48 protein-coding genes (1 of these 48 running past the window's edge) are annotated in these 57,671 nt (G+C 47.1%); 21 read left to right on the forward strand and 27 right to left on the reverse strand.

The window, feature by feature from the left end:
• Positions 1-157: 157 nt before the first annotated feature.
• From folA to rplU, 4 genes are all read right to left on the reverse strand, one after another.
• Positions 158-646, reverse strand: a complete 489-nt coding sequence (gene folA / locus LMJ53_RS13710; protein ID WP_229587528.1) for a type 3 dihydrofolate reductase — start codon at positions 644-646, stop codon at positions 158-160.
• A gap of 9 nt (positions 647-655) precedes the next feature.
• Positions 656-1,813 (reverse strand): Obg family GTPase CgtA, encoded by a 1,158-nt coding sequence (gene cgtA, locus LMJ53_RS13715; protein WP_226751991.1) that lies wholly within the window; start codon positions 1,811-1,813, stop codon positions 656-658.
• Positions 1,814-1,946: 133 nt separating this feature from the next.
• On the reverse strand, positions 1,947-2,204 hold the full coding sequence (gene rpmA / locus LMJ53_RS13720; RefSeq protein ID WP_226751990.1) for a 50S ribosomal protein L27: 258 nt from the start codon (positions 2,202-2,204) through the stop codon (positions 1,947-1,949).
• Positions 2,205-2,219: 15 nt separating this feature from the next.
• Positions 2,220-2,528 carry a 50S ribosomal protein L21 gene (gene rplU, locus LMJ53_RS13725; protein WP_226751989.1) on the reverse strand — a complete coding sequence of 103 codons (309 nt, stop codon included), beginning with the start codon at positions 2,526-2,528 and terminating at the stop codon, positions 2,220-2,222.
• A gap of 467 nt (positions 2,529-2,995) precedes the next feature.
• Between rplU and ispB the strand changes: the two genes are divergently transcribed.
• On the forward strand, positions 2,996-3,967 hold the full coding sequence (ispB, locus tag LMJ53_RS13730; RefSeq protein WP_229587530.1) for an octaprenyl diphosphate synthase: 972 nt from the start codon (positions 2,996-2,998) through the stop codon (positions 3,965-3,967).
• Between the two features lie 68 nt (positions 3,968-4,035).
• Here the strand turns inward: ispB and mdh are convergent, their stop codons facing one another.
• Positions 4,036-4,974 (reverse strand): malate dehydrogenase, encoded by a 939-nt coding sequence (gene mdh / locus LMJ53_RS13735; RefSeq protein WP_226751987.1) that lies wholly within the window; start codon positions 4,972-4,974, stop codon positions 4,036-4,038.
• Between the two features lie 219 nt (positions 4,975-5,193).
• On the opposite strand from mdh, the gene argR reads away from it, so the two are divergent.
• Positions 5,194-5,661, forward strand: coding sequence for a transcriptional regulator ArgR (gene argR / locus LMJ53_RS13740; RefSeq protein WP_226751986.1), 468 nt, complete (start codon positions 5,194-5,196; stop codon positions 5,659-5,661).
• Here argR and LMJ53_RS13745 read toward each other — a convergent pair.
• The 8 genes from LMJ53_RS13745 to LMJ53_RS13780 all read right to left on the reverse strand — a co-directional run bounded on the left by LMJ53_RS13745 (position 5,644) and on the right by LMJ53_RS13780 (position 17,982).
• Entirely contained in the window at positions 5,644-6,600 is a 957-nt protein-coding gene (locus LMJ53_RS13745) for a Dyp-type peroxidase (protein ID WP_229587531.1), read from the reverse strand. The genes argR and LMJ53_RS13745 overlap by 18 nt on opposite strands.
• A gap of 1,156 nt (positions 6,601-7,756) precedes the next feature.
• A complete protein-coding gene (locus tag LMJ53_RS13750; protein WP_229587533.1) occupies positions 7,757-9,025 on the reverse strand; it encodes an ammonium transporter in 1,269 nt (422 codons plus the stop codon).
• Between the two features lie 11 nt (positions 9,026-9,036).
• A complete protein-coding gene (gene glnK, locus LMJ53_RS13755) occupies positions 9,037-9,375 on the reverse strand; it encodes a P-II family nitrogen regulator (RefSeq protein ID WP_226751983.1) in 339 nt (112 codons plus the stop codon).
• Positions 9,376-9,549: 174 nt separating this feature from the next.
• The gene (locus LMJ53_RS13760) at positions 9,550-9,939 is read right to left on the reverse strand and encodes a YacL family protein (RefSeq protein WP_229587535.1); all 390 of its coding nucleotides are present in this window, start codon (positions 9,937-9,939) and stop codon (positions 9,550-9,552) included.
• A 303-nt stretch (positions 9,940-10,242) separates the two neighbouring features.
• Positions 10,243-12,840: a bifunctional aconitate hydratase 2/2-methylisocitrate dehydratase gene (gene acnB / locus LMJ53_RS13765; protein ID WP_229587537.1), complete on the reverse strand. Its 2,598-nt coding sequence runs from the start codon at positions 12,838-12,840 to the stop codon at positions 10,243-10,245.
• A gap of 297 nt (positions 12,841-13,137) precedes the next feature.
• Positions 13,138-15,207: a M13 family metallopeptidase gene (locus LMJ53_RS13770; RefSeq protein WP_229587546.1), complete on the reverse strand. Its 2,070-nt coding sequence runs from the start codon at positions 15,205-15,207 to the stop codon at positions 13,138-13,140.
• Between the two features lie 96 nt (positions 15,208-15,303).
• Positions 15,304-16,437, reverse strand: coding sequence for a polyphosphate kinase 2 (ppk2, locus tag LMJ53_RS13775; protein WP_229587555.1), 1,134 nt, complete (start codon positions 16,435-16,437; stop codon positions 15,304-15,306).
• 33 nt (positions 16,438-16,470) lie between these two features.
• Positions 16,471-17,982, reverse strand: coding sequence for a DUF3612 domain-containing protein (locus tag LMJ53_RS13780; RefSeq protein ID WP_226751978.1), 1,512 nt, complete (start codon positions 17,980-17,982; stop codon positions 16,471-16,473).
• Between the two features lie 142 nt (positions 17,983-18,124).
• On the opposite strand from LMJ53_RS13780, the gene LMJ53_RS13785 reads away from it, so the two are divergent.
• Together LMJ53_RS13785 and LMJ53_RS13790 are read left to right on the forward strand one after the other, a co-directional pair.
• Complete coding sequence (locus LMJ53_RS13785) at positions 18,125-18,619, forward strand: malate synthase (RefSeq protein ID WP_229587557.1); 495 nt, start codon at positions 18,125-18,127, stop codon at positions 18,617-18,619.
• Positions 18,620-18,763: 144 nt separating this feature from the next.
• Positions 18,764-19,426: a hypothetical protein gene (locus LMJ53_RS13790; RefSeq protein WP_229587559.1), complete on the forward strand. Its 663-nt coding sequence runs from the start codon at positions 18,764-18,766 to the stop codon at positions 19,424-19,426.
• Positions 19,427-19,460: 34 nt separating this feature from the next.
• Here LMJ53_RS13790 and LMJ53_RS13795 read toward each other — a convergent pair whose 3' ends face one another.
• Both LMJ53_RS13795 and LMJ53_RS13800 read right to left on the reverse strand, forming a co-directional pair.
• Complete coding sequence (locus LMJ53_RS13795) at positions 19,461-19,979, reverse strand: hypothetical protein (protein WP_229587561.1); 519 nt, start codon at positions 19,977-19,979, stop codon at positions 19,461-19,463.
• Between the two features lie 305 nt (positions 19,980-20,284).
• Positions 20,285-21,121, reverse strand: coding sequence for a patatin-like phospholipase family protein (locus tag LMJ53_RS13800; RefSeq protein WP_229587563.1), 837 nt, complete (start codon positions 21,119-21,121; stop codon positions 20,285-20,287).
• Positions 21,122-21,562: 441 nt separating this feature from the next.
• Between LMJ53_RS13800 and LMJ53_RS13805 the strand changes: the two genes are divergently transcribed.
• Positions 21,563-23,317, forward strand: coding sequence for a S8 family peptidase (locus tag LMJ53_RS13805; protein WP_324295612.1), 1,755 nt, complete (start codon positions 21,563-21,565; stop codon positions 23,315-23,317).
• A 36-nt stretch (positions 23,318-23,353) separates the two neighbouring features.
• Here the strand turns inward: LMJ53_RS13805 and LMJ53_RS13810 are convergent, their stop codons facing one another.
• From LMJ53_RS13810 to LMJ53_RS13820, 3 genes are all read right to left on the reverse strand, one after another.
• On the reverse strand, positions 23,354-24,553 hold the full coding sequence (locus LMJ53_RS13810; RefSeq protein ID WP_229587565.1) for an anhydro-N-acetylmuramic acid kinase: 1,200 nt from the start codon (positions 24,551-24,553) through the stop codon (positions 23,354-23,356).
• Positions 24,554-24,649: 96 nt separating this feature from the next.
• Positions 24,650-25,636: an alpha/beta hydrolase gene (locus LMJ53_RS13815; RefSeq protein WP_229587567.1), complete on the reverse strand. Its 987-nt coding sequence runs from the start codon at positions 25,634-25,636 to the stop codon at positions 24,650-24,652.
• 120 nt (positions 25,637-25,756) lie between these two features.
• Complete coding sequence (locus tag LMJ53_RS13820; RefSeq protein ID WP_229587569.1) at positions 25,757-26,647, reverse strand: hypothetical protein; 891 nt, start codon at positions 26,645-26,647, stop codon at positions 25,757-25,759.
• 228 nt (positions 26,648-26,875) lie between these two features.
• On the opposite strand from LMJ53_RS13820, the gene LMJ53_RS13825 reads away from it, so the two are divergent.
• The 7 genes from LMJ53_RS13825 (at position 26,876) to LMJ53_RS13855 (ending at position 34,138) form a co-directional block, all read left to right on the forward strand.
• Positions 26,876-27,247, forward strand: a complete 372-nt coding sequence (locus LMJ53_RS13825) for a VOC family protein (protein WP_229587571.1) — start codon at positions 26,876-26,878, stop codon at positions 27,245-27,247.
• Positions 27,248-27,253: 6 nt separating this feature from the next.
• The gene (locus LMJ53_RS13830) at positions 27,254-27,940 is read left to right on the forward strand and encodes a cupin domain-containing protein (protein WP_229587573.1); all 687 of its coding nucleotides are present in this window, start codon (positions 27,254-27,256) and stop codon (positions 27,938-27,940) included.
• Positions 27,941-28,218: 278 nt separating this feature from the next.
• On the forward strand, positions 28,219-28,932 hold the full coding sequence (locus LMJ53_RS13835) for a PepSY domain-containing protein (protein WP_229587575.1): 714 nt from the start codon (positions 28,219-28,221) through the stop codon (positions 28,930-28,932).
• Between the two features lie 85 nt (positions 28,933-29,017).
• Entirely contained in the window at positions 29,018-29,608 is a 591-nt protein-coding gene (locus LMJ53_RS13840) for a carboxymuconolactone decarboxylase family protein (protein ID WP_229587576.1), read from the forward strand.
• 219 nt (positions 29,609-29,827) lie between these two features.
• The gene (locus LMJ53_RS13845) at positions 29,828-31,000 is read left to right on the forward strand and encodes a GGDEF domain-containing protein (protein WP_229587578.1); all 1,173 of its coding nucleotides are present in this window, start codon (positions 29,828-29,830) and stop codon (positions 30,998-31,000) included.
• A 128-nt stretch (positions 31,001-31,128) separates the two neighbouring features.
• Complete coding sequence (locus LMJ53_RS13850) at positions 31,129-32,679, forward strand: cation:proton antiporter family protein (protein ID WP_229587580.1); 1,551 nt, start codon at positions 31,129-31,131, stop codon at positions 32,677-32,679.
• 130 nt (positions 32,680-32,809) lie between these two features.
• Positions 32,810-34,138, forward strand: coding sequence for an IS4 family transposase (locus tag LMJ53_RS13855; protein WP_229587681.1), 1,329 nt, complete (start codon positions 32,810-32,812; stop codon positions 34,136-34,138).
• A gap of 41 nt (positions 34,139-34,179) precedes the next feature.
• On the opposite strand, the gene lpdA is transcribed toward LMJ53_RS13855, so the two are convergent.
• The 6 genes from lpdA to ampD all read right to left on the reverse strand — a co-directional run bounded on the left by lpdA (position 34,180) and on the right by ampD (position 42,992).
• The gene (gene lpdA / locus LMJ53_RS13860; protein WP_229587582.1) at positions 34,180-35,592 is read right to left on the reverse strand and encodes a dihydrolipoyl dehydrogenase; all 1,413 of its coding nucleotides are present in this window, start codon (positions 35,590-35,592) and stop codon (positions 34,180-34,182) included.
• A gap of 185 nt (positions 35,593-35,777) precedes the next feature.
• Positions 35,778-37,691, reverse strand: coding sequence for a pyruvate dehydrogenase complex dihydrolipoyllysine-residue acetyltransferase (gene aceF, locus LMJ53_RS13865; protein ID WP_229587584.1), 1,914 nt, complete (start codon positions 37,689-37,691; stop codon positions 35,778-35,780).
• An 11-nt stretch (positions 37,692-37,702) separates the two neighbouring features.
• Positions 37,703-40,369 carry a pyruvate dehydrogenase (acetyl-transferring), homodimeric type gene (gene aceE, locus LMJ53_RS13870; RefSeq protein WP_226751959.1) on the reverse strand — a complete coding sequence of 889 codons (2,667 nt, stop codon included), beginning with the start codon at positions 40,367-40,369 and terminating at the stop codon, positions 37,703-37,705.
• Between the two features lie 46 nt (positions 40,370-40,415).
• Positions 40,416-41,174 carry a pyruvate dehydrogenase complex transcriptional repressor PdhR gene (gene pdhR, locus LMJ53_RS13875; protein ID WP_229587586.1) on the reverse strand — a complete coding sequence of 253 codons (759 nt, stop codon included), beginning with the start codon at positions 41,172-41,174 and terminating at the stop codon, positions 40,416-40,418.
• A 328-nt stretch (positions 41,175-41,502) separates the two neighbouring features.
• Entirely contained in the window at positions 41,503-42,429 is a 927-nt protein-coding gene (ampE, locus tag LMJ53_RS13880; protein ID WP_229587587.1) for a regulatory signaling modulator protein AmpE, read from the reverse strand.
• Positions 42,426-42,992, reverse strand: coding sequence for a 1,6-anhydro-N-acetylmuramyl-L-alanine amidase AmpD (ampD, locus tag LMJ53_RS13885; protein ID WP_229587589.1), 567 nt, complete (start codon positions 42,990-42,992; stop codon positions 42,426-42,428). Before ampD ends, ampE begins: the two co-directional genes overlap by 4 nt.
• A 69-nt stretch (positions 42,993-43,061) precedes the next feature.
• Between ampD and LMJ53_RS13890 the strand changes: the two genes are divergently transcribed.
• The 3 genes from LMJ53_RS13890 to LMJ53_RS13900 all read left to right on the forward strand — a co-directional run bounded on the left by LMJ53_RS13890 (position 43,062) and on the right by LMJ53_RS13900 (position 45,190).
• Positions 43,062-43,580 carry a retropepsin-like aspartic protease family protein gene (locus tag LMJ53_RS13890; RefSeq protein ID WP_226751955.1) on the forward strand — a complete coding sequence of 173 codons (519 nt, stop codon included), beginning with the start codon at positions 43,062-43,064 and terminating at the stop codon, positions 43,578-43,580.
• Positions 43,581-43,583: 3 nt separating this feature from the next.
• On the forward strand, positions 43,584-44,465 hold the full coding sequence (gene nadC / locus LMJ53_RS13895; protein WP_229587591.1) for a carboxylating nicotinate-nucleotide diphosphorylase: 882 nt from the start codon (positions 43,584-43,586) through the stop codon (positions 44,463-44,465).
• A 68-nt stretch (positions 44,466-44,533) separates the two neighbouring features.
• Positions 44,534-45,190, forward strand: coding sequence for a DUF1294 domain-containing protein (locus tag LMJ53_RS13900; RefSeq protein ID WP_229587593.1), 657 nt, complete (start codon positions 44,534-44,536; stop codon positions 45,188-45,190).
• Here the strand turns inward: LMJ53_RS13900 and LMJ53_RS13905 are convergent.
• Complete coding sequence (locus LMJ53_RS13905) at positions 45,180-46,370, reverse strand: acyltransferase family protein (protein ID WP_229587595.1); 1,191 nt, start codon at positions 46,368-46,370, stop codon at positions 45,180-45,182. The genes LMJ53_RS13900 and LMJ53_RS13905 overlap by 11 nt on opposite strands.
• Before the next feature lie 2 nt (positions 46,371-46,372).
• Positions 46,373-48,184 (reverse strand): glycoside hydrolase family 3 protein, encoded by a 1,812-nt coding sequence (locus LMJ53_RS13910; protein ID WP_229587597.1) that lies wholly within the window; start codon positions 48,182-48,184, stop codon positions 46,373-46,375.
• Between the two features lie 265 nt (positions 48,185-48,449).
• On the opposite strand from LMJ53_RS13910, the gene LMJ53_RS13915 reads away from it, so the two are divergent.
• The 4 genes from LMJ53_RS13915 to LMJ53_RS13930 are packed head-to-tail and all read left to right on the forward strand — an operon-like array spanning position 48,450 to position 52,978.
• Positions 48,450-50,021 (forward strand): sodium:solute symporter, encoded by a 1,572-nt coding sequence (locus tag LMJ53_RS13915; RefSeq protein WP_229587599.1) that lies wholly within the window; start codon positions 48,450-48,452, stop codon positions 50,019-50,021.
• Positions 50,021-50,878 (forward strand): BadF/BadG/BcrA/BcrD ATPase family protein, encoded by an 858-nt coding sequence (locus LMJ53_RS13920; RefSeq protein WP_229587600.1) that lies wholly within the window; start codon positions 50,021-50,023, stop codon positions 50,876-50,878. The genes LMJ53_RS13915 and LMJ53_RS13920 overlap by 1 nt, the downstream gene beginning before the upstream one ends.
• 13 nt (positions 50,879-50,891) lie before the next feature.
• Complete coding sequence (murQ, locus tag LMJ53_RS13925) at positions 50,892-51,812, forward strand: N-acetylmuramic acid 6-phosphate etherase (RefSeq protein ID WP_229587602.1); 921 nt, start codon at positions 50,892-50,894, stop codon at positions 51,810-51,812.
• On the forward strand, positions 51,809-52,978 hold the full coding sequence (locus LMJ53_RS13930) for an exo-beta-N-acetylmuramidase NamZ domain-containing protein (RefSeq protein WP_229587604.1): 1,170 nt from the start codon (positions 51,809-51,811) through the stop codon (positions 52,976-52,978). Before murQ ends, LMJ53_RS13930 begins: the two co-directional genes overlap by 4 nt.
• A gap of 6 nt (positions 52,979-52,984) precedes the next feature.
• Here LMJ53_RS13930 and LMJ53_RS13935 read toward each other — a convergent pair whose 3' ends face one another.
• Complete coding sequence (locus tag LMJ53_RS13935) at positions 52,985-54,346, reverse strand: M14 family zinc carboxypeptidase (RefSeq protein ID WP_229587606.1); 1,362 nt, start codon at positions 54,344-54,346, stop codon at positions 52,985-52,987.
• 224 nt (positions 54,347-54,570) lie between these two features.
• Here LMJ53_RS13935 and LMJ53_RS13940 point away from each other — a divergent pair, with 224 nt between their 5' ends.
• Positions 54,571-56,007: a Na+/H+ antiporter NhaC family protein gene (locus LMJ53_RS13940; RefSeq protein ID WP_229587615.1), complete on the forward strand. Its 1,437-nt coding sequence runs from the start codon at positions 54,571-54,573 to the stop codon at positions 56,005-56,007.
• Between the two features lie 198 nt (positions 56,008-56,205).
• Positions 56,206-57,671, forward strand: the 5' portion of a protein-coding gene (locus LMJ53_RS13945) for an EAL domain-containing protein (protein WP_229587617.1). It continues 1,078 nt past the right edge of the window; the window shows 1,466 of its 2,544 coding nt (coding positions 1-1,466); its start codon is at positions 56,206-56,208; its stop codon lies beyond the right edge, outside the window.

The following is a 57,671-nucleotide window of genomic DNA, read 5'->3' on the forward strand; positions in this document are numbered from 1 at the left end:
GCGTCCTACTTCTTACTACCTGGACGCCGAGAGCGATGTTATCCTCGCTGCCTAAAGTCGAGTAAGCAGAAATACCCTGTCCGAAAGAAAAATGCCGGCCAGCTTAACTGACCGGCATTAAGCTTGTTAGCTGGCCTTTTTTATTGACGTGCCTTTATTAGCAGCGCTCTAAGGTGATAAAACGATGAGCTAAAGGGTTGCTATCACTTTGTGGCACAACATCCTCACTCGTGATCTGCCAAGGCCCTACCGCTTGATAATCTGGGAAGAAAGCATCGCCTGGTGTGTCTAAGGCAATTTCAGTCAAATATAAGCGCTGCGCTAAAGGTAAGCACTGGCGGTAAATGTCAGCACCACCAATAATCATCACTTCTGGCACATCGGCTACTAACGCTAAAGCTTGTTCAACGCTATTCACCCATTCTACGTTACAGTTAGCCGGTACCGGCTGACGACTGATCACGATATTACGACGCCCCGGTAAAGGACGACCAATGGATTCAAAGGTTTTGCGCCCCATCAATACCGGCTTACCCGAAGTCATGGCTTTAAAATGCTTTAAATCGGCCGGCAAATGCCAAGGCATCTGATTATTCAAACCGATTACGCGATTGGCCGCCATCGCTGCGATCATAGCTATTTGCATAAGGCTAACTCAGCGCTGATAAATCACTTCGACATCATAGTCATCATCGTCGAAATCATCGTCGTCATCCAAGTCATCTTCCAATGCTGCCGCTTCTTCGTGGTAATCATCCCACTTAAAGGTAACAGGATCAGCAATAGGATCAGCGACTTCTTCGGCAGGTAATTCTTCAATGTAACTTAAGATATCTTTAGATAAACGCGCGGTGTTTTCACGTGACGCGGCTGAAATCTTAAAGACCGGGCCTTGCCAATCAATGGCTTTAGTGACCTCAGCAATGATTTCATCTAACTCTTCTTCTAATACTAAATCCAGTTTATTAAATACTAACCAGCGAGGCTTCGCCGCTAATTTTGTACTGTATTTATGTAATTCTTCAATGATGGTTTTGGCATTCTCGGCCGGATCGGAACCGTCAGCAGGCAACACATCGACCACATGTAATAACAAGCGACAACGTTCTAAATGCTTTAAGAATTGGATCCCCAAACCCGCACCTTCTGCAGCACCGGCAATTAAACCAGGAATATCGGCAATCACAAAAGAGCGATGAGATTCAACCCGTACTACGCCTAAATTAGGCACTAAGGTGGTAAAAGGATAATCGGCCACTTTCGGTTTAGCTGCTGACACGGCGCGGATTAACGTTGATTTGCCCGCATTGGGTAAGCCTAACAATCCTACATCAGCTAACAATAATAATTCTAAGCGTAAATTACGGATTTCACCTGGCGTACCATTGGTTTTTTTACGTGGCGTGCGGTTTGTGCTACTAGCAAAACGGGCGTTACCTAAACCATGCCAACCGCCTTTAGCGACCATCAGCTTTTTACCGTTTGCTGTTAAATCGCCAATCACTTCTTCCGTATCGGCATCCACAGCACGCGTTCCAACAGGCACTCTTAATACTAAGTCGGCACCCCGTTTACCGGTACAGTTAACGCTACCGCCGTTTTCACCGCGTTCAGCTTCGTGAAACTTTTCAAATTGGTAGTCTACCAAGGTGTTAAGGTTTTCATCTGCTAGTAGGTAAACATCACCACCATCACCACCGTCACCGCCATTTGGGCCGCCTTTGGAAATAAACTTTTCCCGTAAAAAACTGATAATACCGTTACCGCCGTCGCCGGCTTCAACACGGATTATCGCTTCATCAACAAACTTCATGAGGTGCGTCCTGATTAACTGTGATCTGGTTTGACTTAGTTTTACTGTTGCTCAGTATAACGCATGTCAGACAGTGGAGAAAATTTATAATAAAAAACCCCGCTCTAGGCGGGGTTTTTTGTAACCATCCAGCTTACTCGCTGACGATGCTTACATATCTACGATTGTGCTCGCCTTTCACTTCAAACTTCACTTTACCTTCAGTTAAAGCGAATAAAGTGTGGTCTTTACCGATACCAACGTTGCTGCCTGGGTGGAATTTAGTGCCACGCTGACGAACAATAATGCTACCAGATAAAACTGATTCACCACCAAAGCGCTTAACACCTAAGCGTTTAGCTTCTGAATCGCGACCGTTACGAGTGCTACCTACACCTTTCTTACTTGCCATGTGTCGATACTCCTGTTACGCGCTGATGCTGGTGATTTTCACTTCAGTGAACCATTGACGATGGCCCATCTGTTTACGTGAATGCTTACGACGACGGAACTTGACGATCTTGATCTTATCGCCACGGCCATGGTTGACCACTTCCGCTACTACTTTACCACCTTCAACTAAAGGGGCGCCGATACTGATTTCTTCGCCATTAGCGATCATCAGTGGGATAAATTCGATTTTTGCGCCGGTTTCTAAGTCTAGTTTCTCTAGACGAAGAGTTTGACCTTCCGTCACACGGTGCTGTTTGCCACCACTTTGGAAAACCGCGTACATAGTTAACTCCGTACAAAGCACGCCAACGCTTTTTAAATTTAAGGGGCGTGTTAATTCAATTCACAGGGCGCGAATTGTACGCAATTTCCCCCAGTGCCGCAAGCACAATTATTAAAAAGATCTGGCTGTGGCCATTCTAACGCAGCAAGGCCTGTTCAGCCAACTTCAAGGCGGTTAGGGCTAGGCGCGGCATTGCGGGTAGAAAGGGACTATTTTCAGCTGCTGCATCAGCGCATTGGCCGCCTAAGCACCGCCCCAAAAGATCAATTCTGGATGTCGTTACAGGCTTTTGCGCACCGCTAAAACGACATTTAAAGGCTTCACATTAGTGCTGTTTACTCGCAAGCCGAACATTTATCAGAAAAAGGGATCCGTACTATCGCCGAAAAGGATCCAGATTTCATTTTAGCCCGCAGTTTGAATAGTGTAGAATCATCAGCATTCATTACTTTAGCAGTTAGAAGCAGATGACGCTCGACGAAATACAGCAACTCTCCGCAGACGATATGGCCGCGGTCAATCAGCATATTTTTTCTCAACTTAGCTCTGATGTGGCGCTGATTAATCAACTGGGTATCTACATTGTAAATAGTGGTGGCAAACGTTTGCGGCCGTTATTGGCGGTACTGGCCGCCAGAGCCTTGGGCTACCAAGGAACACAACATCTGAGCATTGCCGCTATTGTGGAGTTTATTCATACCTCCACTTTGCTACATGATGACGTCGTCGATGAGTCGACTATGCGCCGTGGCAAAGAAACCGCTAATGCACTGTTTGGCAATCAAGCCAGCGTGTTAGTCGGCGACTTTTTATACAGCCGCTCTTTTCAAATGATGGTTGAGCTGAACAATATGCGCGTAATGCAAGTATTAGCGAATGCCACCAATATCATTGCAGAGGGTGAAGTATTACAGTTGATGAACATCAACGACCCTACCACTACTGAAGAAAACTACCTGCAAGTTATCTACTGCAAAACAGCAAAATTATTTGAGGCCGCTACCCAACTTGCCGCCATCATCACTGCACAGCCCGACTCGGTTGAACAAGCCATGAAAGCCTATGGCATGCACCTAGGCACGGCCTTTCAGTTAATTGATGATGTATTAGATTACCAAGCCGATGCCGCTGAACTGGGCAAAAATATTGGTGATGATCTTGCCGAAGGTAAACCCACGCTGCCATTAATTCATGCGATGCGTCATGGCTCAGCCATACAGCAACAATTGATTAGCGATGCGATTACCGAGCGCAATGGTATGCAGCATTTGCCAGAGATTATGGCCGCGCTGCACGAAACGGGCGCTTTTGATTACACCCGGCAGCTGGCACAGCAAGAAGCATTAAAAGCGCAACAGGCTTTAGCCGAGTTAGCACCTTCGCCTTTTAAGCAGGCTTTAGTTGCCTTGGCAGACATTGCGGTGTCACGCAGCCATTAAGGCTTTATCAGGGCCACTCATTGCAATAAAAAAGGCGCGTTATGCGCCTTTTTTAAACTGAGTTAAACTTAGTTTTTGTTGACAAACTCTTCGCCTAAAGCGATGTCTGCTTTTAACGTTCCCAGCATATCGTTCATGGCTTTTTCTTCAAAAGCACTTAATTGACCGATTGGCAGTAATTGCTCAACGCCGTTTTTACCCAGCACTAATGGCTGAGCGAAGAAACGTGCATGTTCACCCGCACCTTCAACGTAAGCATATTCATTTACTGTTTCGCCCTGTAAACCTTTCACTAAAGAAATACAGAAACGCGCAGCGGCCTGACCCATTGATAAGGTTGCTGATCCGCCACCGGCTTTTGCTTCAACAACTTCGGTACCCGCATTTTGGATACGCGTTGTTAAGGCTGCCACTTCATCATCGCTGAAGCTCACGCCAGAAACTTGAGACAGTAAAGGCAGGATCGTTGTACCGCTGTGGCCACCGATTACTGGCACAGTGATTTCAGTTGGGTTTTTACCTTTTAAGGCTGCAACAAAGGTTTCAGCGCGGATCACGTCCAGTGTAGTTACACCGAATAAGCGACGTGCATCATAAGTACCGGCTTTCTTGAACACTTCTGCCGCAATGGCCACAGTGGTGTTCACTGGGTTAGTGATAATACCGACTAACGCTTTAGGGCACTGCTCAACGATAGCTTCAGCTAATGTTTTCACTACGCCAGCATTGATGTTGAACAGATCAGAACGATCCATACCCGGCTTACGTGGCATGCCCGCAGGGATCATCACGATGTCGGCACCGGCTAATGCCGTGTTCAGATCTTCTTTACCATAACCCGTTACGTTTACTGCTGTAGGAATGTGGCTCAGATCAACCGCAACACCAGGAGTAACAGGAGCCAGATCATATAAGGCTAAGTCTGTGCCGGCAGGTAAATCTAACTTCAGTAACAACGACAGTGCCTGGCCAATACCACCGGCAGCACCTAATACGGCAACTTTCATGCTTCTCTCCAATTATACAGTTCAGAATAACCGCGCCAACAATACTGAAATGACGCTCAAAATACAAATGTCTTACGCCTAAAGTCTAAGCCTTTTTTCAGATAAAGTAGACAGATGTCACCTACCGCAGCTTAACCAAGCTATTTTAGCGCAGTCACTGCTATTGTGGCGTTAAATTTGATAGTATCAAACACAGTAAATATTGCTGAACCGAGAGCCATGACCAAACAAAACCGCCAAGAAGCCCTGATCCATGCCTTTAAAGCCTTGTTAAAAACAGAAAGCTTCGGCTCTCAAGGTGAAATTGTTGATGCCCTCAAGCATGATGGCTTTGACAATGTAAGCCAATCAAAAGTCTCGCGCATGCTGAGTAAATACGGCGCGGTTCGTACCCGTAATGCCAAACAAGAAATGGTTTACACCTTACCGCCTGAACTGGGCGTACCGACGACCAAAAGCCCATTGCGTCAGCTGGTACTGGATATTGAACATAACGATGTGATGATTATCATCCGTACCAGTCCCGGTGCCGCACAACTTATTGCGCGCTTGCTGGATTCTGTTGGCAAAGCCGAAGGCGTATTGGGTACTATCGCTGGCGACGATACCATTTTTATCGCGCCGATCAGCGTGAAAAATATCGATTTTACCTTACAAAAAGTCACCGAATTATTCGAGAAGGTGTGATGATTGCGCCGTAAATTCACCGCGGGCGGCGGCTTCCATAAAAGTGATTGAAGGGACAAAAAACGCCGCTGCAAGATCAATACGGCAAAAATCGAGTAAGCCATCGTAAATACCCGATTGCTGTAAACCCAATTTACTGCGCCAGAGCCGACTAAAAACATCACTTTCGGCACTAAAACATACTTGTAATGCACCTTGCGTATGCAAACTGGCATAAGGCATGTTTTGCTCGAGCAACATCGCATTATTTGGCGCTAATACCACATGTTGTGCCGTTAAATGACTACTACGGATTTCAGCATCCGCTGCGCACTTTTTACCATCGAGCTTTTGATAACCCATGATGGCTTCTTGTTGCTCCGTGCTTAATTGTAACCAATGTTTTTGATCTAATTGTAATCGATAGAAATAAAGATAACTGCCACCAGCAAAAACAGCATCGTTAAGCGCATCCACAAGCGCCGCTTTGCGCCGCTTGATGCCGCGTGGATTCGTTGGGGCATCGATAAAGCCCGTTAATTGCCGACCGTCCAGATAGCGGAACCCTGATAAATTTTCGACAATTTCGACATTAGGACTAATCAACTGATAGATTTGTTGCAGCGCGATGTAATTAACATCAGTCCGATCTGAGCGCACTTGGATGAATAAATCCGCCATACTGTGGCTCACTTGAAAATGCTCTGAGCGAAACTCGGGAAACGCACTAAGACCGGCCGGCCGCTGCCAAGGATACAGGCTATCCCAAAAATGACTGCTAATGGCGACCACACCGCTGAGCATAGCTTCGGAGAAGTGATCGGCTAAACGATTTATTATCTGCGGCAGCCGCGTTAGTTTTTGCCGCAGCATGGCTTCTTGGCCATCTAACACATTGATGAGCAGATAACTGCCATGTAAATTCGCTTCTGCACAAATTCCTAATTGTTCGCGTGCCATGTCGTTCCTTCAGTGTTTTCTGTCACCATTATCGCTTGCTAAAGTAGAAGGTCAATCCCCAGTGTGACTAATCGCCTGCCTTTGTGTGCGAGATCTCTCACAAAGCAGGTAGCCAAAGCGCTTTATATCTGCACTAATTAGAAAGCCTTTAATTTAAACTATTGATATTAAATATCTATTTTTGATTTACACTTTATTGCAAAGATAAGACAATTTTTCCAATTACAGAAAACCCCTCCTGTTTTATGCTGATAAAGGCATAATGAACACATCGAAGGAACGATAGCTGAAAGGATTTCAGTAGCAGCAAGGTCGCGGTACAGGATGTTCCCGGTAATGGATATTACCAGATGCAGGATAGCATAGGGACAGCATTAGGACATCTTCAGGATGAAGAAAACTCGGCAGGATGAAAGAGTAAGAACGGACAGCCTTGGATGGCAATATTTCGCTTGTAGCTGCAGGATGCGGCCAGGCAGACAGTAATAGGGATAACGCTATTGTCGCGGGACCAGTCATCGGAGATGACGGCAGGATGCACCTTCACACCGCGGATTATGGTGTGACAAGGACACTGACATGATGTCAGCGAGTAATGGATACGCTTGCAGGATGCAGCACGGAAGCACTTTTCAGTCGATTAAGGAATGATCACTGCAATGGATGCAAAATTGAAACTGGGCCGCACTTGTGCGGCCTTTTTCTTTTATGCTATTGGCCATCTTAGCCTATTACTCAGCTGAAATTGTCTGGCTTAGCCTGCCACCTTTTATGCGCTTTTCCGCGGCCTCATCGCACAACAGGTTCAATCTGCTACTACCGCCCCCCCTTACTTTAAGCACGATGACAGACTGACTATTCACGCTCAGGTTGTTGTTATCAAACGTTGTCAGCCCATGCTGTTAAATACGAAACCGGGTAACCCTGCTGAGTAAACATGCAGCATGGCTCTACTGAATTAAAACACGTTTACGTTGTTAATCGCGTTTCTTGCACATAAAAAAACCCCGCTGCCAGTAGCAACGGGGTGTCAAATAGGACAAAGGACAAGGATAGACAGAGGTGGGTCACGTTTAGTGTTGCTGGCTAGAAACTAAGTTTACTGATGCTAACAACACAGGCTCTTGGAGGGTGCCACCGACACCCGCCAAGCTGCTTACTTTACCGAGGCAACAAACTCAGGGTAGGCTTCAATACCACACTCAGAGCTGTCAACGCCTTCATATTCTGCTTCTTCGCTAACTCGAATACCCATAACCAGTTTCAGGACATACCAAGCGATGAAGCTTGTTACGAATACCCAAACGAAGATGGTTAAAGCACCAATGATCTGGCCACTGAACGTGCTGTCAGAGTTCGTGATAGGCACTAACAACAAACCAAACAGACCGATAACACCGTGTACAGAGATAGCACCGACTGGATCATCAATTTTCGCTTTATCTAACGCCAGGATTGAAGCAACCACTAACACACCAGCAACAGCACCGAATAAAGTGGCTTGTAATGGCGAAGGAGTAGAAGGTTCAGCCGTAATCGCTACCAGACCCGCTAAGGCACCGTTTAAGGCCATGGTTAAATCAGCTTTACGGAATAACAGCACTGAGGTAATCAGCGCGGCAACAGCACCGGCAGCAGCAGCGGCATTGGTATTTAAGAACACCATAGCAACACTGTGAGCATTGGCAATATCACCCAGTTTTAATACTGAGCCACCGTTGAAACCAAACCAACCCATCCACAATACTAAAGTACCTAAGGCTGCCAGAGGCATGTTGGCGCCAGGGATAGCGTTGACTTTACCGTCTTTACTGTATTTGCCTTTACGAGCACCTAACAAAATAACACCCGCTAAAGCTGCAGCAGCACCCGCCATATGTACAATGCCCGAACCCGCAAAGTCAGAGAAACCTAAGTCGCCCAAGTTGTATAAACCAAATACGTCTTTACCGCCCCAAGTCCAGCCACCTTCAATAGGGTAGATCACGCCGGTCATCACAACCGCGAACACTAAGAAAGCCCATAACTTCATCCGCTCAGCAACGGCGCCTGACACGATTGACATGGCAGTAGCAACAAACACGACTTGGAAGAAGAAGTCAGATGCACCAGAGTAAACTGAGTCACCCGTAAAATCATTTTGTTCTGCAAAAGAGGCTAAGGTGGCATCGACGTCGATTTCTGCAATACCTTGTAAGAAGATACCGCCATCGTACATAAAGTAGTAACCACACACTAAATACATAATGCAGGCAATAGAATAAAGCGCGACGTTTTTAGTTAAAATTTCAGTGGTATTTTTAGCACGGACTAAACCCGCTTCTAGCATGGTAAAACCGGCGGCCATCCACATGACCAACACCCCACAAATTAAAAAGTAGAAGGTGTCCATGGCAAACTGTAAGTGATAAATTTGTTCTTGCATGTTAAGGCTCCTTAAATCGCTTCGGCGTCGGTTTCACCCGTCCGAATACGGACGGCTTGTTCGAGGTTGTAAACGAAAATTTTTCCGTCACCTATCCGACCGGTATGAGCCGCTTTTTGAATGGCTTCAAGTAAACGTTCTACCTGATCATCTTGGGTCGCAATTTCCAGTTTTACCTTTGGCAGGAAATCAACCTGATACTCAGCTCCACGATATAATTCGGTGTGGCCTTTCTGCCGACCAAAACCTTTTACTTCTGTCACCGTTAAACCTTCTACACCAATGTCCGCGATGGCTTCACGAACATCATCCAGTTTGAACGGCTTGATGATGGCACAAACAAGCTTCATGATGGTTTTCCTTATCGACTAATTTTTGTGATTGCACCGTTATATAAGAAAACCTTGTGCCAACTTTTATTTACTGATAAAAAACAAAAGCTTAAGCAATTCCCACCAAATTCAAAGCAAAAAAAAGCACCATAATGGTGCATTTATTCCCGTAGACTGTGCAGCTCTCTTCGCTTAACCGCCGCTTAAAAACTGCTGCCAGGCCTGTAGCAGTTTCACTAAATCTTCCAAACCACATTGGGTTTGCATGCCATGATCATCCAGCGATAACGCTTCTTCATCAAGCTCGGCTGAGGTATGTTGCCTCGTGTCCCCCGCTTCATAAAATAGGGTGTTATGCCTTAAGGTCACCTCGGCATGTTCCACTTCGAGTAGATATTCTTTTCCTTGGTAGCGCAAAGTGTCATAGGCTTTTAAGGCCTGCAATTGGCTTAACAGCGGTTGATAGGCCGAAGCTTGCTGGCCAAATTCGTCCAATAAAAAGCGCGCTAACACATCGTGTTCAGCACTGAGTTTTAAGCTAAATTGCCGGGTGGCCCGATCATAAGTAAAGTCGTATTCCATGCACTATTCCGTTAACACGCACTGCCAGAGCGCCCGCGGCACAAGCCACAACAGGTTGGCGTATCGTATTTGTCTGAGGCGAAGAATTTTACCTGATTTCATGCGGCTTGGTTGGCTAAATAGCAGGTTTTATGCGCTAAGCCAGTCAATAGCGGCAGTTAGCACAGTATTGATTAAGTCGACAGGATAACCGACACGGCTCAGCAGCCTTGTCACCCAGTGCGATGTCAGCCGTGGCTTTGTAGGAAGATTGCGTATAAAAAAGGCCTGCATTCAGCAGGCCTTGTGCAAACAGTTTGCTGACTACACAGCTTGCTGAATAATCACGTTGTCTGCTTTTTTAGTGTATTGCGACATCTTATGGAAGTTCAGGTAACGATAAGTATCGGCTGCCGTAGCATCGATCTGTTTCGCGTACTCTAAGTATTCCGCTACTGTCGGTAACTTACCGATAATAGAAGCGACCGCAGCTAACTCGGCTGATGCTAAATAAACATTCGCCCCCTGACCTAAACGGTTCGGGAAGTTACGAGTAGACGTTGAGACGACTGTCGACTTCTCAGCTACGCGAGCTTGGTTACCCATACACAGTGAGCAACCTGGCATTTCAGTGCGCGCACCGACTTTACCGAAGATGCTGTAGTAACCTTCTTCCGTTAACTGTGCTTGGTCCATCTTAGTCGGCGGAGCGATCCATAACCGCGTGGGCAACTGGCCTTTATATTTGTCCAGTAATTTACCCGCAGCACGGAAGTGACCAATGTTGGTCATACAAGAACCGATAAACACTTCATCAATCTTGTCGCCTGCTACTTCAGACAATAAACGCGCATCATCTGGGTCATTTGGTGCACAAAGTACCGGCTCTTTAATGTCAGCGAGGTCAATTTCAATCACTTCAGTATATTCTGCATCAGCATCAGCAGACATTAACTGTGGATCTTTCAACCAAGCTTGCATCGCTTGAATACGGCGCTCGATAGTACGAACATCACCATAGCCTTCAGAAATCATCCACTTCAACATCACGATGTTTGATTCAAGATATTCGGCAATGGATTCTTCTGACAACTTAATAGTACAACCGGCAGCAGAACGCTCCGCAGACGCATCTGATAATTCAAAAGCTTGCTCTACCGTTAAGGTTGGTAAGCCTTCAATTTCTAAAATGCGGCCAGAGAAGATGTTCTTCTTACCTTTCTTATCAACCGTTAACAGACCTTTTTGGATCGCTACGTACGGAATGGCATGCACTAAGTCACGTAAGGTAATGCCTGGCTGCATTTCGCCTTTAAAGCGGACTAATACCGATTCAGGCATATCAAGCGGCATAACACCCGTTGCCGCAGCGAAAGCGACTAAGCCTGAACCCGCTGGGAACGAAATACCAATTGGGAAGCGTGTATGCGAATCACCACCCGTACCCACTGTATCCGGCAGTAACATGCGGTTTAACCAGCTGTGGATAATACCGTCACCTGGGCGCAGTGCCACACCGCCACGATTCATAATGAAATCTGGTAGTGTGTGGTGGGTGTCAACATCAACAGGCTTCGGATACGCGGCCGTGTGACAGAAAGACTGCATGGTTAAATCGGCGGTGAAGCCTAAACAGGCTAAGTCTTTTAATTCATCACGGGTCATGGGGCCAGTCGTGTCTTGCGAACCTACGGTGGTCATTTTCGGTTCACAGTAAGTACCAGGACGCACGCCTTTCACGCCGCAAGCTTTACCTACCATTTTCTGCGCTAAGGTGAAGCCTTTGCCAGAATCTGTTTTGGGTAAGGGACGACGGAATTTGTCTGAATGACCTAATTTTAAAAACTCACGAGCACGGTCAGTTAAACCACGACCGATAATTAATGGAATACGGCCACCAGCACGAACTTCATCAATTAATACGTCAGTTGCTAAGCTGAACTCGGCTAATACTTCGTCAGTACCATGGCGAACCACTTTGCCTTCGAATGGCAGAATATCGATCACATCGCCCATTTCTAAGTTACTTACATCGACTTCGATAGGTAATGCGCCAGAGTCTTCCATGGTGTTGAAGAAGATAGGAGCAATTTTGCCACCTAACACAAAACCACCGCCACGCTTGTTTGGCACGTAAGGAATATCATCACCCATAAACCACAAAACCGAGTTAGTGGCAGATTTACGCGATGAACCCGTACCCACTACGTCACCAACATAAGCCAGTGGGTAGCCTTTTTTATTCAGTTCTTCTAGCTGCTTGATTGGGCCAACAGTACCTGGCTCATCCGGGTTGATGCCTTCACGGGCATTTTTCAACATGGCTAAAGCGTGCAGAGGAATATCTGGACGTGACCAAGCATCTGGTGCTGGAGATAAATCATCCGTGTTGGTTTCGCCAGACACTTTAAATACGGTAACCGTAATTTTCTCAGCTAAAGCCGGTTTGGCTTCAAACCACTCGGCATCGGCCCAGCTTTGAACGACTTGCTTCGCATACTCGTTACCCGCATCGGCTTTGTCAGTAACATCATGGAAAGCATCAAAAATCAGTAAGGTGTGCGATAACGCTTTAGCAGCGATCGGCGCGAGCTTGGCATCATCTAATAAACTGATTAGTGGCTCGATGTTGTAACCACCCATCATGGTACCTAACAACTCGGTAGCACTCTCAGCGTCGATTAACGGGCTGGTTGCTTCGCCTTTCGCGAGTGCGGCTAAAAAGCCCGCTTTTACATAAGCAGCTTCATCAACACCTGGTGGTACGCGGTTGATAAGCAAATCTAAAATGAATTCTTCCTCACCTTTTGGTGGGTTTTTCAAAAGCTCAATTAAGGCAGCTACTTGCTCTGCGTTTAACGGCTTGGCAGGGATCCCTTGTTCGGCGCGTTCGGCCACGTGTTCACGATATTCTTGTAGCACAGTAATGTCCTCTCAGTCGTTGCTTTGCAGTCTGGTCACTGCAACGTCATGCTGTTGAATGTATGGGCTCAATTATAAGAAAGATCAAGGCAAAAGCCTAATAGCATAATAACTGACCTGCTTATACTGGTTATAACTTTGCTGAATACAAAGGGTCAGTCATACTCATTTTATTTATAGTGGACCGACCAAACATACTAAAAAGCTGCGCCTGTCATACCTTGCCTCTTGCAAAGATCGAACAGGTCGCAGCCGCAGTGTAGCAGAAGTATGCTGACTTTGCTTAAGCGCGTGTGGTTACCAAATTTTTACGCGTTGCGCTTCTGGCAGATACATCGCATCGCCTTCTTTAATATCAAATGCCGTATAAAACTCAGGCATATTCGGCAATACACCAATTACCCGATAATGCGCAGGTGAATGCGGGCCGGTGCTTAATTGCCGACGTAACGCCTCTTCACGGAACTTAGTACGCCATACCTGCGCCCAGCTAATAAAGAAGCGTTGTTCACCGGTAAAGCCATCTAAAGTTGGCGCGTCTTTACCCGCTAATGACAACTGATACGCTTTTAACGCGACGGTCATGCCGCCTAAGTCACCGATGTTTTCGCCTAAGGCAACAGCACCGTTCACATTGACACCGGGTAAAGGTTCAAAGTTGTTGTACTGACCAATCAGCTTAGCACCCCGTGCTTGAAATTGTGCTTTATCTTGTTCAGTCCACCAGTTACGTAAGTTACCGTCGCCATCGTACTTTGCGCCTTGGTCGTCAAAACCATGACCAATTTCGTGACCAATCACCGCACCGATACCGCCATAGTTGACGGCGTCATCCGCTGCCATATTGAAAAATGGCGGCTGTAAAATAGCCGCTGGGAACACAATTTCGTTGTTCACAGGGTTGTAGTAGGCATTAACAGTTTGCGGCGTCATAAACCATTCGTCTTTATCGATAGGCTGGCCTAACTTGCTGGTCATCTCTGCATAAGCCCAATGACTGGCTCTAACAAAGTTACCCACTAAATCATCTGCTTTAATCTCTAAGGTGGAATAATCTTTCCACTTGTTTGGGTAACCAATTTTTGGTGTGAATTTGCTCAGTTTATCCAGCGCAGCAACTTTGGTTTCTTCGCCCATCCACTCCAGGTTTTTGATGGAAACTTCATAGGCTTTAATGACATTGGCCACCAGCTGTTCCATCCGCGCTTTGGCTTCTGGGCTAAAATGCTGTTCAACATACAACTTACCGGTTAACTCACCTAAAACCTGATCAGCCGCGTCTACCGCACGTTTCCAGCGTGGCTGTTGTTCTTGAATACCACTTAAGGTTTTGCCATAGAACTCAAAACGGCGATCAGCAAAGTTGCTGCTGAGTTTGTCAGCAAAGCCATTAATCGTTTTGCTGGTTAAATAATCTTGCCAGCTTTGCAGATCTGTTTCAGCAATCACTTTAGCTAATCCAGCAAAGTAAGACGGCTGACGCACAATCAGCTCATCCACGTTGTTTAACTGCATGGCCTTGGCATAGGCCTGCCAATCAAAGCTGCCCACTAAGCTGTCTAATTCGCTGGCGGCAATTTTGTTGTAAGTTTTGTCGGCATTGCGATTATCTAAACGGGTCCAGTGATGTTCCGCCAAAGCTTTTTCTAGGTTATATACCCGCATCGCCGCTGCTTTTGCATCAGGTGCGCCAGCAAGCGCAAACATATCGGTTAAATAGGTTTGATATTGATTGATGATCGTCAGCGAGGCTTCATCGTCTTTAAAATAGTAATCACGATCCGGTAAACCTAAACCACCTTGATTGAGGTAAACCGCATATTCGGTAGAGTTTTTTGCATCATTATTGATAAACCAACCAAAAGGAATACTAACGCCATCACGCTGTAAACTCGCGAATAATTCAGCTAACTGCGCTTTGTCTTTTAACCCTTTAATCGCGTCTAATTGTGGTGTTAAGGGGGATAAACCTAATTCCTCAATCACGCTTTCATTCATAAAGCTATTGTAAAAACTGCCCAGTTTCTGCTCATCAGAGCCAGCAACTAAATCGGTTTTCGCTGCAACTTGATCGATAATATCTTTGACCGCTTGTTGTGAGCGATCGGCTAATACGTGAAAAGAACCATAAGTTGCTTTATCTGCAGGGATCGGGGTTTCGGCTAACCATTTACCATTAACCGCTAAAAAGAAGTCTTGGCTAAAAGCGACGTTTTCATCAAAGTTTTGTTGATCAATACCAGACACCAAAGGTGCTGCGGCAACTTGGCTTTGTGTCGTTGTTTCTGGCGTTGTCGGTTGTTTACTACAAGCCGTTAAACCTAATGCTAGCGCAACGGCGCCAGCAACGAGTGTACATTTTTTCATTCTTATATCCTGTTCTACATGGAGGTTGTGCGCATCATCTTACGCGCTATGTTCAGTGTTGCCAATTTGCGCCAATGACTAAGTTGTAACAAGGTATTAAACCGATGGCTCAGTCGACATCGCATGCTCTCCCAGTTCAAAAATCACACTGGCGCGCCCCACTAATAGCGGATCAGGCGCACAAGCCACTTCGGCATTGCGATTTTGATACGGCAAGCATTGCAATACATAACGCAACGCATTAAGCCGTGCCCGTTTTTTACAATCTGACTTAATGACTGACCAAGGGGCGTAGGACGTGTCTGTGTTGGCAAACATGGCTTCTTTTGCATGGGTGTAATCATGCCATTTGTCTAACGAGGCAAGATCGACCGGGCTCAGTTTCCACTGCTTAAGCGGATGCGCTTCACGCTCGGTAAAACGACGCCGTTGCTCGTCTTGACTGACCGAAAACCATAACTTTATTAAATGAATACCACTGCGCACTAAATGCCGTTCGAACTCGGGCGCTTGTATCATAAATTCATGATACTCATCATTGCTGCAAAACCCCATAACATGCTCAACGCCTGCACGGTTATACCAAGAGCGGTCAAACAACACGATTTCACCCTTTGTTGGCAACTCAGCCACATAACGTTGAAAATACCATTGGCCTTGCTCTGCCTCACTGGGCTTGTCTAACGCCACAACCCGAGCACCACGTGGATTTAAATGTTCCATAAAGCGTTTAATGGCGCCGCCTTTCCCTGCCGCATCGCGCCCTTCAAATAAAATCACCACCCGCTGCCCGGTTTCTTTCACCCAACGCTGCAACTTCAGTAATTCGACTTGTAAATGATATTTTTGCTTTTCATAGGTTTTACGATTTAAGCGATTGACATATGGATAACCGCCTTCGCGCCAATTGGAGGTTAACTCGGTATCGGCTTTTTCACGGCGTTTTTCACTTAAGATTGATTCTCCACGATTCAAGGCTTTGCTTAATTCAGCTAAATCGTCCGGCGAGACTCCTTCTAACATCGCCAGTAAATGCTCAGACAATTTGTCCATATCACCGGCAGCTTGAGCGGCAATAATATCTTCTATTGCCACGGCTTTTGCTTGTTGGCTGGCGGTGAGCCGTTGCTCTACTTGCTCGGCAAGCACGTCATGCTGGGCTGCGACTGTGGCGTCTGGTTGTACTTTTTTAGGGGGTGGCGTTGCCGCCATCTGTGGTTTTTTGCTCATGCTAAATCCTTTGTTTCTGCATAACGTTGCGCTTTATTTCGTGAGCGCAGGGCATTGATAGCAACTTGGAGAGCGAGGGCAACTACCTCCTCTGGCACAGATTAATTGTGCTGGTTTGCTCATGCTGCGACTAACCCAATTAATATTTAAGATATTGGCTACCCGTTTTAATGTGGTCTGGATCGACTGAGGTACCACGGCCGCACCACCATATTGCTGACACCGCGCTTTCATATCTTGTGCTAAAGCCGCAGCATCCAGCCCTTGCGCATTAAGCGCGGGGTTGAGATCAATGCCAGCACACAACACATGCTGATTGCCGGCTAAGTCTTGTACCTTGGTCGATTCGCAACAATAGATCCGTGGCTCACCTTGCACATCTAACAGCGATAATTGCGCCGAACTGCCACTGTCTTTAACCTCAAACATGCGAAACACGGCCCAATGCTGACAAGGGTCGACCACTTGGCGCATATTGCCCCAAGGCAGAGGGATGCCATTACCACGATACACCGCCTTTAATTTACCGGGGCTGTAAGCATCAAAGTAATGCCAATGCGGATAAGGTGACACCGCGGTCATGCGGCGCATCGCCACCGAAGCCGATACCTCGGCTTGCAAATGACTGGCAATTTCATAACCACGCCGCTCTAGTAATTGCCGAAACGCTTGCTTTGGACACAACAAGGCGCCAGCAAAAAAGCTCGATTCAAAGTCACGCCACGCATGCAAAATATCTTGCGGTGCCATAGTGCTACTATCGGCAAACACATCATCATGCGCCCCGCCTACCGCCATCGCGTTTTTTACGCCATCTTTGTTATGTAAAACGGCATGGCCAATATGCACAGCTAATTCATACTTTAAGCGAGTAGGCCACTGCTGCAAAATACGATTTAAATGTAAGCTATTGGGCGGTACAAAAAAGGAAGTACCAATATTATTAGATTTCACACCTAACTCATCAACGAGCTCGCGTGGCACTTCATCAAACCACTGAATTTTTAAGCCTAACTGCTGCACTATCGCCATGAGCTCATCGACAGATAAAGGTAGACGTTTTTGCCCTACCTCTTCGGCAGCACGCTCTAATTCCGGAAAATGATTCTGGTGATGCTCCTGATGCGCCCGAATTAACAGTTGCGCAAACTGCCGACCACTGGTACCCGTTTGTGACAACATTTCTGGGATGGCAATTTGCAAAATATCGGGGCTGAATAAAAAGCTCGGCTCTAATGGCATACCATTGAGGCCACCTTTTGCGGTTTTGGGCAGCACTAAATCTTGCTCTTCAGCCTCACCGTCTAAAAACCAATCTAAGTCTTTTTGAAAAACCTGCGCGATAACTTCCAGCATTTCGATACTCGGAACCCGTTTACCACGCTCGATCATCGATAAATAGGATACCGACGGCGCCGACTCAGGATTAACACGCACACAACGTGTCGACAGATCTTCTATCGTTAAGTTATTGCGTTTTCTCAGGTTTCTAATTTTAGTGCCCAAGAAATGTGATTTGCGGATCAAGCTTTTATTTATTTTCATTTTGTAAAATTTACACTGTGAAATTTTTATTGTGAAATTACGCTTAAATTTAATCTAGACTGTTTTTCAAGCGATAGCAAAACTATCTGCAATAAAAGCCTTATCAGAGGCTCCACACTTCGTACCCGATGAGGAAATAATTATGACGACGTTAGCCACTTCAACACAGCCGATACAAATCGATCACGATATTACGATGATCACGCAACTGAACGACAGCCATGTAAAACAGATCATGGATTACTCTAAAGGCTTTTTGGATAAAACCTTTCCTTTGGCTCACGGTTCGCACAAGGCAGTAGCCAGCTATGTCGTATATTACCAACAGTTACTGGCCTTTTTCGTGGATGGCAGCACCAGTGGCCTAGCGGATCCAGCGCAATTTATTGGCTTAAATGGTCACCGTGAAGCACCTGAGTCGTTGTTACTGCAAAACCAAGGTCGCCATGTTGAGTTGATTTTGAATAAAAGTGGCAGCCAAGGTCAGCGTGACCTAGCGGGTATTGATGATATTCAATTACAAACCACCGATCCGGTATGTCATTGGTTTAGCATGATCACCGGCCGGCAAGTCAGTTGTCGTTGCCGTGGTGATAAAAGCTTCACCGCCAAAGATGGCAGTACTTATCAAATTTAACGCCACATCATGACCAAAAGCGCAGCAAATTGCTGCGCTGCGTGTTTCTAGCTTCAGGCAGCCTATTCAAAAAATTGACCAGCCCCGCCAGCACTGCTATTAATAAACAATTATTTTTCAAGTTGGCAACTTTGTGAGATGACGATGCGTAAATCACTGCTTTGGGTATTGCTTGCACTAATCGCTATATTCAGTGCCTTTCAGGCGGGAAAGTGGATAGGTAAAAATATGGCGCTGCCAGTGCCAGAACATTTACCGGCACCAACAAACGCAATCGAAACTGAAGCAGCCATCTCCAGTTCTGCTTTAGCAAGCACCGTTAAGGCCTTGCCCGACACGGTAAATAAAACAACGGATACACCTGAAACTACTGAGGGAAGTCACGATTTTACCGGCACTGTAGAACCGTTCGATTTACGCCAAGTGCTGCCACAAACAGACGGCAGTGCTTCGATTGAGCTGAACCAGGCTTTTTTATCGCTGAGTAAAGCACAGTTACAAGAGGCGATGTGGCTACTAGAGCAACACGTTACTCATACCAGCAGTTATGATCGCCAAAAACGACTACAGCAACAATTACAAGCCGTACAGTTGGGGCAACTGCAGCAGCTCAATTGTTCCGACTCACTTTGTGTTGCCTTGTTAACCTTTAACGATGCGTCAGCGCAAAAAGCAGCAAACCTGACACTGGGTTTGCTTAGCTTGCAGGAACAAGGGCAATCCACTTTATTACAAAAAAATACTTCGCAGCATTATGCCAGCTTCTTACTGTTATACGGCTGGCCATCACCCAAAAAAAACGCCTGACACTAAGCCAGGCGTTGTTTGTAGCAAACTCAAGTTATTCTGCCGTTTGCATTGCGATTTCTTGACCTTCATTGATACTGAAGGTTAAACGCTCTAAGTTAGCCGCTGTTAAAGCGGAATCGTTTAAACGTACTGCTAGCATAAAGTCTTGTAATGCCGCCACTTTGTCACCGGCTAATAACTTAATCACACCACGGTTGTTTAACGCTAAAGCGCGCATTTCACGTTTAGCTGAGCCCGTAACCGCTTTTAAGGTTGCGGCACGATATACGGCGTTGTCACACGCTGTGGCGGCTAAGTCTAATTCGTTCATCCGGCTATAAGCGACACATAGACTAACTTGGCCATAAAACGACTCAGTGTCAGCCTGCGACGGCGCTTGGGCGGAAGCAATGGCTTTGTCATACTGACCTGCCTGAATAAATTCAGCGCCAGGTGCATTGTCAATTAAAGCCATCTTGTAGCCCGTGCTCGCGGCAGAAGCGAGTAATGGACTTGACGACAACAGTACCACCGCCATACGGGTAATAAATTTACGAGTTGAAATAGTCATGTCTGGTCTCTCCTGCAAAATTAATTTGATGTGCCGTTATTGCTGGGCACGTAATAAAGTTACAAGATCCTGTAAGTTCCGACAAACGAGAAGAAATGAATGAATAGATTAATTAAATTAATCTATAATAGAAAATTTCAAGAACGCTTTATCATGAAAAATATAAACCAATAAAATCAATACAATAAAGACATACCACAACAAGTGGAAGTAAGTGGCATTTAGGCTATCCATAATTAAAGCAATACGAAAATTAATAAAAATGTAATTTAATTTCATTTTTATCGGGCTATATAGCCGCTTGCTCAAAACAATTTTGGAAGTTTTTTCGGTACAATCGCCATGGCAGTGCTATAGCCCTGTTCATATAAGCGCTGTTTTTGTAACGTGCTTAAATCAAAATTGACCGCAGAAATATTGCCGGTATTGACCACTATCGTGTTGTGCCAATACTCAGCGTGGACATATTCTCGCGATACCGCATTCATAAAGGTTTGAATGAGCATCTGTAAATAAGAGATGATGGGTAAGAAACGCCGTTGCTGAATGGGCCGATAGCCTGCTTCACTTTTTAAGCGAAAACTGACTAAGGGTATCCCCCGACCAGACCAATCGCGATGCAAGGCATCTTCTGACAAGATCACACCATCGGTAAGGACATGCTCTCCATAACGTTTAAATGAAAAAAATATCGGTATCGACATCGAAAAGCGGATGGCTTTAGCTACTTTAAGATCAGGTGTTAACTGGCGATTAAAGACGACCGGCCCACCGCCACTGATATCGGTAGCGAGCACATGCAAATCAATCGCCAAGTCAGCGAAAGTACGGCCCTCTAGTTGCTGATCGAGCCAGTCTTCAAACCGATCGCCATTACATAACCCCCCAGTGCGCAGTAAGGTGGTAATAGAAACCCCCTTAAACACCCGAAAATCGGTATCTAAAGCCAATTGCGCAATACGCTCTAGCGGCCAACCTGCGGCACAAAAAGCAGCAACCACACTGCCACCGGAAACCCCCACCAGATGCCGATAATGTAACTGCATATCCGCTAAAGCTTGTAATACGCCTATATGACAACTTAATCGGGTTCCCCCGCCGGAGAGGATAGGTACAATTTCATTCTTATGTTCATCAGGCATATACGCTTAACCTCACCACTATGCTGTTGAGTATGGCGCATTAGACTAGGCTGTCCAGTGCAAATCAACATAGCCCTCTTCATCTGCTAATACCAAATAACTAGTTGATATTGTACTAGCTGCGCTTTCTTTAGATTCAATTAGCTCTCCAAATAAAAATTCTATAACTATTTAGAATAAAACCTCCATATTACAAAATATTTACAGTTTCAATTAAACAGGCGTAACTTATGACTTGTTCCTTTTTTTATTATGCTAAAAAAAGACCTTTTTTGGGGCCGCATACCGCTACAGCTACATAAGCAGCTCATTTTATACAGATTTTGCTGATTTACAGCTACGCCAAGTTTGTCCTATTAATAATAGCGGTGTTGCGAAGTTGTCATTTTTTCGCATCACCGTACATCCAGGTAATAACGATATTATAAAAAAGGTCAAACCATGCTTACTCAGAAGTTTAAATTAACGGCAATAGCCGTGCTTTGTTTACCCGGCGCGTTATTCAACGCCGCAGCGCTCGCTGATCAGGATAGCGACACTTCAACTGGCCCTGTTACCCGCGTGATCATCAAATATAAAGAAACCAACACCGATACCATGCTACAGAGCTTGCCAGCCACCATGGCTCAGCAACACAAAGCCGAACGGATGCAAGCAAAAGCCGAGCGCTTTAGTCAACGCGCGGGTGAAAAAATAAAATTTGTGCGCGAAACGGCCTTAGAAAAACATGCCGTGTTCAGTGCCGAGCGCCGCTTATCCGCCGCGGAGACTGAGGCATTACTCCATCAATTGGCTCAAGATGATGATGTAGAACTGGCCGAAGAAGACATGTTACTGCAACCGACCCTTGCACCTAATGACACCCAATATGCGAACCAATGGCATTATTATGAAAACACCGGCGGCATCCGAGCGCCAGCCGCTTGGGACAATGCAACAGGCCAAGGCGTGGTGGTGGCGGTACTGGATACCGGCTATCGGCCTCATGTGGATTTAAATGCCAACCTCTTACCAGGCTATGACATGATCTCTGATGCCTTTATTGGTAACGATGGTAATGCCCGCGACAGCGATGCCCGCGATCCGGGTGATTGGACGAATGTCGGCGAGTGTGGCGGTGGTCAACCAACGTCATTTAGAGCGTCCAGTTGGCATGGCACCCATGTTGCCGGTACTGTGGCCGCAGTCAGTAATAATAATACTGGCGTTGCCGGTGTTGCCTTTAACGCTAAAGTGGTGCCGGTTAGAGTCTTAGGTAAGTGTGGTGGCTACACCTCCGATATCGCAGACGGCATTATCTGGGCATCAGGGGGCACGGTGTCTGGTGTACCCGCCAATGCGAACCCTGCCAGCGTCATTAACATGAGCTTGGGTGGCTCTGGCAGCTGTAATAGCACCACCCAAAACGCCATTAACCAAGCGCGCAGCCGCGGTACGGTAATAGTGGTTGCCGCTGGCAATGACAATGGTAATGCCAATAATTTTAACCCAGGTAATTGTACTGGTGTGGTCAATGTTGCTTCAACTAACCGCCAGGGTGGACGCGCTTACTACTCCAACACTGGCAGCAGTGTCGATGTCGCTGCACCGGGTGGCGCTATGTCCTCTTCCAATGATCCGAGTGGCGTCTTATCTACTTACAACAGCGGTTCAACGACACCTGCCAATGACAGCTATGGGTACAGCCAAGGCACATCGATGGCCGCACCACATGTTGCCGGTATCGCCGCGTTAATCAAGCAAGCCAAACCGAACGCCACCCCGGATCAAATTGAAGATATTCTGAAAACCTCAGCCCGTAGTTTCCCTGCAAGCTGCTCAGGTTGTGGTGTCGGCTTAGTTGATGCCAATGCCGCGGTGCTTGCCGCAACAGGCTCGGGATCAGGCGCCACAGGCAGTAGCAGTACGTTGCCAAATCTGTCTGCTAGTCGCAATAACTGGTTGCATTACACCATCGACATACCGGCCGGCATGCAGAATTTTACTGCCAGTATCGCTGGCGGAACGGGGGATGCCGATCTGTACGTCAGACGCGGCGCGCGGCCAACCACCAGCAGCTTTGATTGTCGTCCCTATTTACAGGGAAACAATGAAACCTGCAGTATCAGCAACCCCGCCGCGGCAACTTGGCACATCAGCATTCGTGCCTATAGTACTTTTAGTGGCGTAACCTTAAACGTCAGTTACAATCCTTAAAAAGCTAGGCGACGGTGCAAGCCGTCGCTTTATTGATTAATCTGCAAAACTGATTTTGCCCATGCTAATACTGGGAAAGCCGGTTGCCGCGTCGGCAAAGGGCTGCTCGCCTCCGGCGATACATTCGTTGGCTAATAAAGCAAATAACACAGCTTCTTTCGCATCAGGATGAATCGTTAACGCGGCGGTGGTCGCAAAACGAAAACCGGGTAAACCGTCTGCTAATTGTTGCATTAATAATGGGTTATGAATGCCTCCGCCACTGGCATAAATGACACAATTATTTGGCAGAATAGCGTGTCGGATCGCATTAATAATAGTGTCGGCACTGAAACGATTTAACGTTGCCATCACATCGGCAGCCGCTAAATTTAGGGTGTTACTTTGTTGTTGAGCTTGGTACAAGTAGCCCAGATTAAATAACTCAGGGCCAGTGGTTTTTGGCATAGCCGCAGCAAAGAATGGCGCTTGTTGCAACGCGTTTAATAAGGGCTCAGACACCTTCCCTTGATAAGCTAAATGCGCACCTTCGTCATATTGCACCGAGGGCTGCTGCTGCCGGATATAAGCGTCCATCAGCGTATTACCTGGGCCGATGTCACTGCTAAAGACTTCTGTTGCCCGTAAATTGGCGGGTAACCAGGTTAAATTAGCGATACCCCCGATATTGAGCATAATGCGATTTTCATCAGCGGCACTAAATAACAAATAATCACCGTACACGGCTAAAGGTGCGCCTTCTCCTCCTGCCGCGATATGCTTTTGCCGAAAGTCACTGACAGTGGTAATGCCGGTTGTTACCGAAAGATGATCAGCATCACCAATTTGTAAGGTGCCATTGCCCCAACGTGGATCCTGATGTTGCCGCTGAGGACAATGAAAAATGGTTTGGCCATGGCTGGCAATTAAATCAATATCAAGCGGGGTTAATTGCCACTGCGCCAAGCACTGCTTTACCATCTCACCATGTTGTTGGCCGATCCAGGCGTTGAGTAAGGTCACATGTTGCAGGTCAACATCCCGTTTTGAAAAAACCGCGCGTACTCGCTCACGATAATCGTCTTGGTAATTCAGTGTGGTATGTTGCTCTAACACTAATTTCGTTTGAAGCCCTGCACCACTGACACGGCATAACGCCACATCTAAACCATCTAATGAAGTACCACTCATTAAGCCAATAATGCGCCGCTCTGTTTTCGCCGCGCTCTGATAGAGTTTTTTGATATGGTTGTGCATACTTTACCTGCTATAGATCTGCTAAATATAAGCGCACTAAAAGGCTATGGTGCGAAGCTCACGAAAAAAGATTGACCACGAACGCTAGCCTTTGGTTTAGCGCAATTGTGTAGCAGGAATTAACGCTAACCATTGTTGCACCCATTCGTGTTCTTGCTGGCTAATCACACTCATCAAAGCATGATGACGATCCGCAACTTGCTGTACATGAAATTGTGGCTCTTGCCAGCCAGCATAAAATTGATAAGGGGCAATTAAATCGTTATCTGCCGTTAAGATCAATGTTGGCATTGTGAAATGGGCTTTATAATGTTGTAGATCGGTTTGCGCCACGCTAACTCCGGCTTTAGCCAAGGCGAGCTTAGCAGCCTCAACGAGCTGCTGCTCTGAGAAAACCTTGCGATACCAACGCTCACTCATGGCAACATAACCTTGCAAAGCCATATCAAAAGACTGCATCGGCGCTTGTAGCATGACACCAGCAACCTCTTGTTTGCTTGCCAATAAATGAGCGGCACTAAGTGCGCCCATCGAGTTCGCTACAATAAGTAAAGGGCCATCACTTCTGCGCTTTGCTGTCAGTTGTTGTAAAAATGCAGCATCCGCTACGCCAAAGGCAACATCACCATCACTTTCGCCATGCCCCAGCAGATCAGGCACCAAAACTTCAAAGCCTAAATACTGAAAATATAACGCACTTAATGCTAACCATTCCTTACTGCCTCGATAACCATGTAACAATAACACGGTACCTTGGCGCGGTATCAGGTCGGCTCGATTAATCTCTAATGCTAAAACACTTTTCGCCGCATTGACTTCGGCATTCATACTGAACTTTAACCGCTCGGCGGGTTCAGCCACAGGCTGTATTTGCCAATAACGCATACAAAGCTCACTGCCAACGCAGATCTGTTGCAACTTAGGATTTAGCCGCTGCAATACTTCAGGTTTAATAGCTGGGGCAGCGTAACTTTTACTTTGATAAATACGCTGCGCTAATACCTGTGCACAACCGGCTAAACTACTAAGCCCTAGTAATAGCAAAGCCATTTTGGCGTAAGGTGTGATATGCGCTTTTAACATGCAAACTCCTTTGCGGTATATCCGTACGTAAGATGCTTTTACATTAACCGATACCGCCTAAAAATAGCAAAGCAGCCAAAGATGCGCATTGGGCTCGTGGTCGCTCTAGCATGATCGCCTTTAAGTTTGTGTTTGCGCCGCTAGTGCTTGGCGAAAAGCCGGTAGCGGACGCCTAACAAACCAGCGGCCTGCCTGCCACAATAAATATAACGATAACAACGGAAAAATAAGGGTTTGCAAACTGTATAACACGATCAGTTGAATGAGTTTTTCGACCATACCATCGGAGAAGTTTTTCACCGCATTAAATAGGTCATTCGCATTGGCGGCTAATTGTTTTAACCAAGCCAAAGCACCGCTATCGGGTGCGCCTAGCGGTTGCTCCACTTGCTGCAAAGGGGCGGTTTCGGTGGTGAGCGCTAGCTCAACAACTTGACGTTGTGGTTCTATAACCCAATCTGATAACTTTGCTACCCCCACGGCGGCCATTGGCACGCCGAGACGGACCAACAATAACAAAGCTAAAAAGATCCTGAATAAATAGGTTGCTGCCTCGCGCCAGCTGCTCGGCCCAAACAAACGCACAACAGCACTGAGTAAAACACCACTACCAAATAACGGTAACGCTGCGAGCTTGCCAAACTCTAATAAAAATAACTGCAAGCCAATCGACGTCATCGCCAACACCATTAAATCGGAATAACGTACTGCCATATCCTGCAGCGGCTTTAGCATTTGTCCGGGTTTAATACTGGCCACACCCACACTGAATTGCGCTTCTGATACAAACGCAATTCCGCGGTCGATTAAACGCGCGGTGGCAAAAGAAGCACTGCTTAATAACAGGCTTCGTTTTAATAATTGCTGCGCTTGTTGATCAAGTGGCGCCAATACTGGATTGACTAACTGCTGCTGTAAGCTGCCAGTGTAGAGCAAAGCCGCAAGGGCAAGCAGCAAAAACAAGGCAGCAAGCCGTTGTTGCAGCCGGCTTAACGAAGTCCAAAAACGCATAGGGTGTCCTTATCAAGTCGCCTTGGCGAATACTGCTCACTATAGCCTGATCTGCCTTACAGCTATAGCGACCTCAGCAGAATATTATGGCCATCGTCTACACTTAGCGAGTTGCGATAAGTCTTAGATACATTAGCAAGCATTTAATTAAATAAGCTGTGCACTATTTTAGGGGGCTTAACGTATGATGTTCAGTGATTTCCCATTAACGAAAATTTGGAGCTATACATGATCAGTTACATCACTTTAGGCGTTAGTGATTTGAGCGCAGCCAAAGCATTTTATAGCGAGTTACTTGGCGAGCTAGGCGCTAAACCCTTGATGGATATGGAACGCATCGTTTTTTTCGGCAAAAGCATGGCACAACCGATGCTGAGCATTTGCGTACCATTTAATAAAGAAGCACCACACCCAGGTAATGGCAATATGGTGTCTTTGTCGCCGGGCTCAAAAGAGCAAGTCGATGCGCTGTATCAGAAAGCCATTAGCTTAGGCGCCCACTGTGACGGTGCACCGGGTCAACGCATCCCAGGCAAGTTCTACGGTGCCTATGTGCGTGATGCTGATGGTAATAAACTGTGTTTCTGTCATTTCGGGTAATACCTGATGCAAGTGAATAACGACTTTAGTCAACGGGTGGTGATGCGACCAAGCGATTATCGTTTTGTCGCTTCGCCGCTCGCCGGCGTCAGCCGTATGATGTTGGATCGCGCCGGTGCTGAAGTGGCCAGAGCAACCAGCATTGTGCGTTATGCTGCAGGCGCAGGTTACACTAGCCATCGGCATGATGGTGGCGAAGAAATCTTTGTGCTGGAAGGGATTTTTAGCGACGAGCACGGCGACTACCCTGTGGGGACTTATCTTCGCAACCCACCCGGTTCATCCCATCAACCCTTTTCGCGCGAAGGCTGCACTTTACTGGTAAAACTTTGGCAATTTGCCGCCGACGATACCACACAACTGGTTAAGCAAACAGCCTCAGCCAGCTGGTATCAAGGCATGGTTCCCGGTTTATCTGTATTGCCACTGCATGAACATGACGGCATTAACACCGCTTTAGTACGCTGGGGCCCTAACACACAATTTAACCCGCATACCCATCCAGGTGGCGAAGAAATTTTGGTGTTAGAAGGCTTATTCTGTGATGAACACGGCGAATACCCTGCCGGTAGCTGGCTACGTAATCCACGCTACAGTACCCACAGCCCTTTCACCCGTGAAGACGGCGCGCTAATTTACGTTAAAACCGGCCATCTTGGCGCCAACTTGCTAGGTGATCGTTTTATCGAATAACCCTGCACCCCACAACTGCTCTTCCTGCCCACCACACTGGTCCGACCGCACTCCGGTACAGGTATGACCATACTCAGAGACAGGTAAGAGCAGTCAATTCGAAATAGGGTTTTACAGCACAGGCCCATATCTGCTGTTAAAAGTTACTGGTCAGGCCGCACTCCGGTACAGGTATGACCACACTCAGAGACAGGTAAGAGCAGTCAATTCGAAATAGGGCTTTACAGCACGGGGTTATATCTGCTGTTATAAGTCATCATTTCTTCAGTTTTAACACTATGCTTATTTTTTGTCGTAAGCTACATAATTGGCTTGGTTTACTGTTAGCGGTGCAAATAACGCTATGGTTTTTAAGTGGTTTAGTGATGGCTATCCTACCCATCGAGCAAGTACGTGGTGAGCATTTACGGCTTAACATAAGCGCAGATTGGCATCACGCCCAAGTAAGCCCTGCAGAACTATTACAGCAGCATAGTAACGCGGCTAACCTGAGCTTAAGCCAGCATCTTAGCCTGCAACAGCAAAAGCTAACGGCACTCCCCGTTTATGTTGTCGCCGAGCAAGATCAGCTTTTTCGCTATAGCGCGATCGACGGTGCAGTATTGCCGCCATTAACCGAAACACAGATCCGTCAGGTTGCGCTTGCGCAGTATCAAGGTACGGGTCAGTTGCAAAGTGCAGAATTACTGTTAACGCTGCCCCAAGAAGTGCAACAACTGCATGCCCCGCTTTGGTTGGTAAGGTTTGCTGATCAGGGCAATAGCCGTTTTTATCTCGATCCCGCCTCGGGCGCTATTAGTCGTGTTCGTACAGACAGTTGGCGCCTGTTCGATTTTTTCTGGATGCTGCATATTATGGACTATCAAGAACGCAGTAACTTTAACACTCCGTTGTTGATCGGCTTTTCTGGCAGTGCGTTACTCTTTAGCTTGACCGGTTTTGTCTTACTGTGGCAGCGATTTCGACCACGTAAAGCGCTGCCACGCCCGTAAATGCACGAACTACGCGCCACTGGCATAGGCTCTTTTTAATCAATCGCCGAATACGCATATTCTAATAACAACAGGAACTGTCCCTATGGCTTTTATCCCCCCTCTACCCGCCGATGCTAACCCCGACGTTGCTGAGTTAGCCGCGTTTTTTAATGAAACACTGGGTTTTTGCCCTAACTCGGTTCTGACCATGAGCCACCGTCCTGCCATTGCTAAAGCGTTTATCCAATTAAATATGGCGGTCATGGCGAATCAAGGCCGGGTAACCTCTGCACTGAAACGCTTAATTGCTTATGTATCGAGTAACGCTACCGGTTGTCGTTATTGCCAGGCCCATACCATTCGTGCCGCAGAGCGCTATGGTGCCGCTGAAGAACAACTTGAAAATATCTGGGCATTTCGCAGCCATCCGGCGTTTTCAGCGGCTGAGCGTGCCGCTCTTGAGTTATCACTCGCCGCCTCACAAGTGCCTAACGCGGTTGATGAGGCTATCCAAACTGAAATGAAAAAACATTGGGATGACGGCGAAATTGTGGAAATGATGGGCGTCATTGCATTGTTTGGTTATCTCAATCGCTGGAATGACTCCATGGCAACAACACTAGAAGAAGGCGCGATTGCCTCTGCTACAGCCTTACTCGCCTGCGATAATTGGACGGTAGGCAAACATCAATAATCGAACAGTGACAGCAGCACTTAACGCCAGGCTCGACGTTATGCTGCTGCCGTAACGAATTTTCCTGATAAAGATAAAGCAGATAACCCATAGCAATGATTGTGGAGTCATCACCACCGCAACTTACCCTAATAGCTTCTACCGCCTGAGATTTTTGCCATACTCATTATCCAATACTGTGTTACATTTAAAGTCGCATTAGCCGCAGGAGCAGTAAGTATGGACATCCTGACCCTGAATTACGTCAATCTGTTTTTAGGGATCGCCGCCAGCCTCCTGCTTATTCTGTTATATAAACAAAATAAGCAGCTGTTTTTACTGTATTGGTTTTTTGCGAGCAGCTGTTTATGGATAAACTCAACAATTGGTATTTTCAGCCGTTCTGGTTTTGATCTCCCCTATTGGCTCAACCCTGCTATACCCAACACCTGTTACATGGGTATCTATTTATTTTTGTTGGCCGGGCTTTACGAACAAACACAACGCAAATTTAAGGTTGGCTGGTTACTCGCTATTGTCATTTTAACCTATGCCATCAACCTAACCGAATTGGCACAAGCCTCTTCGGCCAATCGCTTATTGCTCAATTTGCCCATTAGTATTGTGTTAAATGTTATGGCGCTTCGATTATTAATTCGCCAGAAAAACCGTGAGCTGCGCGCTGTATATATCTGTTTTAGTATGGCTTTTCTTTTTAATATTATTCAGCTTTGCAGCCGTTACATTCTGTTTTCACTCGATTTATCAGGCATATTTACGCAACATTCCAGCCAAATAATGATTGGTCTTGGCTACTTTGCTATCACCGCTTTTAGCCTGCTAACCTTTGGTAGTTGTCTGTATTTAGTCTATCGACAGCAGCATATCGCTTTGCAGCACATTGCTGATCGCGATGCCTTGACCGGTGTGTTTAACCGTTGGCTGCTGAACGAAAAATTACAAACCGAACTACAACGTAGCCAACGTCTGAAGCAATGTTGTAGTCTCGTTATGTTAGACATTGATCATTTTAAACAGGTCAATGATCTCTTTGGCCATGTCGCCGGTGATAAGGTGATTGCACATATCGCTTATGTCGCACAATCGGAACTGCGTGGTTATGACTCCATTTTTCGCTATGGCGGCGAAGAGTTTTTAATCTGTTTACCGAATACCGATAGTCAGGCCGCGCTGCACATTGCTGAGCGCATCAGAATACAAGTGGAACAAAGCTGCGCCATTGACTGCCCGCAAGCGAAAGCCACTGTTAGTGTTGGTGTTAGCACTTATACTGATGGTGAGCCAAACTGGCAGCATCTCATCACCCAAGCAGATAACGCGCTGTATCAAGCGAAAAAGCAAGGCCGTAACCAAACCCAACACTATCAACACCTTGTCACTCAAGCCCTTTAATGTTGAAATTCAGCGGGTTGACGTTAGCAACTGCCAGACAAAAGTTTAATCTGCGGGCTAATCATTTTAATCTTTGAATAATTTAAGATATTCTTAATGTTAATCGCAGTAATAAAACAGGAATAAGCATGCTTGAGGCAATTTGGATAGGATTTGCTTTTTCACTTGGCCTTGTAGTTCGGGCTATTGGTTTGCCTCCTTTAATAGGGTATTTAGTGGCAGGTTTCGCTATCTCCGCTACGGCTACCGATATCAGTATGCCGCCAGAAGGCCCTTCAATTATTCATCATATTGCCCATCTGGGCGTATTACTGCTGTTATTTACGGTAGGTTTAAAGCTTAATGTCCGCAGTTTAAGCAAACCTGAAGTGCTCGGTGGCAGCACATTACACTTTGCCTTATCTATCGTACTCATCCTGCCAGCAACGCTGTTTATCTTTGACGTGAGCTGGTATCAAGCACTGATGCTGGCAGTGGCTTTAGCCTTTTCTAGCACCGTACTTGCCGCTAAAGTGTTAGAAAGTAAACGTGAACTACGTGCTTTTCATGGTCGCGTGGCTATCGGTATCTTAATTGTTCAAGACTTACTGGCCCTGTTAGTGATGAGTCTAGCCAGTGGCACCACCCCCTCACCTTGGGCACTACTGGTCTTTGGCTTACCGCTGTTACGTCCAATACTGTATAAACTGCTAGACGCCAGCGGCCATGAAGACTTACTGATTTTATTTGGCTTACTTTTAGCTTTAGTGATTGGTGGGCAAGGCTTTGAATTGGTGGGATTAAGCTCTGAGCTTGGTGCGCTGGTATTTGGTGCCATGTTAGCCAAACATCCTCGGGCCGGCGAGTTGTCAAAGTCACTGTGGAGTATTAAAGAGTTTTTCCTTGTTGGCTTCTTTTTACAAATAGGCATTGATGGCTTACCAGACGCAAATGCTTGGTTATTTGCCGGGGTCATGACCTTACTGTTACCGCTGAAAGCCATTCTGTTCTTCTTACTGCTAGTGATGTTCAAACTCAGAGCACGCAGTGCTTTTTTAACCAGTATCAGCCTAACTAACTACAGTGAATTCGGCCTAATTGTCGCCAGTGTGGTGTTACCCGAATGGTTGATCCCGCTGGCCCTTACGGTGGCATTATCTTTTGTTATTTCTGCACCGCTGAATCGTATTGCGCACCCGTTATATGACAAACTATGCCGTCAGTTACTTAAATTTGAACGTAACAGCCACCACCCCGATGAGCAACCGGTGTCGCTTGGCGATGCCGAAGTGCTGATTATGGGCATGGGCCGCACCGGCACCTCGGCCTATAGCTACTTAATTAATTCACACAAAATTATTGCCATGGACTCCGATCCCGCCAAAGTGGCGGCTCATCAGAAAAAAGGCATTCATATTTTTTACGCTGATGCTGAAGACCAAGTGTTCTGGCAGGGCTTAGATTTTGGCCAAGTCAAAGCGGTGATCCTCAGCATGAACGATGTTGAGGCCAAATCTATCGCTGCGAAAAAACTCCGTGATACAGGTTTTAGTGGTTTTATCGTTTCCCACAGCATGCATGATGATGAAGCCAAAGACATTATCAGCGCAGGTGCTGATCAAACCTACTTAACCATGTCTGAAGCCGGTGTAGGTATTGCAGAGCACGTGAAGCAGCATTGTTTTGTTGCTAAAGCTTAAATACTTAGGCATCAGACACAAAAAAGGCGCCGAACGGCTAATGCCGATCAGTTAAGAACTTTTCAGATCGGTTGACCGATCCAGTGGTTGGTATATAAAGGCCTACAGAATGAACTCTGTAGGCTTTTTTATGCATATTAGCCAAGCGCTGGAAACCGTTTTAGTAAATAGTCATACCGTTAACTTTGATAGTTTGTCAGATGTTTTAGACCCTGGACTTATTGAAACAGGGCTTAGTATTGCCGGTGTATCTACCATCAGAACTCGCCGTCTTCCCATGGAGCAAATGGTATGGGCAGTATTGGGGATGGCTCTGTTTCGTAATATGTCCATAAAACAGCTTGTATCTCAGATGGATATATTGCTGCCTGGCAAAGTACCTTATGTTGCGCCAAGTGCCATCGTCCAAGCCAGACAGCGCTTAGGCTACGAAGCGATAGAGCATATATTTAACCTCACCGCCGGACATTGGAATCAGCAAGCTGACCATCCCAATTGGTGCGGATTAACGCTATTAGGTGTGGATGGTGTCGTGTTTCGCACCGAAGATACACCCGAGAATAGTGCCGCATTCGCCAGAACAAGGTCACAAACGGGTGAAGCCTGCTATCCACAAATTCGAATGGTATGTCAGATGGAGTTAACGAGTCATCTGCTCACTGCCAGCCGGTTTGACAGCGTTGATACTAATGAGATGAATTTAGCTGAGGACTTAATCCCGCATACCAGTGATAACTCTCTGACAATATTCGATAAGGGGTTTTACTCACTGGGTTTGCTTTATAAGTGGCAAAGCACAGGTGAACAACGCCATTGGTTACTGCCATTGAAGAAGCATACACAGTATGAAGTCATTCGGTCATTGGGCAAACAGGATCAACTGGTAAGATTGACCACAACGCCTCAGTCACGTAAGAAGTTCGCAGACTTACCGCATACAATTGAAGCGAGATTACTCACTAAAACCATTAAAGACAAAGAAGTCAAAATACTCTGCTCTTTGGTAGACCCGATGCGTTTTCCTGCCGCTGACATTGTTGATTTGTACTCGACTCGCTGGGAAATCGAACTGGGTTTCAGGGAGATAAAACAGTCAATGCTACAAAACACCTACACGCTACGTTCAAGAAAGCCCGATATGGTGAAACAAGAGATGTGGGGGGTATTACTGGCCTATAACCTGATCCGATATCAGATGGTCCTTATGGCCGCCTCGTTAGGTAAAGATATTACGCCAAGCCAACTGAGTTTCAAAGAATCAGCAAGTTACATCATATTTCAGTTAGCAACATTGCCCTATGTTTCGCCGGGAAGAGTTCCAAAAGTGGTGATGAATATTACCGAAATGGCGTCCTACTTCTTACTACCTGGACGCCGAGAGCGATGTTATCCTCGCTGCCTAAAGTCGAGTAAGCAGAAATACCCTGTCCGAAAGAAAAATGCCGGCCAGCTTAACTGACCGGCATTAGCCGAACGGCGCCTTTTTTAGTGAAGAAGCAATTACTTCTTCTTCGCTTTCGGGTTGGGCAAGTCGGTGATTGAACCTTCGTAGATCTCTGCCGCTAAACCGATAGACTCGTTTAAGGTTGGGTGAGCATGAATAGTTAACGCGATATCTTCCGCATCAGCACCCATTTCAACCGCTAAACAAATTTCGCCTAACATTTCACCGGCATTGATACCGACAATAGCGCCACCGAGGATACGGTGCGTTTCTTTGTCGAAAATCAGCTTGGTGAAACCTTCAGTACGCGCTGAGGCAATCGCCCGGCCAGAAGCGGCCCAAGGGAAGGTTGCCGTTTCTACTTTTAAGCCTTGCTCTTTCGCTTCTTTCTCAGTGACACCTGTCCAAGCCATTTCTGGGTCGGTATAGGCTACTGATGGGATGCAGCGTGGGTCAAAGAAGTGTTTTAAACCAGAAATGACTTCAGCCGCTACATGACCTTCATGTACCGCTTTGTGCGCTAACATCGGCTGACCAATGACATCACCGATAGCATAAATATGGCCAACGTTAGTGCGCAGTTGCTTATCAACATTAATAAAGCCACGCTCGTCAACATTAACACCGGCTTTTGCTGCATCAACTAAGTTACCGTTAGGCTTACGACCTACCGCGACTAAGATTTTGTCGTAACGTACTGGGTCTTTCGGTGCGTTTTTACCTTCGAACGTGACATACAAGCCATCATCTTTGGCTTCAACCCCAGTCACCTTGGTCGACAACATGATGTTGAAGTTTTTGCTGTTGTACTTGGTGTACGCTTTAACGATATCGGCATCTGCTGCAGGCACTAACTGATCAGCAAACTCAACCACAGACACTTTAGAACCTAGAGCACGGTACACAGTACCCATTTCTAAACCGATGATACCGCCACCTAATACCAGCATTTCGCCTGGAATATCTTTTAATTCCAGTGCGCCAGTAGAGTCGATCACACGGTCATCATCTTTTGGAATAAACGGTAAGGCGACTGGCTCAGAACCGGCAGCAATAATCGCTTGTTCAAAGGTAATGGTGGTATCGCCAACTTGTAAGGTATTTGCGCCAGTGAATTTACCGTAACCATTAACTACTTTCACTTTACGCATTTTCGCCATGCCGCCTAAGCCATTGGTCAATTGACCAATCACTTTGTCTTTCCACGCACGGATTTTATCTAAATCGATTTCTGGTGCACCAAAGGTCACACCATGAGATGCCATATCACGTGCATCATCAATCACTTTTGCAACGTGTAACAGCGCTTTAGACGGAATACAGCCAACATTTAAACACACGCCACCTAAGGTGCTGCGTGCTTCAACTAACGTCACTTCTAAGCCTAAATCTGCCGCACGGAAGGCCGCAGAGTAACCGCCAGGGCCAGCGCCCAGCACTACCACTTGGGTTTTAATTTCGTTGCTCATCATTTTACCTTTTATCATCGGGTCGGTTTTCTGACAGCGCGGTGTAGGGCACGGCTATCAGGCGAAAAAAGTGGCTGAATTTTAACATTCGTGCCGCACATTGTCGCGCTACTTTTGGCTAAAGCGGCATTTTTAGCCGCCTAAACCGCGACAACAGCGTGTTTCAACGCTGCTGCCGCACGCTGTTACATGATTATCTGACGTATATCAGCCAGATAACCCGCCAAAGTGGCCGTAAAACGCGCCGCTAACGCGCCATCAATCACGCGATGGTCGTAAGAAACGGATAAAGGCAACATTAGCTTCGGTTCGAACTCTTTACCGTTCCATTTCGGTTTAATCTCAGATTTTGAGACACCTAAAATGGCCACTTCCGGCGCATTAACAATAGGCGTAAACGCCGTACCACCAATGCCACCTAAGCTAGAGATAGTAAAGCACCCCCCTTGCATATCGCTTGAGGTTAACTTGCCTTCACGTGCTTTCACCGAAATCTCTTGCAGCTCACGCGATAGCTCAATCACGCCCTTCTTGTTCACATCACGCACTACCGGCACCACCAAACCATTGGGTGTATCAACGGCAATACCTAAGTGAATGTACTTCTTCATGATTAAGCTAGCGCCATCTTCAGACAGCGAGCTGCAGAAGGTGGGGAATTCTTCCAGAGCTTTCGCTACGGCTTTCATGATGAAAACTAACGGCGTGTATTTAACACCCATTTTCTTCTTATCAGCCAGCGCATTTTGCTCTTTACGGAATTCTTCTAAGCCTGTGATATCCGCTTCATCAAACTGTGTAACATGTGGAATGCGCACCCAGTTACGATGCAAGTTAGCACCCGACAATTTCTGAATACGTGATAGCGGCTTCGCTTCCACTTCACCAAATTTGGCAAAATCGACTTTTGGCCAAGCCAATAAATCGAAGCCCATATTGTTGCCGCCAGTGGCTGCACCGCTACTCGCTGCGCTACCGCTTTCTGCTTGTTTCACCAGTTGCTTAACGTAATTCTGCACATCTTCTTTAACGATGCGACCTTTACGGGCAGATCCTTTCACCTTGGCTAAGTTAATGCCAAATTCGCGAGCTAAACGGCGGATCACCGGTGAAGCATGGGCATAGGCACTGTTTTCTACAAAGCCATCGTTGCTCGCTGCAGGTGTACTAGCCGCAGCTGGGGCTGAACTGGCAGGAGCCGGAGCGGGTGTAGCCGCTTTTTCAGCCGCAGGTGCACTGGCAGCAGGCGCTTTACCGGCCACTTCAAACACCATCACCAAACTACCGGTTTTCACTTTGCTACCGGCTTGAACTTTGATTTCTTTTACCACACCGGCAAACGGGGCGGGCACTTCCATCGCCGCTTTATCGCCTTCTACGTTAAGAATAGATTGATCCGCTTTTACGCTATCACCTACTTTCACCATCACTTCGGTAACTTCAACTTCATCACCGCCGATATCCGGCACTTGCACGTCTTTTAACTCATTGGCAGCGGGTGCTGCAGCAGGCTCGGCCTTGGCTGGCGCTGCCGTTTCAGCTTTGTCGGTACTTGCACCGCTAGCTGCCACTTCAAACACCATAATCAGGCTACCGGTTTTCACTTTAGCGCCAGTTTGTACCTTGATTTCTTTCACCACACCGGCAAAGGGTGCTGGCACTTCCATCGCGGCTTTATCGCCTTCAACGTTAAGCAGTGATTGATCCGCTTTTACGCTGTCGCCTACTTTCACCATCACTTCGGTAACTTCAACTTCATCACCGCCGATATCGGGCACTTGTACTTCTTTTAATTCGCTAGTGGCAGCGGATTCTTTTGCTGCTGCGGGTGCCGGCGCTGATTCCGCTTTGGCGGGTACTGCGGCAGCCGCACTTGCAAAGCGCATAATCAGACTACCGGTTTTCACCTTATCGCCTACTTTTACTAAAATCTCTGCGACTTCACCTGCTTGCTCAGCAGGTACTTCCATAGAAGCTTTGTCACCTTCCACGCTTAGTAGCGATTGGTCGGCAGCGACTTTATCGCCCACCTTCACCAGGATCTCGGTAACTTCAACTTCATCTGCACCGATATCCGGTACCTGAATTTCAATCGTCATGACAAATCCTCTTATGCGTACAGCGGGTTGGTTTTGTCGGCGTCGATGCCAAATTTCTTAATGGCCTCGGCCACTACCGCTTTTTTCAACTCGCCTTGCTTCGCCAATTCATTTAACGCGGCAACCACGATATAACCGGCATTCACTTCGAAGTGACGACGCAGGTTTTCACGGCTATCCGAGCGACCAAAACCATCTGTACCCAACACTTTATAAGCATTAGCAGGTACAAAAGCCCGGATTTGGTCAGCATAGTTTTTCATGTAATCCGTGGCAGCAATGGCCGGTGCTTTGTTCATTACCGTGGCAACATAGGGCACTTTTTCTGCCGCATCAGGATGCAGCATGTTAAAGCGCTCACAATCTTGGCCATCACGGGCTAATTCGTTAAACGAAGTGACCGAGTAAACATCTGAGGCGACGTCATAGTCTTTGCTCAAAATATCTGCCGCTTTACGCACTTCATTTAAGATGGTGCCTGAACCTAGCAACTGCACCTTACCGCGACCGCCGTTAAAAGATTCTAACTTGTAGATACCTTTACGAATGCCTTCCTCAGCGCCTTTTGGCATTGCTGGGTGGTGGTAGTTTTCATTCATTACCGTGATGTAATAATAGATGTTTTCTTGCGCTTCACCGTACATGCGGCGAATACCATCTTGCAGGATCACCGCGACTTCATAGGCATAAGTTGGATCGTAAGAAATACAATTAGGTACTGTGCTAGCCAGAATATGGCTGTGACCATCTTCGTGCTGTAAACCTTCACCGTTTAAGGTAGTGCGACCGGCAGTGGCGCCTAATAAGAAACCACGTGCTTGCTGATCGCCTGCTAACCATGCCATATCACCAACACGTTGGAAACCAAACATCGAGTAGTAAATATAGAATGGGATCATCGGTAAATCGTTGGTGCTATAAGAAGTGGCCGCAGCAACCCATGAAGACATGGCGCCCAGCTCATTAATCCCTTCTTGTAATACCTGACCACCCACGTCTTCTTTGTAATAACTGACGACCGAGCGATCTTCTGGCGTGTAGTTCTGACCACCTGGGTTGTAAATACCAATTTGACGGAATAAGCCTTCCATACCAAAGGTACGGGCTTCATCAGCAATAATAGGCACAATTTGCTGACCAATATTTTTGTCTTTTAACAAAATATTTAGCGCACGCACGTAAGCCATGGTGGTAGACACTTCACGTTTTTGCTCTTCTAACAGGCTGTCAAACGCAGACAGTTCAGGTAACGTAAGTGGCTTGGTGAAGTTCGGTAACCGCACCGGCGTATAACCATGTAAGGCTTTACGACGCGCGTGTAAGTATTCCAACTCAGGCGAGCCTTCTGGCAAGGTGATGTAAGATAACTCGTTCACTTTTTCTTCAGTGATGTAATCTTCTAAACCCAGGCGCTTGCGTAATTGCAGCACGTGCGTCATGTCCATCTTTTTCACTTGGTGAGCGATGTTTTTACCTTCAGCGGCATCACCCATACCATAGCCTTTCACCGTTTTCGCTAAGATAACCGTAGGTTTATCGGTACACTCTTGCGCGGCTTTAAAGGCGGCATACAGTTTTGATGGCTCGTGACCGCCACGCTTCAGTGCAAAGATTTCTTCATCGGTCATATCGGCCACTAAAGCAGCCGTTTCTGGATAACGTCCGAAGAAATGTTTACGCACATAGGCGCCGTCATTCGCTTTATACGTTTGGTAATCACCGTCAATGGTTTCGTTCATTAACTGTAATAATTTACCGGTGGTATCTTTTGCCAGTAATTTATCCCAGCCACGACCCCAGACCACTTTAATCACGTTCCAACCAGCGCCTCGGAATAAACCTTCCAATTCTTGGATGATTTTACCGTTACCCATAACCGGGCCGTCTAAGCGCTGTAAGTTACAGTTCACTAAATAGCATAAGTTGCCCAGCTTCTCACGGGCGGCAAAGCTGATTGCACCGCGTGATTCTGGCTCATCCATTTCACCATCACCTAAGAAGGCATAAACGCGCTGTGCACTGGTATCTTTTAAACCACGGCCGTGCAAATACTTTAAGAAACGGGCTTGGTAAATAGAAGCGATTGGGCCTAATCCCATTGATACTGTTGGGAATTGCCAGAATTCCGGCATTAATTTCGGGTGTGGGTAGCTGGATAAACCATTGCCATCGACTTCTTGGCGGAAACCATCCAGTTGCTCAGCCGTTAAACGGCCTTCCACAAAGGCGCGAGCATAGATACCCGGTGAAATGTGGCCTTGGTAATACACTAAATCGCCGCCATCTTTTTCATTTGGTGCACGGAAAAAGTGGTTAAAACAGGTTTCGTAAAACGCCGCTGAAGATTGGAACGACGCCATGTGGCCACCGAGTTCCAGATCTTTTTTCGAGCCACGCAGCACGATCATGATAGCATTCCAACGGATCACCGAACGAATACGTCTTTCCAAGTTAACATCGCCAGGGTAAGCCGGTTCCTGCTGTGGTGGGATAGTATTGATATAGTTGGTGGTCACACCGGTAGGCATATCCACACCATCCAACCGAGCTTGCTCTAGCACTTGCTCCAGCAAAAACTGCGCCCGCTCTACCCCTTCGGTACGCACCACTGACTCCAACGCTTCCAGCCACTCTTTGGTTTCTAAAGCGTCGATGTCAACCTTACTGACTTCAGACATATCGAGGTTTCCTATGGTTAATCACGCCCGTGGCGTGCTAAAAAAATTATGCTTGCTGTGAACGGCGCAAAGAACGTTCTATCCGCGAACGTTCTTTGCCGACTTCTAACAAAGCTTCTTCAATAAAGGCTAAGTGACCATTACTGGCCTGACGCGCCAATTCCGGCTCGCCATTTATCACCGCTTGCATTAACCGTTGCCGATGCTCATTAAGCTTTTCGGCAATGCCTTCACTGTGCTGCAAGGCGGCTAAATTTAAACGGACATTTTGCTCAACTAACGGCGTTAAGCCACGAACAAGATGAAGTAATACGACATTATGTGATGCTTCAGCGACTGCTAAATAAAACTGCCCGACCGCCATGGCCTGAGCATCTATATCTTGCTGCTGTTGCGTTCGACAAATATCTTCGTATAAGGTTTTGATTTTTATGTGATCAGCCTCAGTACCCCGTAACGCTGCATAATAGGCACTGATGCCTTCTAGGGCATGCCGAAATTCTAGCAGATCGAATTGTGATTCAGGGTGTCGGCTAATCAGCTCAAATAGCGGATCCGTTAAGCCCACAGCCAAGGTATCTTTGATATAGGTGCCGCCACCTTGACGCCGACTCACTAACCCTTTGGCTTCTAGTTTTTGAATGGCTTCACGTAATGAGGGGCGTGACACATCAAACCGCTCGGCTAACTCGCGCTCAGAGGGCAATTTTTGACCTGGCGAAAAGCTGCCTTCAAGCAACAGGTTCTCGAGTTGCTCGACAATGCGATCGGACAATTTTGCCGGCTTAATTTTTAAATCAGTCATTGCGAGTCAAACGTTCTGCTACCTGTTTACGGCAAGTTGCCGCATTATTGTAAATTGGTATTACCAATTTTTCATTATTATGCGCTAGGCTATCAGTTTCACACCAGTATGTAAATAAAGCAGAGATTGCAAGGAATAGCAAAAGCAAAAATATTTAGAGTTTTAGCTCGATAAAATGTGGCACCAATCGATACTAAGCTAAATGGTCTGACAAGTTCACGGGCAGCCAGATAAGGCTTTACGCATAAAAAAAGGCGCCAGTACAATATTGTCAGACTGAACACTGACCCTATTGCGCTGTGCGCCCTGCTTGGCAAAACACTTACGATTAACTAATCCATCCGCTTAATGTCAAAATAGCGGTAAAAGCTAAAAAGAACAGCATATTGCGTTTTGCGAGTTGCACCATACTACTGGTGTCATCACTGACTTGCTGAGGTACATCAACGATCGGCTCGGCCGCTTTAGCCACATCAGTAATCACTTGCTGATTATCTGCGGTAAAGTCGAGGAAATAGCCTAACAGCGCATTGGAAGCACGCGAGAAATGCCCCACTAGCGCAAAACCTAACCCGAATAAACGCGCAGGGAACCAATCTGCCCAAAACAGTAAATAATGCACCGCATCTTTTGGCGTTGCTTCAGCATTGTCAGCGTTGACAGAGCTGTAGTTGTCGGTGGCTGCGGTTTCGCTTTCATCTAAGGCATCAACCGTCTCGACCTGATCATCGCGCTCATCTTTCAGCTGAGGTTGCTCTTGTACATGACGTAATAATGCATAAGTCACGGCACCAAAAGCACCCAGTACTAAAAACCAGAACACAACCGCCGCGTAATAGCGAAAGTTTAACCAGACCAACAGTAAACCGTTGCTGTCATCCACTTTGCTGGCACTGTCTTGACGAATTTGCTGCATAGCTAAATAAGCCGCTTCATCATCGCCACGTTCTTGTGCATTCAAAAACTGCTTATACAGTTGCCGATAATGCCAACAGCCAATCGCCACTAACAACACTAGGGTATTCACTATTAAGCTGATTAAACGGCTATCCACAAAATGCAAGATCAATGCAATGACTAACCCAGGTAATAGCAGCCACAGGTAACGACCTAAGCTATGCTCGGCTAATTTGCTCAATCCTGAGCCTGCAGTCAGTTTTAAATATGCCTGACAGTAAGGTCGGGCTTGCCATGCATCACTGCGTACAGAAAGCCGTTCAATAATTAATGCCAGTAACATACTAATTAAAGTCATGCCTTGTTCTCCTTTAGCGCTTGTTTATAACGCTGCCAATCAAAAGCGGCTCCGGGATCGGTCTTGCGGCCTGGTGCAATATCACAATGGCCAACAATCCGATCCAGGGTTATCGCTGGATACTGCTGCAGCAAACTCCGTGTTAACCGCAGCAAACTACTATATTGCTGTTCAGTATAGGGTATCTCGTCCGTGCCTTCTAACTCAATACCTATCGAATAGTCATTACATCTTGGCTGACCGGCAAAACTGCTTTGACCGGCATGCCAGCCTCGCATCTCAAAAGGCACGTATTGGAAAATTTGTCCGTCGCGCCAAATCACGCAATGGGCCGCCACGCGCAGTCCCTGCAAATCAGCAAAACTAGGATGCGCGCGACAATCCAAGGTGCCACTAAATAAGGCATCAACATAACTGTGGCGCGGATCCTGACAAAAATGACCGGCGGGTAAACTAATATTGTGGATCACCAGTAAGTTTATTTCAGTATCATCCGGTCGTGCATCAAAATGACTGCATGGCCGTTGAATTAAATGGGGCATGGGGCTTGCAAAGCGACTCATGGGGAATTTTTGCCTTTTTACGGCTGTCTCAGTAAGCTGTTGGGCTATTGTCAATGCTGGATTACATTTATGCAAGCACCTGAAGTCAGTTCTGCATTTGGTAAATTTTTTACGTTGATCACTTGGCTGCTGCTGGCGGGTGCGTTGTTTTGGTTTTTTCAAGATTATCTGAGTAAGCAACAAAACCCGAACCAACAACTCCAAAGCAGCGTTTCTGCCAATGAAATCACCACGAAATTAGCACGAAACCGTGCAGGGCACTATTTAGGTGTCGCTTTGATCAATGGCAAACCCATCGATTTTTTACTGGATACTGGCGCCACCACGGTAGCGATCTCCGCCAGTGCAGCGGCAGAATTAGGCTTGCCTAAGGGCGCCGAGATGCGCGTCGCCACGGCTAACGGTGTCACTACCGCCTGGCGCAGCGAAATTGCCGAACTAAAGCTTGGCCTAATAACCTTACATAATGTGCCAGCCAGCATAGTACCTAATTTAGCCGGCTCAGAGATTTTGTTAGGTATGAGCGCCCTAAAACAGTTAGAATTCCGGCAACAAGGCAATGAACTCACACTTATCCAGCGCATTTAACTTATGAACAGACACGTCGTACCCTTTGCTCACCCGTTATTAGCCAACGAAATTCCGCGTGCGGTCACTACTGCGCTAGCGGAAGACTTAGGTCTGCAACCGCTTGCTTTAGGCGATATCACCGCATCGTTGATCCCCCCTCAGCAATATGCAGATGCCACTATTATCACGCGTGAAGATTGTGTGATCTGTGGCACGGCTTTTGTTGATGAGGTATTTAAACAACTTAGTGCCGACGTCAGCGTGCGTTGGCATGTTGCCGATGGCGACCAAGTGGCAGCCAACAGCCTGTTGTGTACTTTAACTGGCCCAGCCAGTGTGTTGCTTACCGGAGAGCGCAGTGCACTTAACTTTTTACAATTGCTCAGCGGCACCGCCACCACGACGGCACATTATGTGCAGTTTTTAGCAGGCAGCAACACCCGATTACTGGATACCCGTAAAACCCTGCCTGGTCTGCGCTTTGCCCAGAAATATGCGGTAAGCTGCGGCGGCGGCTTAAACCATCGTTTTGGTTTGTTCGACGCGTTCTTAATTAAAGAAAATCATATCGCTGCCGCGGGTACGATTAGCAACGCCGTGCAAACAGCCCGTATTAATTTTCCAGGCAAACCGATTGAAGTTGAAGTCGAGAGCCTCACCGAGTTAGCCGAAGCGCTCAGTGCTCAAGCTGATATTATTATGTTAGATAACTTTAGTTTGCCCGATATTCAACAAGCGGTAATGCTGACCGCAGGCCAAGCTAAATTGGAAGTGTCTGGCAATATTACTAGCGAAAACCTTAGCGCCCTTGCGGCCACCGGTGTCGACTTTATTTCCAGCGGTGCTTTAACCAAGCATGTTACGGCTATTGATTTATCGATGCGTTTACAGAGCCGGAAGTAAACAATGTTGGCCGTTTCTGCTACACTGATCCCTATACAGCCATTTGCTGGGTCAGTGAGGTGTAGTTGATGCAACTGACAGGCAAGGTCGTTTTCTGGCAAGACAAAAAAGGCTTTGGTTTTTTGTTTTGTGAGCAAACGAACCAGAAACTTTTTTTTCATATCCGCGATTTTGCTCAGCCAAAACACCGGCCTGCTGAGGGTGATCTGCTGCGTTTTGGCCTGGGTACAGATAAAAAAGGTCGGCCAATTGCGGTTAGCTTAAGCATCGACAGTAGCGCAACAATTGCCCCCCCCAAAGAACGTCTTGTTATCCCGAAAAATACCGTCGACTTAGAGTATGCTAAAGATCTGGCGCTGTATTTTCGGGCGGCCTTTTTAATGCTGGTGATTATCAGTTTATTGTTTGGTACCTTGCCGTATATCTTACCGATCCTTTATATCGAGGTCAGTATCTTTACTTATTGGTTATATCAAGCGGATAAAAACGCGGCCATTGCAAGGCAAAGTCAGCGCTTACCTGAAGAAAGCTTACAAATGTTTAGCTTAATTGGCGGCTGGCCAGGGGCGTTATTTGCCCAGAAAAAACTCGCACACAAACGCAGTAAGCCACTGTTTCAGCGTGAGTTTTGGCTTATCGTATTAGCCAACTGCATTTTATTGCTATGGCTACTGTCAACACCAGGTCAACAGCTGTTATCCCGCGTGGCATTTCTTACACCTTAAAAATAAAACCGCGCCGATACAAAGCCAACATGCCCAGATACGCTATCGCTAAAAAGCACAACGCAAAGGCTAACGAACCATTGTAATTACCGAATAACGGCTGAAAAACTTCCCGAAATAAGCTATTCCCCAAAGTCGTCCCTGCCACTGGCAGCATGGATAAGATGCGAGCTGCCACCCCCGCTAACATAAAAAACAAAATAGCATTAACGCCAAACACCACTAACGGTGCCCCCCACAAGCGATAACGTTTAATCTCGGTAAGCCAAAGAATCACCGCCAGCAATAACGCGGTGTAACCGGTGCTCAACAACACAAAGGTGGGGGTCCATAGCATTTTATTAATGGGTAACAGCGGATGGGCGAGTTCGGCAATCCATACCATCGCCACGCCGGCTAAAGCCAGTAAACGAATTTTAAACGCGAGAGGCTGGTCACTTTGTAAAAGTTGCGCCATCACCACGCCCAGTAAACAGCTGCTGATGGCCGGTAAAGTGCTTAATAAGCCTTCGGGATCAAACGCAAAGGGGGTAGCGCTTCGAAAAAACACATGCTGCGCGCCGAGTATCTGATGATCCAGCCAGGCGGCAAAATTATTGCCAAATTGCCAAAGCCCAACAAATTGTTGCCCTTGCGCGTCCTGATACGGCATGTATTGCATCAAAGCGAGATAAACTACACATAAGCCCACCAGCCACAGCACTCGCGCTCGGGTGCCGCAATACAGCACAATTAATAAGGTACAAAAGTACACCAAGGCGATGCGTTGTAATACACCAAACCAACGAACCGTTAGCAGTTTTTGCTGCAGATAATTGTAAGCCGGATCGCGAAAGTTATAATAAAACAGCACCAAAAATAGTCCCAGCAAATACAGTTTTAATGCACGTAGTGCGCCGGCTTGAATGACCTCAAGCTTGGTTTGCGCTATTTTTTGCCGCAAGCTCAGCTGGATCGACATGCCGACCATAATGATAAAAGCCGGAAAGATCAGATCGGTCACGGTCCAGCCATGCCATTCGGCATGGCGTAGCGGCGCATAGATATATTGCCAACTGCCTGGGTTATTCACCAATACCATGGCCATAATGGCCAAGCCGCGCAATATATCCAGCGCCAACAAACGGCCCGCGGGCTGTTGCGCCAAAATGGCTTGGCAGTGTTGGCGCACACCAAACATGCCTATTGGCCCGCCGTGACCGCAGGCATACTCAGCGGCAACGTGACCGGTAATTGGCCCGTGGCTTGGCGCTGCCCCACCAACACTTCGGCCAGAGCCTGATAAATTGGGCTGACTAAGCTACCATCTTGCTGTTGCCAGTTATGGTAGGCATAAGTCGCGATGGTGCGCTGCACTAAGGGTGCATACAGGCTGATTTCGTAAGGTGAGCGCAAACTGACAAAGGTCTGATCTTTCTTTAACGCGGCACCATATTCCAATAACTGATAAAAATAACGCTGCTGCTTTTGATACGCCTCAGCCAAATTCGTATTCGCAGCAAGATCGTCCATACCGCCCATTTCGGCTAAAGACTGCATGGGTGAAATAAAAGCCGCGATGACCTGATCAGCTGCGGCAATCTGTTGCTTGGCCTGATCTAAATTAAGCTGCACTAAACTGATCACCGTGATATCAGCGCTATTCGCGCCAAGTTGCTGCAAATGTTGCTGCAACACTCGGCCCTTACTGGTATCAGGCATTAACAAGACGGTTTTTTTACCCGCAAAGGTTAACGGTAACGCCGTTGCCCCTTTAACCACGGTGACGGCAGCTCGGGCTAAGGCCAACTCAGCGGCGCGATGCTCTGGGTTAGCTAAGGTTTTTGTCGCCTGCGCGAGACTGGGCTGACTTAACGCTTTTAGGCTCTGTTTAGCCTTAACAATACGTTGATAAGACGCCTGTAATTCTTGCTTATCTAAATGCCCTTGCGCCACTGCCGCGCTTAATTCATCTAATAAAGCGGCCAGTTGGGGTAATTCAGCTGGGCTTTGTAATTTCACTGGCATCAAGGCAATATCAGCCCCCGCAGCAAAGGTTTCAATCACGGCTTGGGGTACGGTAAAGAAATGACTAATACCGGCCATATCCAAGGCGTCGGTAACAATCAGCCCTTTATAACCCAGCTGTTGGCGCAATACGCCATGCAAAATATTCCGCGACAATGTCGCTGGCTTTAACATGGTTTCGCCATTTTTGCTAACGAACACGCTGTCGTCTAAAGCCGGAAACTGAATATGCGCAGTCATGATCATCGCCGGATCATATTGCTGAATAATCTTCGCAAAGGGGTATAAATCGGTATTGGCAATTTGCTCCGCGCTATGATCAACACGGGGTAACCCCAAGTGGCTGTCAACATGCGTATCGCCATGTCCTGGAAAGTGCTTTAGCGAAACTAACAAGCCCGCTTGCTGCATCGCGCCTGTCATCGCCCCACCCAGCTCTGCCACTTGTTTGGCATCTTCACCAAAAGAACGGACGTTAATCACCGGGTTTAAGGGGTTTACATTCACATCAACCGTGGGCGCAAAGTTAACGTTAATGCCCAAACTTAACAGCTCATTCGCCAGAACCGTACCTACTTGGCTAGCAAAGGCGGTGCCATGCACGGGATAAGTGGCACCGATAGCCATATTACCGCTAAACGAGGTTGATTGTTGGCGGGGTAAACGCGCCACGCGACCGCCTTCTTGGTCGATACCGATAAAAAGCGGTAAATGATGTCCTTGCGCTTGAGCGGCCGCCTGCAACTGCTCGGTTAATTGAATAATCTGCTGTGGTTGTTGCACGTTTTCTGCAAACAAAATAACGCCGCCAATCTGATAGCGTTGAATTAACTCGGCTAAAGCCGCAGGTAATTGCGTCATCGGCGTTCGACATTGTCCCGCCGCTACGGGCGTGTCACAGTAATAACGTAGATCCAACATCAATTTTTGTCCCAACATGTGGGGCACATCTATTGCCGGCTTGCGCGCAGCAGCATTTATATCCATAGCAGTCCAAAACAGTGAAGTTGACAGCATTGCTAGCAATACTTTGCGGTAGCAACCAAGGCGAGCAGTAGCCAATTGGAAATCCTTAGCCTAATTCATTAGGGTTAAACATAAATTATTCATAAAAAATACGCAAACAAGAATATTTTAGTCTATTCACATTCTATAACTTATGCTTTACTGCAGCTAGCAATTGCCAGCAACCCCATCACAACAATGTGCTGCGGGGTGGGTTTGGCGCATTAATTTCGACAGGCAAAGCGTAATGCAGCTCACCTTATTAGATTGGCTGGTCTTTTGCAGCTACTTTTTGATCCTTGGTTTATTGGCATGGTGGGTCAACCAACAAAAATCGAAGAACAGTAGTGATTACTTCTTAGCGGCTAATTCAATGCCCGCATGGCTGGTGGCCATTTCTGTACTTGCCACGTCGCAATCTGCGGCCACTTTTTTAGGTGGCCCCGATATGGGCTTTCGCGGCAATTTAACCTATTTAGCCAGCTCTTTTGGCGCCATTTTGGCGGCCTGGTTTGTGATTAAATGGCTGATCCCTCGCTATTACCAGCTAAAAGTCACCACCGTGTATGAGTTATTAGAACAGCGCTTTAGTGCCAGCGCGAAAAATCATGCTGGGCAAATGTATTTATTTGGTCGGGTGTTTGCCAGTGGCGCGCGCTTATATATGGCGGCTTTAGCGGTCTCAATGCTGCTGTTTAATCATATCAACGCCAGCGGTATTGTGGCCGCAGTCGCGTTATTGGCCGTGATCGGTTTACTTTGTACCATGATGGGCGGTATCCGCTCGGTCATTTATACCGATGCATTACAGTGCTTTGTCTATGTTAGTGCCGCCTTGCTGGTTTTGTTTTATTTATACAGCAGCCTCGATCTCCCCTGGCAACAAGTTGTTGAGGCTTTACGTTATCCGCCAGAGCAAGCCCGTTCTAAATTGTTGTTATTCGATTTCCATCTGGATTTTAGCTCGGCAGGCGTCTTTAATGTCTGGTCAGCGCTTACCGGCTTTGTCTTATTAAATATTGCGGCCTTTGGTTTAGATCAAGATATGACGCAGCGCGTATTGACCTGTAAAACACCGGCGAAAGGCGCGCAAGCACTGCTCTCTTCAGTGTTATTAGTGATCCCAGTGATGTTAGTGTTTATTGTTATTGGATTTTTATTGTACTTGTTTTATCAACGGCCAGATTTAGCGGCGGGCACACAGGTATTACAAGACAGCTTTCAAGGCGAGAAAATCACCGTCTTTATGTACTATGTGCTAAATGAATTGCCATCTGGCTTACGGGGTTTGGTGGTGGTCGGCGTGATTGCCGCAGCGCTTTCAACCATTACTTCTGGGCTAAACTCCATGGCCTCGGTACTGGTTGCGGATCTCTATCAGCCTTGGCGCTTACGCCGCCAACCAGCTACCGAAGCCAAACATTTTGTCCGTGCTGGACAATGCGCCATGCTGCTAACGGCTATCGCGTTATCCTTAATGGCCATCTTATGTTTTTACTGGCAACAGTATTCCGATATGCCGTTACTGGCCTTTGCGCTAAGCGTAATGGTGTTTTCTTACAGCGGTTTACTCGGCGTATTTTTTACCGCGTTATTTACTCGGCGCGGTAATCGATATAGTGTGACGGCCGCCTTGTGTGTTGGCTTTGTTACTTGCTTAGTATTGCAACCCTATGTATTAAAGCAGCTTAGTCCAAACTTAGCGGCTTTAGATTTAGGCTTCACCTGGCAGTTATGTATCGCCACGCTTTTGGCCTTTTTAACCTGTTATAGCGGCAGCGCACAGCAAACCACGTCTGCGCATGCCAAGGAGGCTTAATGCGTTACTTGTTAACCTTAGATGGCGGTGGCACCAAAACGGATGGCCTATTGCTGTGTCAACAAAGTGGCCAACGTTGGACGGCTCGCGCCGGTGCTGCCCAGCTGACCAACGATTTTGCAGCAGCCATTCATCATGTGCGTGAGCTCAGCCTGCAACTTTGCCAACAAGCCAATGCCAGCCCTGCTGACGTCAGTGTTATTTTCGGCTTAGCGGGCGCGGGAAATCCGCAGTTAGCCGAAGCATTTAACCAAGCCCAGCAAATCCCTTTCGCCCACTGGCAGCTGACAACGGATGCGCGTACCTCTTTATATGGTGCGAACTTAGGCCAACCCGTGGTGGTGGTGGCGATTGGTACCGGTTCCGTGGGTATGCGCTTGCAACAGGATGGCACTGAACACCAGGTAGGCGGCTGGGGTTTTGGTATTGGCGATGAAGGCGGTGGCGCTTGGCTGGGTCAACAATTAGTACGACAACTGCTATGGCAATTAGATTGGCAACGGCCACTTAGCCCATTACTGACTGCGGTTAGTCAGCAATGTGGCACCAATGCCGAGCAGTTGCTGCCTTGGTTAAAACAAGCCAAAGCTCATGATTTTGCCAAACTGGCGCCCTTGGTCTATCACTATCAGGATGCGCTCAGCCAGCAATTACAACAACAGCAAGGTGCTGCCATTGCTACCTTGGCTAAGTGCGCGCTCAACGAGCAAAATTTGCCCTTGGTGTTATTAGGTGGCTTAGCCACGCATTGCCAGCCTTGGCTTTGCGATAACTTACAAGCACAATTACAACCTGCCCGCGGTGATGCATTAGCGGGCGGTTTAGTTCTAGCGGCCAAATTGGCCGCTTCTTCTTAAGACAGGCAAGACAATGCACACAGAACAATTATTAGTCCAACTGGCCAACATGAGCACCGAAGCACGTAATAGCGACAGTGCCAATATCGATCAACTGAATAGCTTGCAACTGGTGTCGTTAATTAACCAAGCCGACCAAGGGGTTGCGCAGCACATTACTCCGGCTTTACCGCAAATCGCAGCGGCGGTTGATCAGATTGTTAAAGCCTTTACTGACGGTGGTCGCTTAATCTACTTGGGCGCAGGAACCAGTGGTCGCTTAGGGATCTTAGATGCGGTGGAATGCCCCCCCACGTATAGCGTGCCAGATCAGCAAGTGATCGGCTTAATTGCTGGGGGTGATAAAGCGATCTATAAAGCCGTTGAAGGCGCCGAAGATAACCCAGAGCTCGGTGCTGCCGACTTACAACGCATTCAGTTTAGCGCTAAAGATGTGCTGGTGGGCATTGCCGCCAGTGGCCGTACCCCTTATGTGCTAGGTGGGCTGGCCTACGCGCGTTCACTTGGCGCCAGCACCGTCGCCATTAGCTGTAATGCCCAGGCCCCACTGCTACAAGCTGCCGATATTGCCATCTGCGCTGAAGTTGGGCCAGAAGTGGTGACCGGTTCAACCCGGATGAAAGCCGGCACCGCACAAAAAATGATTTTAAATATGCTCAGCACCGCCGCCATGGTGCGTACCGGCAAGGTTTATCAGAATTTAATGGTCGACCTGCATGCCAGTAACCAAAAATTAGTCGCTCGCGCCATTCGTATAGTGATGCAAGCCACCGATTGCACTGCGCCAGTGGCGGAACAAGCCTTACAAGACAGCCAAATGAACGCCAAGCTGGCTATTTTACATTTACTCAGTGGCCAACCGATTGCCCGTTGCCGTGAGCAATTAACAGCACAACAGGGCTTCGTGCGCCAAGCATTGGAGGCGATGCAATGAAATCCGTTTGGCATCTTGCGCTCACGCTTCTCGTTTGGTTTAGCCCGCTAGCTTTGGCCAATAGTGCCGCGCCAGTGCTGCTGACCGGCGCTGAGCAACCGGCTAAATACTTGCCGCTACTAAAAGGTAAACGCGTTGGCTTGTTAGTTAATCAAACCTCGGTAGTGGGTGAACAACATCTGGTTGACTTTTTACTGGCACAAAACATTCAGGTGGTCGCGATTTTCGCGCCAGAGCATGGTTTTCGAGGGAATCATGACGCCGGTGCCGCTATCGCTAATGGCACAGATAGCCGCACTGGTTTACCGGTTTGGTCAATGTATGGCGCCAGCAAAAAACCCAGCCCCGAGCAAATGCAAGCACTGGATATTATCCTGTTTGATATTCAGGATGTTGGCGTACGTTATTACACCTACATCAGCTCGATGCACTACATGTTAGCGGCGGCAGCCGAATTTTCGAAACCGATGCTGGTGCTGGATCGGCCTAATCCGAATGGCGCCTATGTGGATGGGCCCGTGCTCGACTTAGCTTTTCAGTCATTTGTGGGGATGCACCCCATTCCATTATTACATGGTATGACCGTTGGTGAGTTAGCCCTAATGATTAAAGGCGAGGGTTGGATAGCTCAAGCTGATAAATTAACGCTGACCGTGATCCCAGTGGCGAACTATCAACGCCAGCAAGCTTATACCTTACCGATCCCACCAAGCCCCAACCTGCCGAATCAGCAAGCGATTAAACTCTATCCTTCACTTGGCTTTTTTGAGGCGACACCGCTCAGTGTTGGCCGTGGCACAGATTTTCCGTTTCAAGTGATTGGTTATGATAAGTTTGCCACCGACGGCTTTGCTTTTACCCCAGTTAGCACACCGGGTGCCGCATTAAAACCGCCCTTAATGGACCAATTGCTACATGGTGAAGATTTACGCCACGTGCCGGCTGGCGGCTTAACGCTGAGTTATTTGATGCGCTGGAATCAGTTATTTGATAGCCATGCGAAAACATTATTTAGCGCGCCCGAGTTTATGGATAAATTAGCCGGTACCGATCAATTGCGTCTGCAAATCGCTGCCGGTTTAAGTGAGGCGCAGATCCGCGCCAGTTGGCAACCACAGCTACAGCTGTTTTTAAAACAGCGTCAAGCCTATTTGCTTTATCCGTAAAGCCCGTTAAGTGCCTAACGGGTTGTGAATAACACCGCTGGGCACGCTAATTAATTGGCCATTTAATACGGCTTGCACAACCTCGCCTTGCGTATTGACCAATAAAAACGTGGCGCCTTGCCAAAGTTGTGGCGAGCCTTGTGTCGGGCGTAACGGATTCAGCAGCACCGGTAAACGGCTGCTTGCTTGCAACAAAGCCTTATCACCCGAAAAATGGGTATAACCTTGCTGCAATAAAGCGAGATGTGCCTCAGTGTCTAAAGACAAGGCCGTGTTAAGCGGGTAAGCCTGCCCAGCTTTAAAAGCTAAACCTCGCACCGAAAATTGATGAAAAGCGCTAAACAAGGATAAGTCACCTAGCTCATCGATACGCGCGCGCCGATCGCCAGTAAGGGCCAAATTAATGGCCAGATCCACCGTAGCCGTCGTGTCGCCGATGCTCACGGTTAACCCTTGTAGCAACACATCTTTCATGCCGCCGCTACGATTAAATGGGATAGCGTTATACAACGCCACATCAGCCTGCTGATAGCTATCACTGGCAATCGCAGCTAACCAAGCCATATAGAGTTGAAAATTCAGCCGCCGCGCCACTTGCCGATTGTCATCACCACGATAAGCGCCCGACTCCACTAACACCGTGCTAATGCCCATCGCCGCAAACGTATCGCCAAAAGAGCGGGCCGACCAATCATCGGCATAACGACCGATATGCTGCGGGATCTGCTGCTCAAGCCAAGGTTGGACATGTGCAATTAACTGCATCGCAGCTCGGCGGCTAGCATTGATCTCACGTTCGGCATTATAAGCCGGCGCTAACAATGAAATGGTTGCGGGGTTAGGATAAGGACCTGCCGCATGAAAACGGTTTTGATCATGCAAGTTAAAAGCAAAATGCGGTTTAATCTGCTTCGCTGCCGCCATTAACAACTGCCCTTCTGGGCTTTGTAACGCCAACGCATCACGATTAATATCGATACCTTGAGCATTGACTCGGCTGCGCTTAGCGGCACCATCCGGATTGAGCATCGGAATAATATACAGCGTTATGTCGGCAAATAACTGCTCGCGCCACGCCGCCTGCTCTGGTGCCTGTAGATAATTTAATAAATCGAACAGAGCCGCGGTGGCGGTAGATTCATCGCCGTGCATTTGCGACCAAGCCAATACTCGCTTGTCACCTTGGCCTAATTGAAGTTGATAAATGGGCTGCTGCTCCACCGAACGCCCCAATTCGGTTACCGTTAGCCATGGCTGCGCTTGGTAATGCTCGATTAACGGCGCAATGTCGCTAAATTGCAGTTGCGGTTTATTTAAATGCGCATGTTGATACGGGTGATAATCAGGAATTGTCATTGCTTTGGCCATTATTACGCTGCTGACTGCCAGTATCAGGAAAACCAATTTATTCATGATTAGCCCATTTAAACTGCAATACTTATACAGATCCTAATACAAACGCATGAAAAGACAATAGGATATTTTAATTAGTTTCTGGGTAAAGCCGCAGGTTTCGCGCTTGCAGAAGGCGCAGTTAGCCTGTATAAAATCATAAATTATCCAAACTGCGATGAACCCAGCGCCTGAGCGTTATGGCCGAAATCATCCAGCAGATCCCGCATAAAACGGAGAACATCTTGGCAAATTGGCTCACCCTGTTACCGGCAATCGTAGCGATTGCGGTTGTGCTCTGGCGTAAAGAAGTGATCTTAGCGCTGTTGTTATCTCTTTGTACCGCCGAACTGCTGATTTTCATGCAGCAAGGACAGGGCTTTGGTGCGGGTTTGCTGCTTGATGGCAGTATTCAAACCTTAGAGCGTATTGTCGCGGTTACCGCTGATGATGGTAATGCTCGGATCTTAATGTTTTCCTTGTTAGTCGGTGGTTTATTAGCTTATTTACGCCTCTCTGGCGGTGTTACCGCAACGGTAGATTTTTTAGTACGAAAAGGCATTGCCCGCACTGGTCGTCAAGCCGGTTTACTGACCTTTGGTATCAGCTTTTTTACCTTTATTGAATCGAACCTCAGCTCGTTAACCAAGGGGATTAGCACCCGCGGTTTATTTGATAAATTTCAAATGAGCCGTGCTCGGCTTGCCTATATCATCGACAGTACCAGCTCGCCTATTTGTATCATCATTTTACTCAATGGCTGGGGGGCTTATGTGCTCGGCTTATTAAGTACTTACGAGTTACCGGTGCCGGCCATTTCAGTGCTATTAGGCAGTATTCCGCTGAACTTTTATGCCTTATTTACGCTAGCCGTGGTGCTCTATACTATTATCAGTGGCAAAGTATATGGCCCGTTAAAACGGGTAGAACAGCGCACCAGCGAGCAATTACCGCAAACAGAAATTGAAACGCCGGCCAGCCATCCGGCGTTTATGCTGTTACCACTTTTAACATTAGTCGGTTCAATGATTGGCTTTATGTTTTTAACCGGTAATGGCGAGTTAGTGCAGGGCTCGGGTTCGCGCTCGGTGTTATATGCCACCGTGTTAGCCTGTTTAGTGGCGTATGGCATGATGATTATCAGCCGCCGCTTCCAGCATCAGCAGTTAGTGGATATTGGCTTTAAAGGCATGTCTGAATTACTGCCGGTAGTGACTATTGTCCTGCTGTCGATGGCGCTGGGCAGCAGCTTAAAAGTATTAGGCACCGGCACCGTGATTGCCGGTATGGTCGATCAAAATATCCCGCATTTTTTAATCCCAGCCTTGCTGTTTTTAGCCGGTTCTTTAATGTCAGTCACCACCGGTACTAGCTGGGGTACTTTCGCCATTTTAATTCCGATTGGCATCCCCATGGTGACCTTATTAAATTTACCCCCCCAATTGGTATTAGCGGCCATTCTGAGCGGCGGGATTTTTGGCGATCACTGCTCGCCTATCTCTGACAGTACCGCGGTAAGTTCCGTCGCCGCGGGCTGTGATTTGCTCGAGCACGTTAAAACGCAATTGCCCTATGCGCTGTTTTGCGGTGCACTGGCCTTAAGCGCTTTTGCCATTAGCGGTTGGCTGATGATTTAACCCAGCTGCAATACTTACGGTAAAGATACTGACGGTTATGGATTTCCAGATCCCGTCAGTATTGTTATTTAGTGAATACCTATATTGCGCTATGGGTAAGCAACACCTCTATCCATGCTTTAGTTGTGCTAAATCAAATTCCTGTTCTGGCTGTATTGTTACTCTGTGCATAATTGCGCCACGCGAGTTGGAAAGTTGATGTCTACAGTAAATCCTCCTAACGAATCTCTTCAGCATGAACCCATTATTGCTGATTTGATTAAACGCCCGCTGTTAACTTGCGCCGCTAACGATACTCTGCAAACCGCGGCAAAACTGATGCGCCAACATAATGTTAGCTGTATTTTAATCAAAGAAGGCGACAACATTAGCGGCATTTGGTCTGAGGCGGATACGCGCAAACTCGACTTCAATCAAATCGATCCGACAAGCATTACCGTGGGCAGTTTAATGTCATCACCGGTGATCAGCGCCAGTGAACTGACCAGTATTAATGGCGCAGCCAGCTTAATGCTGAATCATAATATTCGACGTTTATTGGTGGTAAACAGTGCTCAGCAACCGGTCGGTTTACTCACCCAAAGCGATATCGTACGTCAGCAGCAAATTGAGTTTTATTTACGTTTTCGGGAAGTGGCCGGCTGTATTGAAAAAGCCCCGGTATTTTTAGATAGCACGATACCTTTAGCCGAAGCCGTGCAGTGTTTGCGACAAGCCAAAACCGACGCCGCCATTGTTAATTTTGCTGATCAGCATCAAGGGTTAATCACTGAGCGGGATTTAGTACAGCTGCTGGCTGATGGCCGTAACTGTCAGCAAGTTGCTGACATCGCGACAAAAAAATTGTTAGTCGTGCCACCTAACATGAGTGTATTAGATGCCGTGACGCTGCTCAATCCGCATAATATTCGTCACTTAGTGGTAAAAGAACAACAGCAAATTCTGGGGTTATTGTCTTTTAACGATATCCTGCGAAATGTTGAATACAGCTACATCGAACAATTAAAAACCGCCTTACAAGATCGCGATCTTGCTCTGCGTACCTCGGCTGATTACCTGCGCTTAGCACACAAAGTGATTGATGCCTCTATGGATGGCATTATGATCACCGATCAACATGGCTTTATCCAATCGGTTAATCCCAGCTTTACCAAACTCACCGGTTATAGCCAAGCCGAGGCACTGGGTAAAACACCGCGTTTACTCAGCTCAGGCTTACATCCAGCAGAGTTTTATCGCCACATGTGGCACACCATTTTAGAAACCGGCCATTGGCAAGGTGAGGTGTGGAATAAACGCAAAAATGGCGAGATTTATCCGCAATCACTAAGTATTACTGCTATTCGCTCGGAATCTCAGCAGATTACCCAGTATGCGGCAATTTTTAGTGATATTACCGAGCGTAAACAACAAGAAGAAAAAATTCATCAACTGGCTTATATCGATGAATTAACCGGCTTGGCCAATCGCCGGATGTTTTTCGATCGACTACAACTGGCACTAGCCAATGCACAGCGCCATCAACATGCCCTCGCAGTGTTGTTTTTAGATTTAGACTTGTTTAAACGCATCAATGATACCCTTGGTCATCATGCCGGTGACCAAGCCTTAAAAGAAGTGGCCAAACGCTTACAAAACACCTTGCGCGTAGGTGAGTCTGTTGC

It is taken from the genome of Rheinheimera sp. UJ51 (assembly GCF_020819615.1).
Classification (GTDB): domain Bacteria; phylum Pseudomonadota; class Gammaproteobacteria; order Enterobacterales; family Alteromonadaceae; genus Alishewanella; species Alishewanella maricola.

Bases quoted from the DNA above. Each gene is read 5' to 3' on its own strand.
- folA (WP_229587528.1), bottom strand. From the start codon at position 646: ATGCAAATAGCTATGATCGCAGCGATGGCGGCCAATCGCGTAATCGGT.
- cgtA (WP_226751991.1), bottom strand. From the start codon at position 1,813: ATGAAGTTTGTTGATGAAGCGATAATCCGTGTTGAAGCCGGCGACGGC.
- rpmA (WP_226751990.1), bottom strand. From the start codon at position 2,204: ATGGCAAGTAAGAAAGGTGTAGGTAGCACTCGTAACGGTCGCGATTCA.
- rplU (WP_226751989.1), bottom strand. From the start codon at position 2,528: ATGTACGCGGTTTTCCAAAGTGGTGGCAAACAGCACCGTGTGACGGAA.
- ispB (WP_229587530.1), top strand. From the start codon at position 2,996: ATGACGCTCGACGAAATACAGCAACTCTCCGCAGACGATATGGCCGCG.
- mdh (WP_226751987.1), bottom strand. From the start codon at position 4,974: ATGAAAGTTGCCGTATTAGGTGCTGCCGGTGGTATTGGCCAGGCACTG.
- argR (WP_226751986.1), top strand. From the start codon at position 5,194: ATGACCAAACAAAACCGCCAAGAAGCCCTGATCCATGCCTTTAAAGCC.
- LMJ53_RS13745 (WP_229587531.1), bottom strand. From the start codon at position 6,600: ATGGCACGCGAACAATTAGGAATTTGTGCAGAAGCGAATTTACATGGC.
- LMJ53_RS13750 (WP_229587533.1), bottom strand. From the start codon at position 9,025: ATGCAAGAACAAATTTATCACTTACAGTTTGCCATGGACACCTTCTAC.
- glnK (WP_226751983.1), bottom strand. From the start codon at position 9,375: ATGAAGCTTGTTTGTGCCATCATCAAGCCGTTCAAACTGGATGATGTT.
- LMJ53_RS13760 (WP_229587535.1), bottom strand. From the start codon at position 9,939: ATGGAATACGACTTTACTTATGATCGGGCCACCCGGCAATTTAGCTTA.
- LMJ53_RS13770 (WP_229587546.1), bottom strand. From the start codon at position 15,207: ATGAAAAAATGTACACTCGTTGCTGGCGCCGTTGCGCTAGCATTAGGT.
- ppk2 (WP_229587555.1), bottom strand. From the start codon at position 16,437: ATGAGCAAAAAACCACAGATGGCGGCAACGCCACCCCCTAAAAAAGTA.
- LMJ53_RS13780 (WP_226751978.1), bottom strand. From the start codon at position 17,982: ATGAAAATAAATAAAAGCTTGATCCGCAAATCACATTTCTTGGGCACT.
- LMJ53_RS13785 (WP_229587557.1), top strand. From the start codon at position 18,125: ATGACGACGTTAGCCACTTCAACACAGCCGATACAAATCGATCACGAT.
- LMJ53_RS13790 (WP_229587559.1), top strand. From the start codon at position 18,764: ATGCGTAAATCACTGCTTTGGGTATTGCTTGCACTAATCGCTATATTC.
- LMJ53_RS13795 (WP_229587561.1), bottom strand. From the start codon at position 19,979: ATGACTATTTCAACTCGTAAATTTATTACCCGTATGGCGGTGGTACTG.
- LMJ53_RS13800 (WP_229587563.1), bottom strand. From the start codon at position 21,121: ATGCCTGATGAACATAAGAATGAAATTGTACCTATCCTCTCCGGCGGG.
- LMJ53_RS13805 (WP_324295612.1), top strand. From the start codon at position 21,563: ATGCTTACTCAGAAGTTTAAATTAACGGCAATAGCCGTGCTTTGTTTA.
- LMJ53_RS13810 (WP_229587565.1), bottom strand. From the start codon at position 24,553: ATGCACAACCATATCAAAAAACTCTATCAGAGCGCGGCGAAAACAGAG.
- LMJ53_RS13815 (WP_229587567.1), bottom strand. From the start codon at position 25,636: ATGTTAAAAGCGCATATCACACCTTACGCCAAAATGGCTTTGCTATTA.
- LMJ53_RS13820 (WP_229587569.1), bottom strand. From the start codon at position 26,647: ATGCGTTTTTGGACTTCGTTAAGCCGGCTGCAACAACGGCTTGCTGCC.
- LMJ53_RS13825 (WP_229587571.1), top strand. From the start codon at position 26,876: ATGATCAGTTACATCACTTTAGGCGTTAGTGATTTGAGCGCAGCCAAA.
- LMJ53_RS13830 (WP_229587573.1), top strand. From the start codon at position 27,254: ATGCAAGTGAATAACGACTTTAGTCAACGGGTGGTGATGCGACCAAGC.
- LMJ53_RS13835 (WP_229587575.1), top strand. From the start codon at position 28,219: ATGCTTATTTTTTGTCGTAAGCTACATAATTGGCTTGGTTTACTGTTA.
- LMJ53_RS13840 (WP_229587576.1), top strand. From the start codon at position 29,018: ATGGCTTTTATCCCCCCTCTACCCGCCGATGCTAACCCCGACGTTGCT.
- LMJ53_RS13845 (WP_229587578.1), top strand. From the start codon at position 29,828: ATGGACATCCTGACCCTGAATTACGTCAATCTGTTTTTAGGGATCGCC.
- LMJ53_RS13850 (WP_229587580.1), top strand. From the start codon at position 31,129: ATGCTTGAGGCAATTTGGATAGGATTTGCTTTTTCACTTGGCCTTGTA.
- LMJ53_RS13855 (WP_229587681.1), top strand. From the start codon at position 32,810: ATGCATATTAGCCAAGCGCTGGAAACCGTTTTAGTAAATAGTCATACC.
- lpdA (WP_229587582.1), bottom strand. From the start codon at position 35,592: ATGAGCAACGAAATTAAAACCCAAGTGGTAGTGCTGGGCGCTGGCCCT.
- aceF (WP_229587584.1), bottom strand. From the start codon at position 37,691: ATGACGATTGAAATTCAGGTACCGGATATCGGTGCAGATGAAGTTGAA.
- aceE (WP_226751959.1), bottom strand. From the start codon at position 40,369: ATGTCTGAAGTCAGTAAGGTTGACATCGACGCTTTAGAAACCAAAGAG.
- pdhR (WP_229587586.1), bottom strand. From the start codon at position 41,174: ATGACTGATTTAAAAATTAAGCCGGCAAAATTGTCCGATCGCATTGTC.
- ampE (WP_229587587.1), bottom strand. From the start codon at position 42,429: ATGACTTTAATTAGTATGTTACTGGCATTAATTATTGAACGGCTTTCT.
- ampD (WP_229587589.1), bottom strand. From the start codon at position 42,992: ATGAGTCGCTTTGCAAGCCCCATGCCCCATTTAATTCAACGGCCATGC.
- LMJ53_RS13890 (WP_226751955.1), top strand. From the start codon at position 43,062: ATGCAAGCACCTGAAGTCAGTTCTGCATTTGGTAAATTTTTTACGTTG.
- nadC (WP_229587591.1), top strand. From the start codon at position 43,584: ATGAACAGACACGTCGTACCCTTTGCTCACCCGTTATTAGCCAACGAA.
- LMJ53_RS13900 (WP_229587593.1), top strand. From the start codon at position 44,534: ATGCAACTGACAGGCAAGGTCGTTTTCTGGCAAGACAAAAAAGGCTTT.
- LMJ53_RS13905 (WP_229587595.1), bottom strand. From the start codon at position 46,370: ATGTTTGGTGTGCGCCAACACTGCCAAGCCATTTTGGCGCAACAGCCC.
- LMJ53_RS13910 (WP_229587597.1), bottom strand. From the start codon at position 48,184: ATGGATATAAATGCTGCTGCGCGCAAGCCGGCAATAGATGTGCCCCAC.
- LMJ53_RS13915 (WP_229587599.1), top strand. From the start codon at position 48,450: ATGCAGCTCACCTTATTAGATTGGCTGGTCTTTTGCAGCTACTTTTTG.
- LMJ53_RS13920 (WP_229587600.1), top strand. From the start codon at position 50,021: ATGCGTTACTTGTTAACCTTAGATGGCGGTGGCACCAAAACGGATGGC.
- murQ (WP_229587602.1), top strand. From the start codon at position 50,892: ATGCACACAGAACAATTATTAGTCCAACTGGCCAACATGAGCACCGAA.
- LMJ53_RS13930 (WP_229587604.1), top strand. From the start codon at position 51,809: ATGAAATCCGTTTGGCATCTTGCGCTCACGCTTCTCGTTTGGTTTAGC.
- LMJ53_RS13935 (WP_229587606.1), bottom strand. From the start codon at position 54,346: ATGGCCAAAGCAATGACAATTCCTGATTATCACCCGTATCAACATGCG.
- LMJ53_RS13940 (WP_229587615.1), top strand. From the start codon at position 54,571: ATGGCCGAAATCATCCAGCAGATCCCGCATAAAACGGAGAACATCTTG.